Source organism: Lachnoanaerobaculum sp. ICM7, assembly GCF_000287675.1.
Lineage (GTDB): Bacteria > Bacillota > Clostridia > Lachnospirales > Lachnospiraceae > Lachnoanaerobaculum.
This window is the reverse complement of sequence record NZ_ALJL01000030.1, coordinates 57,672-113,365: the sequence shown is the minus strand read 5'-3', so window position 1 is coordinate 113,365 and position 55,694 is coordinate 57,672. Positions and strand designations below refer to the sequence as shown.

General features: G+C 34.9%; 59 protein-coding genes and 2 pseudogenes (1 of these 61 only partly in view). 5 read left to right on the top strand and 56 right to left on the bottom strand.

From position 1 onward, the window contains the following. From HMPREF1140_RS13805 to HMPREF1140_RS11060, 5 genes and pseudogenes are all read right to left on the bottom strand, one after another. Positions 1-180 (bottom strand): annotated as a pseudogene (locus HMPREF1140_RS13805) (ATPase); the annotation flags it as partial. A 5-nt stretch (positions 181-185) separates the two neighbouring features. Then, entirely contained in the window at positions 186-650 is a 465-nt protein-coding gene (locus HMPREF1140_RS13800; RefSeq protein ID WP_242822883.1) for a DUF4143 domain-containing protein, read from the bottom strand. Between the two features lie 11 nt (positions 651-661). Then, positions 662-1,420, bottom strand: a complete 759-nt coding sequence (locus HMPREF1140_RS11070) for an EFR1 family ferrodoxin (RefSeq protein ID WP_009663909.1) — start codon at positions 1,418-1,420, stop codon at positions 662-664. 1 nt (position 1,421) lies between these two features. Beyond that, a complete protein-coding gene (locus HMPREF1140_RS11065) occupies positions 1,422-2,729 on the bottom strand; it encodes an ATP-binding protein (RefSeq protein ID WP_009663877.1) in 1,308 nt (435 codons plus the stop codon). Between the two features lie 188 nt (positions 2,730-2,917). Next, the gene (locus HMPREF1140_RS11060; protein WP_009663843.1) at positions 2,918-3,751 is read right to left on the bottom strand and encodes a DUF364 domain-containing protein; all 834 of its coding nucleotides are present in this window, start codon (positions 3,749-3,751) and stop codon (positions 2,918-2,920) included. A gap of 142 nt (positions 3,752-3,893) precedes the next feature. Between HMPREF1140_RS11060 and HMPREF1140_RS11055 the strand changes: the two genes are divergently transcribed. Continuing rightward, positions 3,894-4,916, top strand: coding sequence for a hypothetical protein (locus HMPREF1140_RS11055; RefSeq protein WP_009663848.1), 1,023 nt, complete (start codon positions 3,894-3,896; stop codon positions 4,914-4,916). Between the two features lie 42 nt (positions 4,917-4,958). Here HMPREF1140_RS11055 and HMPREF1140_RS11050 read toward each other — a convergent pair whose 3' ends face one another. After that, positions 4,959-5,393, bottom strand: a complete 435-nt coding sequence (locus tag HMPREF1140_RS11050) for a hypothetical protein (protein ID WP_009663863.1) — start codon at positions 5,391-5,393, stop codon at positions 4,959-4,961. A gap of 244 nt (positions 5,394-5,637) precedes the next feature. Here HMPREF1140_RS11050 and HMPREF1140_RS11045 point away from each other — a divergent pair, with 244 nt between their 5' ends. Further along, positions 5,638-7,245 carry a hypothetical protein gene (locus tag HMPREF1140_RS11045; RefSeq protein ID WP_035620443.1) on the top strand — a complete coding sequence of 536 codons (1,608 nt, stop codon included), beginning with the start codon at positions 5,638-5,640 and terminating at the stop codon, positions 7,243-7,245. 73 nt (positions 7,246-7,318) lie between these two features. Here the strand turns inward: HMPREF1140_RS11045 and HMPREF1140_RS11040 are convergent, their stop codons facing one another. From HMPREF1140_RS11040 to HMPREF1140_RS11020, 5 genes are all read right to left on the bottom strand, one after another. Further along, entirely contained in the window at positions 7,319-7,765 is a 447-nt protein-coding gene (locus tag HMPREF1140_RS11040) for a hypothetical protein (protein ID WP_009663927.1), read from the bottom strand. After that, positions 7,740-9,179, bottom strand: a complete 1,440-nt coding sequence (locus HMPREF1140_RS11035; RefSeq protein WP_009663933.1) for an aldehyde dehydrogenase — start codon at positions 9,177-9,179, stop codon at positions 7,740-7,742. The genes HMPREF1140_RS11040 and HMPREF1140_RS11035 overlap by 26 nt, the downstream gene beginning before the upstream one ends. 24 nt (positions 9,180-9,203) lie before the next feature. After that, entirely contained in the window at positions 9,204-9,545 is a 342-nt protein-coding gene (locus tag HMPREF1140_RS11030) for a hypothetical protein (RefSeq protein ID WP_009663858.1), read from the bottom strand. A 47-nt stretch (positions 9,546-9,592) separates the two neighbouring features. Then, on the bottom strand, positions 9,593-10,609 hold the full coding sequence (locus HMPREF1140_RS11025; protein WP_242822885.1) for a type II toxin-antitoxin system antitoxin SocA domain-containing protein: 1,017 nt from the start codon (positions 10,607-10,609) through the stop codon (positions 9,593-9,595). Positions 10,610-10,866: 257 nt separating this feature from the next. Beyond that, positions 10,867-11,250: a hypothetical protein gene (locus HMPREF1140_RS11020; protein ID WP_009663872.1), complete on the bottom strand. Its 384-nt coding sequence runs from the start codon at positions 11,248-11,250 to the stop codon at positions 10,867-10,869. A gap of 93 nt (positions 11,251-11,343) precedes the next feature. On the opposite strand from HMPREF1140_RS11020, the gene HMPREF1140_RS11015 reads away from it, so the two are divergent. Continuing rightward, on the top strand, positions 11,344-12,369 hold the full coding sequence (locus HMPREF1140_RS11015) for a hypothetical protein (RefSeq protein ID WP_009663899.1): 1,026 nt from the start codon (positions 11,344-11,346) through the stop codon (positions 12,367-12,369). 12 nt (positions 12,370-12,381) lie between these two features. Beyond that, a complete protein-coding gene (locus tag HMPREF1140_RS11010) occupies positions 12,382-13,407 on the top strand; it encodes a hypothetical protein (protein WP_009663854.1) in 1,026 nt (341 codons plus the stop codon). A gap of 45 nt (positions 13,408-13,452) precedes the next feature. On the opposite strand, the gene HMPREF1140_RS11005 is transcribed toward HMPREF1140_RS11010, so the two are convergent. The 44 genes and pseudogenes from HMPREF1140_RS11005 to HMPREF1140_RS10800 form a co-directional block, all read right to left on the bottom strand. Continuing rightward, positions 13,453-13,629, bottom strand: a complete 177-nt coding sequence (locus tag HMPREF1140_RS11005; RefSeq protein ID WP_009663873.1) for a DUF6440 family protein — start codon at positions 13,627-13,629, stop codon at positions 13,453-13,455. A gap of 64 nt (positions 13,630-13,693) precedes the next feature. Continuing rightward, on the bottom strand, positions 13,694-15,103 hold the full coding sequence (locus HMPREF1140_RS11000; protein ID WP_009663900.1) for an ABC transporter ATP-binding protein: 1,410 nt from the start codon (positions 15,101-15,103) through the stop codon (positions 13,694-13,696). Beyond that, a complete protein-coding gene (locus HMPREF1140_RS10995) occupies positions 15,091-15,783 on the bottom strand; it encodes an energy-coupling factor transporter transmembrane component T (protein ID WP_009663920.1) in 693 nt (230 codons plus the stop codon). The genes HMPREF1140_RS11000 and HMPREF1140_RS10995 overlap by 13 nt, the downstream gene beginning before the upstream one ends. Beyond that, a complete protein-coding gene (locus HMPREF1140_RS10990; RefSeq protein WP_009663910.1) occupies positions 15,783-16,238 on the bottom strand; it encodes an MptD family putative ECF transporter S component in 456 nt (151 codons plus the stop codon). Before HMPREF1140_RS10990 ends, HMPREF1140_RS10995 begins: the two co-directional genes overlap by 1 nt. A 20-nt stretch (positions 16,239-16,258) precedes the next feature. Further along, a complete protein-coding gene (locus tag HMPREF1140_RS10985) occupies positions 16,259-16,840 on the bottom strand; it encodes an MptD family putative ECF transporter S component (protein WP_009663884.1) in 582 nt (193 codons plus the stop codon). Positions 16,841-16,849: 9 nt separating this feature from the next. Continuing rightward, the gene (locus HMPREF1140_RS10980; RefSeq protein WP_009663908.1) at positions 16,850-18,571 is read right to left on the bottom strand and encodes an ABC transporter ATP-binding protein; all 1,722 of its coding nucleotides are present in this window, start codon (positions 18,569-18,571) and stop codon (positions 16,850-16,852) included. After that, positions 18,555-20,309 (bottom strand): ABC transporter ATP-binding protein, encoded by a 1,755-nt coding sequence (locus tag HMPREF1140_RS10975; RefSeq protein ID WP_009663847.1) that lies wholly within the window; start codon positions 20,307-20,309, stop codon positions 18,555-18,557. The genes HMPREF1140_RS10980 and HMPREF1140_RS10975 overlap by 17 nt, the downstream gene beginning before the upstream one ends. After that, positions 20,296-20,904: a TetR/AcrR family transcriptional regulator gene (locus HMPREF1140_RS10970; RefSeq protein ID WP_009663864.1), complete on the bottom strand. Its 609-nt coding sequence runs from the start codon at positions 20,902-20,904 to the stop codon at positions 20,296-20,298. Before HMPREF1140_RS10970 ends, HMPREF1140_RS10975 begins: the two co-directional genes overlap by 14 nt. A 228-nt stretch (positions 20,905-21,132) precedes the next feature. After that, positions 21,133-21,987 (bottom strand): nitroreductase family protein, encoded by an 855-nt coding sequence (locus HMPREF1140_RS10965; protein WP_009663882.1) that lies wholly within the window; start codon positions 21,985-21,987, stop codon positions 21,133-21,135. A 9-nt stretch (positions 21,988-21,996) separates the two neighbouring features. Next, complete coding sequence (locus HMPREF1140_RS10960) at positions 21,997-22,995, bottom strand: NADP-dependent oxidoreductase (protein WP_009663867.1); 999 nt, start codon at positions 22,993-22,995, stop codon at positions 21,997-21,999. A 9-nt stretch (positions 22,996-23,004) separates the two neighbouring features. Then, positions 23,005-23,430, bottom strand: coding sequence for an Rrf2 family transcriptional regulator (locus HMPREF1140_RS10955; protein WP_009663869.1), 426 nt, complete (start codon positions 23,428-23,430; stop codon positions 23,005-23,007). Positions 23,431-23,615: 185 nt separating this feature from the next. Next, a complete protein-coding gene (locus HMPREF1140_RS10950) occupies positions 23,616-24,230 on the bottom strand; it encodes a PepSY domain-containing protein (protein WP_009663888.1) in 615 nt (204 codons plus the stop codon). A 514-nt stretch (positions 24,231-24,744) separates the two neighbouring features. After that, the gene (locus HMPREF1140_RS10945; RefSeq protein WP_334290626.1) at positions 24,745-25,239 is read right to left on the bottom strand and encodes a type IV toxin-antitoxin system AbiEi family antitoxin domain-containing protein; all 495 of its coding nucleotides are present in this window, start codon (positions 25,237-25,239) and stop codon (positions 24,745-24,747) included. Between the two features lie 373 nt (positions 25,240-25,612). Beyond that, positions 25,613-26,131 carry a hypothetical protein gene (locus HMPREF1140_RS10940; RefSeq protein ID WP_009663830.1) on the bottom strand — a complete coding sequence of 173 codons (519 nt, stop codon included), beginning with the start codon at positions 26,129-26,131 and terminating at the stop codon, positions 25,613-25,615. A 145-nt stretch (positions 26,132-26,276) separates the two neighbouring features. Then, the gene (locus tag HMPREF1140_RS13085) at positions 26,277-27,497 is read right to left on the bottom strand and encodes a hypothetical protein (protein ID WP_009663845.1); all 1,221 of its coding nucleotides are present in this window, start codon (positions 27,495-27,497) and stop codon (positions 26,277-26,279) included. Between the two features lie 237 nt (positions 27,498-27,734). Then, positions 27,735-28,823, bottom strand: a complete 1,089-nt coding sequence (locus tag HMPREF1140_RS10930) for a Fic family protein (protein WP_009663937.1) — start codon at positions 28,821-28,823, stop codon at positions 27,735-27,737. Positions 28,824-28,982: 159 nt separating this feature from the next. After that, positions 28,983-29,177: a hypothetical protein gene (locus HMPREF1140_RS10925; RefSeq protein WP_009663832.1), complete on the bottom strand. Its 195-nt coding sequence runs from the start codon at positions 29,175-29,177 to the stop codon at positions 28,983-28,985. A 441-nt stretch (positions 29,178-29,618) separates the two neighbouring features. Further along, positions 29,619-29,909: a hypothetical protein gene (locus HMPREF1140_RS10920; protein WP_035620435.1), complete on the bottom strand. Its 291-nt coding sequence runs from the start codon at positions 29,907-29,909 to the stop codon at positions 29,619-29,621. A gap of 1 nt (position 29,910) precedes the next feature. Then, entirely contained in the window at positions 29,911-30,060 is a 150-nt protein-coding gene (locus HMPREF1140_RS13320) for a hypothetical protein (protein ID WP_198007475.1), read from the bottom strand. A gap of 172 nt (positions 30,061-30,232) precedes the next feature. Next, positions 30,233-30,967: pseudogene (locus HMPREF1140_RS14175) on the bottom strand (Fic family protein); the annotation flags it as partial. Between the two features lie 51 nt (positions 30,968-31,018). Further along, entirely contained in the window at positions 31,019-31,348 is a 330-nt protein-coding gene (locus HMPREF1140_RS10910) for a type II toxin-antitoxin system RelE/ParE family toxin (RefSeq protein ID WP_035620433.1), read from the bottom strand. After that, entirely contained in the window at positions 31,345-31,650 is a 306-nt protein-coding gene (locus HMPREF1140_RS10905; protein ID WP_009663880.1) for a type II toxin-antitoxin system RelB/DinJ family antitoxin, read from the bottom strand. Before HMPREF1140_RS10905 ends, HMPREF1140_RS10910 begins: the two co-directional genes overlap by 4 nt. Before the next feature lie 325 nt (positions 31,651-31,975). Then, entirely contained in the window at positions 31,976-32,806 is an 831-nt protein-coding gene (locus HMPREF1140_RS13595) for a hypothetical protein (protein ID WP_009663939.1), read from the bottom strand. Then, positions 32,806-33,231 carry a hypothetical protein gene (locus tag HMPREF1140_RS13590; RefSeq protein ID WP_198007474.1) on the bottom strand — a complete coding sequence of 142 codons (426 nt, stop codon included), beginning with the start codon at positions 33,229-33,231 and terminating at the stop codon, positions 32,806-32,808. Before HMPREF1140_RS13590 ends, HMPREF1140_RS13595 begins: the two co-directional genes overlap by 1 nt. A gap of 79 nt (positions 33,232-33,310) precedes the next feature. Further along, positions 33,311-34,714, bottom strand: coding sequence for a 23S rRNA (uracil(1939)-C(5))-methyltransferase RlmD (rlmD, locus tag HMPREF1140_RS10895; protein WP_009663916.1), 1,404 nt, complete (start codon positions 34,712-34,714; stop codon positions 33,311-33,313). Positions 34,715-34,777: 63 nt separating this feature from the next. Next, positions 34,778-35,725, bottom strand: coding sequence for a 3'-5' exoribonuclease YhaM family protein (locus HMPREF1140_RS10890; protein ID WP_009663897.1), 948 nt, complete (start codon positions 35,723-35,725; stop codon positions 34,778-34,780). Positions 35,726-35,736: 11 nt separating this feature from the next. Continuing rightward, positions 35,737-36,996 (bottom strand): S1C family serine protease, encoded by a 1,260-nt coding sequence (locus tag HMPREF1140_RS10885; protein ID WP_009663859.1) that lies wholly within the window; start codon positions 36,994-36,996, stop codon positions 35,737-35,739. 153 nt (positions 36,997-37,149) lie between these two features. Further along, the gene (locus tag HMPREF1140_RS10880; RefSeq protein WP_009663856.1) at positions 37,150-38,253 is read right to left on the bottom strand and encodes an AI-2E family transporter; all 1,104 of its coding nucleotides are present in this window, start codon (positions 38,251-38,253) and stop codon (positions 37,150-37,152) included. Positions 38,254-38,257: 4 nt separating this feature from the next. Beyond that, positions 38,258-39,253, bottom strand: a complete 996-nt coding sequence (locus HMPREF1140_RS10875; RefSeq protein WP_009663928.1) for a hypothetical protein — start codon at positions 39,251-39,253, stop codon at positions 38,258-38,260. Between the two features lie 2 nt (positions 39,254-39,255). Beyond that, positions 39,256-39,801 carry an ATP-binding cassette domain-containing protein gene (locus HMPREF1140_RS10870; protein WP_009663881.1) on the bottom strand — a complete coding sequence of 182 codons (546 nt, stop codon included), beginning with the start codon at positions 39,799-39,801 and terminating at the stop codon, positions 39,256-39,258. Continuing rightward, positions 39,801-40,553: an ABC transporter permease gene (locus HMPREF1140_RS10865; RefSeq protein ID WP_009663841.1), complete on the bottom strand. Its 753-nt coding sequence runs from the start codon at positions 40,551-40,553 to the stop codon at positions 39,801-39,803. Before HMPREF1140_RS10865 ends, HMPREF1140_RS10870 begins: the two co-directional genes overlap by 1 nt. A gap of 3 nt (positions 40,554-40,556) precedes the next feature. Next, positions 40,557-41,603: an ABC transporter substrate-binding protein gene (locus HMPREF1140_RS10860; RefSeq protein ID WP_009663852.1), complete on the bottom strand. Its 1,047-nt coding sequence runs from the start codon at positions 41,601-41,603 to the stop codon at positions 40,557-40,559. 118 nt (positions 41,604-41,721) lie between these two features. Continuing rightward, positions 41,722-42,243 carry a hypothetical protein gene (locus HMPREF1140_RS10855; RefSeq protein WP_009663835.1) on the bottom strand — a complete coding sequence of 174 codons (522 nt, stop codon included), beginning with the start codon at positions 42,241-42,243 and terminating at the stop codon, positions 41,722-41,724. 165 nt (positions 42,244-42,408) lie between these two features. Further along, on the bottom strand, positions 42,409-42,639 hold the full coding sequence (locus HMPREF1140_RS10850; RefSeq protein ID WP_009663895.1) for a PF20097 family protein: 231 nt from the start codon (positions 42,637-42,639) through the stop codon (positions 42,409-42,411). Between the two features lie 54 nt (positions 42,640-42,693). Continuing rightward, positions 42,694-42,978, bottom strand: coding sequence for a PF20097 family protein (locus tag HMPREF1140_RS10845; protein WP_009663831.1), 285 nt, complete (start codon positions 42,976-42,978; stop codon positions 42,694-42,696). A 96-nt stretch (positions 42,979-43,074) separates the two neighbouring features. Then, positions 43,075-43,347, bottom strand: coding sequence for a PF20097 family protein (locus HMPREF1140_RS10840; RefSeq protein ID WP_009663837.1), 273 nt, complete (start codon positions 43,345-43,347; stop codon positions 43,075-43,077). A gap of 177 nt (positions 43,348-43,524) precedes the next feature. Next, positions 43,525-44,673 (bottom strand): lactaldehyde reductase, encoded by a 1,149-nt coding sequence (gene fucO / locus HMPREF1140_RS10835; RefSeq protein WP_009663853.1) that lies wholly within the window; start codon positions 44,671-44,673, stop codon positions 43,525-43,527. A gap of 39 nt (positions 44,674-44,712) precedes the next feature. Further along, positions 44,713-45,144, bottom strand: a complete 432-nt coding sequence (locus tag HMPREF1140_RS10830) for an RbsD/FucU family protein (RefSeq protein ID WP_009663870.1) — start codon at positions 45,142-45,144, stop codon at positions 44,713-44,715. A gap of 9 nt (positions 45,145-45,153) precedes the next feature. After that, a complete protein-coding gene (locus HMPREF1140_RS10825; RefSeq protein ID WP_009663846.1) occupies positions 45,154-46,272 on the bottom strand; it encodes an ABC transporter substrate-binding protein in 1,119 nt (372 codons plus the stop codon). Positions 46,273-46,285: 13 nt separating this feature from the next. Next, on the bottom strand, positions 46,286-47,260 hold the full coding sequence (locus tag HMPREF1140_RS10820) for an ABC transporter permease (protein ID WP_009663932.1): 975 nt from the start codon (positions 47,258-47,260) through the stop codon (positions 46,286-46,288). Further along, positions 47,260-48,759, bottom strand: coding sequence for a sugar ABC transporter ATP-binding protein (locus tag HMPREF1140_RS10815; RefSeq protein WP_009663833.1), 1,500 nt, complete (start codon positions 48,757-48,759; stop codon positions 47,260-47,262). Before HMPREF1140_RS10815 ends, HMPREF1140_RS10820 begins: the two co-directional genes overlap by 1 nt. A gap of 12 nt (positions 48,760-48,771) precedes the next feature. After that, positions 48,772-49,431, bottom strand: coding sequence for an L-fuculose-phosphate aldolase (locus HMPREF1140_RS10810; RefSeq protein WP_007594253.1), 660 nt, complete (start codon positions 49,429-49,431; stop codon positions 48,772-48,774). Positions 49,432-49,485: 54 nt separating this feature from the next. Further along, positions 49,486-51,267, bottom strand: coding sequence for an L-fucose isomerase (locus tag HMPREF1140_RS10805; RefSeq protein ID WP_009663865.1), 1,782 nt, complete (start codon positions 51,265-51,267; stop codon positions 49,486-49,488). 13 nt (positions 51,268-51,280) lie between these two features. Continuing rightward, positions 51,281-52,693 carry a rhamnulokinase gene (locus HMPREF1140_RS10800; RefSeq protein WP_009663849.1) on the bottom strand — a complete coding sequence of 471 codons (1,413 nt, stop codon included), beginning with the start codon at positions 52,691-52,693 and terminating at the stop codon, positions 51,281-51,283. Between the two features lie 311 nt (positions 52,694-53,004). On the opposite strand from HMPREF1140_RS10800, the gene HMPREF1140_RS10795 reads away from it, so the two are divergent. After that, on the top strand, positions 53,005-53,760 hold the full coding sequence (locus HMPREF1140_RS10795; protein ID WP_009663839.1) for a DeoR/GlpR family DNA-binding transcription regulator: 756 nt from the start codon (positions 53,005-53,007) through the stop codon (positions 53,758-53,760). Positions 53,761-53,979: 219 nt separating this feature from the next. Here the strand turns inward: HMPREF1140_RS10795 and HMPREF1140_RS10790 are convergent, their stop codons facing one another. Further along, positions 53,980-55,694, bottom strand: partial view of a hypothetical protein gene (locus HMPREF1140_RS10790; protein WP_009663894.1) — the 3' portion only. Its footprint extends 559 nt past the window's final position; the window shows 1,715 of its 2,274 coding nt (coding positions 560-2,274); its start codon lies off the right edge, out of view; its stop codon occupies positions 53,980-53,982.

Genomic DNA, 55,694 nt, shown 5'->3' with positions numbered 1-55,694 from the left:
TGTATAAATATTATACAAAGGAATATTTGTCATCCGGTCCTGCTCACGATAATCTGACATAGATGTACGAACAGCATACTTTGGATGATACTTTTCACAAAAGGCTTTAAGACTTTTTGCTCTCAAATTCTCTTCCGCTTTCACCTCTAGCGGAATTATCGATGTTTTGCCTTGAATCATAAAATCTATCTCTCACTTGAATTGGATGTGGAATAATAATAAGGCTCTATACCTTCCGATGCAATAAGTTGCTGCAAAACATATTGCTCTGTCAATGCTCCCTTAAATTCAGTAAAAATTCTGTTGCCGTCAATAATCACTTGAGCATCCAAATCTGTCATAGCTATCAACAAACCTACATCAAGCAGATACACTTTAAATGCATCAAGGTCAAGATACGCTTTCAATGGAAGTGCTACTTTTCCTACTCTTTGTACCTTATGGATCAACCCGCAATCTAAAAGCCACTGTAATGCAAGTTCAAAGTCCTTTGCTCTTGAACCCTTTCTAACTTGTCCATAAATATATTTTTTATTTTCTTTTGCCAACTGCATTGGAATAGAATCCCACACAAGATTTAGTCTATGTAATTTTATGATAGCACAGACAAAATATGGTGTACAATACTTATGTATACAAAAATCAAACATATTATCCGACATCATATTTTAGTATACGGATTCTTATATTGCCCGTGTTTGTTGCTTCTTCCACTGCCATAGCTTATTGCAAACTTCGGACATCTATGTAGACAACCTAAACACATCTCACATTCTTCATCTTTCCATACCGGGTGATCACCTTCCATAATTATCGCTCCGACAGGACATTTTTTCTCACATAATTTACATCCTATACATAAATCCTTATTTACAGATAAATTCTTTGTCTTTCTTTCTGCAGTATACATAAATGCTGACGGTAGTGCTGCAACAAACTTTGGCAGCTTATTTTTGATAAAGTCTCCTCTTTTATTTGATTTGATATCTTCAATAACTGTTTTAAGCTGAGCTTTTCCTTTATTTAGCCACTGCTCTACCCTCTCTTTATTTGAGAGATTAAAAATCGGTGTCCATGTATCAGGCATTATCACACTGTAGTATGCATCAAATTTTTGACCTTTTCTTTTCAAAATTTCTTTTGCCATAGTCCCTATCTGACCGGTAGAGGTACCATAGCTCACCAGAAGAAAGGTATATCTACAATTATCTATTGTAAGTTTTTCTAAAAATTCTGTTACAATTCTTGGAAGCCTCCAAAAATATGTCGGAGTTATAACACCCAATATTTTTTCATCTTTAAATAAATATTTACCTTCCCTAATACAATCCACTATGGATATAGCTTTATCATCAGTTTCTGCTGCAATTTGCTCTGCAATATATTTTCCGTTGCCTGTTGCACTAAAGTATAAAATCATCTTATTTACCTACGTATTCTCTAATTTTATAAATATTATACAAAGGAATATTTGTCATCCGGTCCTGCTCACGATAATCTGACATAGATGTACGAACAGCATACTTTGGATGATACTTTTCACAAAAGGCTTTAAGACTTTTTGCTCTCAAATTCTCTTCCGCTTTCACCTCTAGCGGAATTATCGATGTTTTGCCTTGAATCATAAAATCTATCTCTCCACTTGAATTGGATGTGGAATAATAATAAGGCTCTATACCTTCCGATGCAATAAGTTGCTGCAAAACATATTGCTCTGTCAATGCTCCCTTAAATTCAGTAAAAATTCTGTTGCCGTCAATAATCACTTGAGCATCCAAATCTGTCATAGCTATCAACAGACCTATATCAATCAGATACACTTTAAATGCATCAAGGTCAAGATAAGCTTTCAATGGAAACGCTACTTTTCCTACTCTTTGTACCTTATGGATCAACCCACAATCTAAAAGCCACTGTAATGCAAGTTCAAAGTCCTTTGCTCTTGAACCCTTTCTAACTTGTCCGTAGATGTATTTTTTATTTTCTTTTGCCAACTGCATTGGAATAGAATCCCACACAAGATTCAGTCTTGGAACAAGTGAAACTTCAGCATGCTTTGAAAAGTCTTGTTGATAATAATTCAAAAGGTTTCTCTGTATTTCTCTCACTTGTTTAAAATCTTTACTGTCAACATAAGTTTTTACAACCTCAGGCATTCCACCTACATAGTAGTATTCACGTAATCTGTCTATATATTTAGTCTTAAACATTGTTATCATATCTGTATCATCACTTTGAAGTACATTTGCAAAACGTTCTTCACCTAAAGCATATAAAAACTCAAGAAAGGTCAATGGGTAAAGATCCATAAAGTCAACCTTGCCTACAGGAAATGATGTTCCTTTATGAAGAGCTACACCTAATAATGAACCTGCTGCTACTATTGCATACTCCGGTGCATTCTCACAAAAGTATTTCAATGAAGATAGAGCCTTCGGTACCTCTTGTACTTCATCAAATATCAATAAAGTATTTTTTGCATCAATAGAAACTCCTGTTTCTATACTGATTGCCAATAAAATCCTGTCTATATTGATATCGCCCTCAAATACCTGCTCCAACCTTTTATTATTATCAAAATTTACATAAGCAACTTTTTCAAAACATGTTCTTCCGAACTCCTTCATCAGCCAGGTTTTTCCAACCTGTCTTGCCCCTCTGATAATCAAAGGCTTTCTATTTTGTTTATCCTTCCATTCTATAAGTTTTTCAAGTGCAAAACGCTTCATAAGGTTACCTCCCAAAATACTTCCCTAAAAACATATACTCTTTTTTATATATTAGAGGTTTAAAAGTATTTCGTCAACATTTTTAAGGCCGTAAAAATGTAGTCTATTACACTTTTAAGGCTATAAAAATGTAATTCACTACACTTTTAAGGCCGTAAAATCGCGTTCTACTTATAATTCTAAATTTTTTACATACCCTGCTTGTTGTAAATTACTATTCTTTCGGCGCTCTTTCCGAAGAAATGATAACCTGAGCCACCCTCACTTATAACATCAAGCAGCTCATCAGGTTTCGTCACCAAGATACCGCCCATCACAGTCACACCTCTTTTAAAGAAAGCGTCAGGTATCATACCGGCAGTCGGACCTGTGACCAAAATATCGGCACCGGGTTTACACATAGCCAGTAAATCAGGTAATGTATCATTAAGAATAGTAACGCCTGTAATAACATCAAGGTCGGAATCCGGCAGATACATATTCGCATTCTTTGCAGTTGCAAAATGCTCCAACTCCTTGCCCTTTAGAGTACGTGAGTCCATCTCTAAAACTTTAAAATCTGCATCTGCCGCAAGAAGCTTTTTAAGCATCGGCACCAATGCACCTATTACAACACTTTTTTTGCCTTGGTGAACCTCCATCACATCAAAAGAGTCTACATCCAACTCTATTTTATACTCCAAACTCTTATTTTCCTCCCAGTAACAGGCTGAAAGTGCATTTAGTGTTGCAATGGCCAGTGTCTTTCTGAGAATATTTGCATGTGAAAGATCATCCAAATAACTTTTTACACTCCTTCCACTGAGTTTACCTGATAGAGGCATAGCCTTTGCGGAGCTTGGACAGCATACAGCCTCAGGAATCTCCTTAACGGGAGTAAAACAAAGCCCTCCATGACCTGTACTTAATTTTACTCCTGAAAAGAACAGTCCGAACACCGCTCTTTCAACTACCATTTTATCCAGTCTCTCTCCAAAATATTCTTTTAAAATATCGGCACTTTCCTGTAATAATATATTCATACTTTATTTCCTTTCCGTCTAAAACTCTTCAGCATACCCAATTTTATATACTATTCCTTTACATCTACAATATCAATACATAAAGTGCTATAATAACACATGATTTTTTAATACTTTTACATAATCAGAGGAGATAAATATAATGGGATTTTTTATATCTACATTGGGATTTGGTATATTTTCACTGCTTTGCTTTATTTTAGCTGTTTATATATACTTCAGACTGCTGATAGCTGTTTGCACTTTTAAGAAGCTCCCTAAATGGATATATACTTTAGGTCATATCCAGATTACAAGGAGGGCTGTTCAATATGACGACATTACAGATAGGCCCGCAATGATAGAGGCGAGCGTTTTTATGGTGTGTATTATTTTAGTTAATATAATAGTTACCGGTGTGAATTATTTCAAATTACACAATATTGGAAAAGCAATTTTTTCCTGTTTACAAATGCAGTTTGCTGTAATTATAGCTGCGATAATACTTTCCGGAATTATTAGACCGCTTATACGTTTTTTGATACCCTCATACCGTACGAAATATTCTTACTCAACTACCAATGCGTTTGATATACTTATGTTTTTCTACTCATTTGCATTTACTTTTTTTATATCTATAGCAGGTATTCCGGCTAAACCGGTAAATGTGCAGATAGCAGAAACTAATGTGATTATCGGTTCAACAAAGGCATCCACTCTTCTTGATAACGGCTTTACATTTAAAGGAAAAAATGCAGACAGTGAAATTATAAATACTCGAAGTGACCACTTTTCCTATGGAGAATATTTGGAATTGTATCTTGGTGAAAAGTCTTTCGGTCATGTATGTGTCACACCTACATGGAAGGATTCGGATGAGCTTAAAAACTGTACTGTAACATCATTTAAGGTTACACCGGATGATACGAATTTGTCTGCTGTAAAGATTAACAACGTAGCGCTGTCGGATTTACAGCTTAGTGACTTTGAAAATGAAGATTTGATAGATATTTTTTCACTGCATCCTATAGATTATGATGAGATGAAAGGTCCTTATTATTTTGTACTTACATTGCAAACTCATGACTATTCTCTTTGGAAACGCTATCGTATAGAAGCTGATTTTAACTCCGATAACAGTCTTTCATACTACACTGTTATGGCACAACATACTATATGGGAATAAAAAAAGGGAAAGCTTAAACGGCTTTCCCTTTTTTATACCAGATTATCTAATATTCATATTTTCCATACAGTTTTTCAGTATTGTGCTGATATAATTGCCCTTTTTTCTGTTGATACATGCAGTCGCATATGTCATTGGAGCTTTGTATACTTCTCCTATATAATCAGGACTTGTCAAAACAGGCATGGAGTAGTATGCATTCTTTTTATTTTTCAAATCTATAAACCATTCTCCACCTATATACTTCCTGAAGGTCTCACCGATATATACCGTCAAATAGTCAAGGTTTTTGGCATCACCTATCAAGTCCTTTATCTCACTGTAATTAGTGAGAATCCAATTTTCAATCTCATCCAGCGACTCTATACTGTAGTCCAGTTTTAAATTATTCTCCCCCGCAAATGCATCTGTAAAATACTCCATTTTAGAGTCTATAAGAATTATCCATTCTTCAAAGTTTTCTTTCGTATAAGCCATTTTTATATCCAACTTTCCTAATTCATATAAATATTCTCCAACTCACTCAATACTCTATAATTGAATATATCTTCCTATTTAGTATAATCATACATAGATGTAAATACAATATATTTCTTATACATTAGATTAACGTAAATATAATTTATAAACTCAAAATTTTTAAGTATATTTAGCAAAATTATAAATAGATTTTTGTATAAATATATAGTAAAATTAAATCAAAATTTATGGAGGTGAATTTATGTTCAAAAAACTCACATCGAAACTTCCCGTTATTTTCTGTTTTTTAGCCATATGTCTCTTGGCTATATTTGCATCAGCCTGCTCAGCAGGTAAAAAATCCAAGGCGGAATCTCAAAAAAGTACAAGTTCCAATAAGTTTTCTCTTTATTTAAAGGGAGATAATTTGTATATGGCTCGCTATGATAACTCCGAAATTATAGACTTGGGACCTTGTACATCTAACGGAAGTGTTATGGAAAAGTTTTCTATAAATGGATATAACAAAAAATTAGATCAATTTTGTTCATTTTCAGATTATGACGGTGAAACCTATACTCTATATATATCGACATATAAAAAACCTACAAAACGGACTAAGGTAGCTGACAATGTTACAGTACATTCAGCCTTAAAAAATGGTGATATACTCTATATTTCAAATAAAGAGCTGTTTTTATATAAAGGTGGTAAAGCGGTCAGTCTCTTTAAAGAAGAGGGCGAAGAAGAAATAAAATACATACTTTCTAAGGCTCAGGATAAGCTTTTAATTGTTCCGGGTAAGCGCACTTATGACAAAGAAAAATTGATGAATGTATATTTAATCGATATATATACAGGTAATAACACTGTATATTCAGATTTTAATATAAATTCTTTCGATTATTCTTTTGAACTTGATTCAATATGCTATTTTAAGGATAATACAATATACAAGTTGGAAGATGGAAACTCAAAAGAAATAGTAAAAGGTATTGACGAACCATATAATAGCGTTGCTTATTCTTCTGATAAAGTCATCTATGCGTCAAAAGCTGATGAACCGACATCCCTCTATAGATTTGACTTTAACGGCAATGAGGAATTAGTCAGTGATTCATTTATAAAATTTGTAAAATTTAATATAAAAGAAAATTTTCTGGCATACACAGAAAAAAACTCTGAAGGCAAAATCATTCTAAAAGTAGCACAGAATGGTGAAACACTGGGAGAGTATGAAGATATAGAAGACGATGACGACATGTACAGACTACAAGAAGCACACCCTTCTAAATCAAAATATTGGTATTTTTTCTCTGAAGAAAATAAGAAGCTTTGGAAAGTCGCTTTAGAAGGAAGTAAAAAAGGGGAAATTGAACTTGTAAATGATAATGTAACTGATTTTTTAGATTTTGCTTATTCACAAGACTCTAAAGCGGAAAACGATGATTTGTTATATAAAGCAAAAATCAAAGGGAATGACTACTATTCTTTATTCCTGGATAAAAATATTATCAATGAAAATGTAGGCAAGTATTATTCACCGGCACATTTAGAAAATAACGGTACTGAGAGTTATATTATATATGCTGACACACTCTCTCAAACTTCATATGAAGATCATAATTATACTTATCATATTTTTGAAAACGGCAAAGATACTATAGTTGCTGAAAATGTAAAGGATTATAACGGATCCCTTCCGGAAAATGAAAAATTCGACAAAACCTATTTTTTAACAGATTATGACGAAAGCAAAGAAACAGGTGTTTTGAAGCAATATTTAAACGGAAAGCTTAAAGATATAGACAGTGATGTAAAGGGCTTTGTAAAAAATAGTACAAGTTCATTTAGCACTATATTCAGATAATAAAGATATAAATACTGCCGGAGCCTGACGCAACCCATGTGGATCACGTAAGGCTCCGGCAGTAATATATCTTCTAAAGAATTAGGCCCTGCTTTCCCATATCTTCCAAACAGTTTTTCAGTATGGTACTTATATAATTGCCCGTTTTTCTGTTGATACATGCAGTTGCAAATGTCATCGGTGCTATATAGCTCTCTCCTATGTAATCAGGACTTGTCAAAACAGGCATGGAATAGTATGCATTCTTTTTATTTTTTAAATCTATAAACCACTCTCCACCTATATGTTTCCTGAAAGTCTCACCAATATATACCGTCAAATAGTCTAAAGTCTTAGTGTCATTTATCAAATCCTTTATTTCTCTGTAATTAGTTAGGATCCAATTTTCAATCTCGTCAAGTGACTCTATACTGTAGTCAAGTTTTAAATTATTTTCTTTTGCAAATACATCTGTAAAATACTCCATTTTAGAGTCTATAAGAATTATCCATTCTTCAAAGTTTTCCTTGGTATAAGCCATATTTTATCTCCGGTTTTCTAATTTTTTGAATCATTAAATGATTCCAATATTTTTTCAGCATTCTAAATTTTACCGGATTAAACGGTGCATACCTCAGTGGTAAGTCGAATATTGTATTACTCCATACAATACTCTTTTTATGGCTGAATGTATCGAATCCAAATTTTCCATGATACGAACCTATTCCGCTGCTTCCTACTCCTCCAAATGGCATATAATGATTTGATACTTGCAGAATAACATCATTTATGCATCCGCCACCGTATGAAATACTCTTTATAATATGTTTTGCAATATATTTATCCCTTGTAAATACATAGCATGCCAAAGGCTTATCATGCTCTTTTATTATCCTTATTACATTATTGATATCGTCATATTCTATGATTGGAAGCACCGGTCCGAATATCTCTTCTTTCATAATTTCATGGTCAAAATCCACATCAGGTAAAATAGTAGGCTCTAATCTATGAACTACATCATCACCTCTGCCACCTATTATACTGTCCTCTGATTTTATTAAATTCATCAATCTTTTATAATGATGCTCATTTATTATTCTCGGATAAGTATCATTATTTAATGCATTAGGATATCTTCTCTTTATTTCTTTTTGCAGATACTTTATAAATCTGTCCTTAACACTGCTATGTATTAACACATAATCAACAGACACACAGGTCTGTCCGGCATTAAGCAGTTTCCCCCACAGTACTCGCCTTGCAGCAAGTTTAATATCGGCTGTCTCATCTATAATGCAAGGACTCTTTCCTCCAAGCTCCAAAGAAACCGGTATAAGGTTATTGCTCGCTATATTCATTACAATCTTTCCTACTCTTTGACTTCCTGTAAAGAATATATAATCATATCTTTGATGTAGAAGCTCATCATAATCTATATCTTCATCCACACAGAAAATATAATTTGAACCGAAAGCTTCATTTATAATGTATTTAATAACTTTTGAGGTATAAACACTCTCTTTTGAGCATTTGATAATGGCTGTGTTTCCTGCCGCTATTGCCGCTACAAGCGGTGCTATAGCCAAATTGAAGGGGTAATTCCAAGGTGCCATAATAAGCACCACTCCATAAGGCTCAGAGTATATATAATTCTTTGCCGGAAATGTAGCTATAGTTCCTTTTACCTTCTCCGGCCTGCTCCACTTTCTTACATTTTTTAAAGCCTCATTTATCTCCGCATAAACTATTGCAAGTTCACTCATATATGCCTCAGCTCTAGACTTTAAAAGATCCTTATATAAAGCGGAAAGGATTGCTGCCTCATTATTTCTGATTGCCTCCTTTAACCTTTGCAACATCTTTATCCTGTATTTAACCGACTTAGTTGCATTTGTGTTAAAGAAATCTCTTTGTTTATTTATAATTTCTTTTAATTCTACTTTTTTCTCCATAATGTAACTCACCGTCCTTCCACATTATAAAATAGATTTAATCGTGTTAAATATCAGCTTGGAGAATTTTGACTTGTCAGTTTCTTCAGAAAGCACCAAAGTCACTCTATTTTCCTTTGATGAATATCCACTGTTAAAAATCAATAAAAATGGTCCTTCACCAGACAATTCCTCCACGTAAAAGCCCTTTTCGTCCATCAACCGAAACATTTCCTCATCTCGAGAAACAAAAATATCCGTTGTTTCATCTTCATTATCAATGGCAATATATGGATTTTTCCAAAATGTAATACTTTCTTTTATTTTTTCTATAAAAGTATCCTTATCTTTATCAGTATATAAGATGTAGTCGATACCTGTAATCATTTTTTCACCTATACCTGTAAAATATTCTATCTCATTTTTTCTGATTTTTAGAATATATTATTCAACATATCATTAATATATTTACGTAGACCATCTTCTGTATCTATTCCATATTTATTATTTGTCTGAATATAATAATTCATTATTTGATCTTTTGACAAAAGCTCATTTGAAGGAATACTTTCACCATATCCTATTCGTGCTTCCTTCCAAGGGGACTCATTGTGTGTAATCTTCTCCAATACCTTTCCACTATATATTCCAAATGTATTTACAACAAGCTCTATTACTTTCTTTTCATTATCTTTCAAAGTATCTTCCATTCCGCTTAAAAGTGCAAAATGTGCATCATCAATAGGATTATACTTAAAATCTCTAAACAGTTCATAAACCTCCGGATATACAGGCCCATGTACCCACGCCCTACAATCCTCCACAAATATAGGCTTCCTATATAACGCTAAATATACTCCCTGAGTAAAATATAATAGTTTCTGTAACATTAGAGGTGTTACCTCTTCCAGCTTTTTAAAAATATATGCAATTACCCTAAGCATGTTATCAGAAACAGAAAATAACCTTTCCATACTTACAGCTGCATTATAGGCTTTTCTATATGCTGTATCTGTTATTCGCTCTCTGTTTTCAATAAGTTTCTTTTTCATATATTCAGGGGATGAAATTGCAGATTTAATTATATCCGAATATTCTTTTGACGGCACCTGTCCTTCCAGATATCTGGGAATAGTTACCTCTCCAAATCCAATTGCTAAAGATAGAGGTCCTTTTCCTATATTATAAATTTTCATGAACCTTTCGATGTCATCGATTGATACCAATCCCTCCGCTTCCCTATACTGCTCATCAATTTCTCGAATATTCTTATCTATAAGTCCCGGAACACTCATTTCCTCACCGCATTCCGTACATATGGCAACAGTAATTGAAAAATTATAATCCTTATCCTTTATATTTTTTATAATATCCTTCTTTTGTAAAATGTATTCCGTCTCTCTTCTACACTCGATACAGAAATCCCTTCTCTCCTTTGACAAAATAGTCACCTCCAAATTATTACTTGAAATAGTATGTAAGCGGATACTTCTGCTCATGGAATGAAATAATAATCACAAAACAGTTCTATAATCAATACATTATCCCCCGGAGAATATGATTTTGATTTATATAATCAAGATACACTTATGATTGCTTTTTGTCAATATCCTATCATTGATTATTTTTTTAATCTTATATACTTATACAAATACCTTTTACTTATTTAACGTGTAACAATGATATATGTTTTACACCTTATATCCCCCTACTCCAGTATCTCCAAAATATCCTCTATCTCTACTCCCTCACTTAATACAATAGTTTTATTATATCCCTCATCACATAATAAAACTTCCTTTTCATAAGGGAAGTAGCTTCTGAGCCATTTTATAAAATCTGCATAATCATAGAGCCTGTTTTTTGAGTTGAAATAATTTATCATGAATACACTTCTATCCTTAAGCATCCAAATTTCAAACTCATACTCATCCTCGTAGTCTTCCCAACAAATATTGTACCGGCAGTTCTCATCATCATTTACCGAAATACCGACTTTAGGAAATCTTTGTTTAATGTCATTATTAAACTTATCCAAATTAAAATCATTATTTTCTTTATCCGTCACATAGATAAAATATGAAACAGCCATATTCCTCCCCATAAAAGTATTAAATATCGTAAATTTTACAACAAAATGATATAATATAAGTATACAACTTTTAATTTGAAAAGGGGAGCTACAATGGCCTTTTTTATAGTTTCAATAGCGCTCGGTATTCTTATATTGGTGCTTCTTATGTTTACAGTTTATATGTATGTAAAACTTGTAATAGCTGTGAGAACAAATACTGAAGTTCCAAATTGGATGTACAAGATTGGGCAAGGATTTAAAAGTAAAATCAATATCAATTACGAGGATTTTACAGAACCTGCAACATTGTGGGATACCAATTTTTTTATCCTTTGTTTTATTTTAGCCAATATTTTTTTCTATTTTGTAATGTATTATCAAACACAAAATTCCAAGAAAGCATTTTATATATGTGTAGGCTTGCAGGCAGTAGTTGTTTTGATAGCAATGTTATTCTACTTTATAGTAAAACTGATTTTATTTTTTGTATCTCATATATTGGGAATTTACAGGCCACTCTACTCACCGACAAACGCTGTAATGGCCGGGATATTTGTTACTGCACTTGTATATACTCTATGGATGCTTAGGGTGGGACTTCCTGAAAGACCTCTAGATATACAAATAGATAACAGCACTGTGGTAATAGGCGAAACAAAAGCCTCCTCTCTTTTAGCAGACGGCTTTACCTTTTACGGTAAAGATGCAGACAGTGAAATTGTAAATAAACGAAACAGCCAACTTCACTATGGTGAACTTGTAGAATTACTTCGTGACGGAAAATCTTATGGATTTATGAGTATTACTCCTACATTTAAAAATTCTGATAAACTCGAAAACTGCACCATAACATATTATGAGATACCGGGTGACAGTGAGGTTTTATCTCAGGTAAAATTTAATGATACAGATCTATCATCATTGAGCATTCAGGATTTTGAAAACAGCGATCTGGCTGATATCTTTTCATTGAAGCCTTATAATTATAATCAGTATAAACGCAGTCCTTTGTATACCTTAAAACTGCAAACTGTAGGGTACTCACTGTGGAAAAGTTATAGCATTGAGGCGGATTTTTTTGAAAATAACTCAGTACACCATTATGGTGTCAGGGCACAGCATACTATTTGGGAATAATGGAGGAATAAAATGGGATTTACTATATTCGCATTAATTTTTGGTCTTTTGGTTTTACTATGCTTTATGTTAACAATCTATATGTTTTTAAGGCTGGTAATTGCAGTAACTACCGGAAAGGAAGTCCCAAAATGGATGTACAATATCGGACAGGGCTTTCAAGGTAGAATACATATAGACTATGATGATATTACCGAATCTGCTGCACTAAAAGCTGCATTATTATTTTTCTTCGTGTATGTTTTGGCAAATATCTCCTGCATAGGCATTATATTTTATATGACAAATAATTTTACCTTGTCACTTTATAGATGTTTAAAATTTCAGCTTGGACTTGCAGTAATAAGCTTGATAATTTATCATCTCTTTCAGCTTATCTTAGGACTTATAAGCAATCATAAAAATAAAATATTTCGACTCTACTCAGCTTCAAATGCTGTTATAGCCGGACTGTTTATTTCACTTTTTACTCTTACTCTCTTTGTATCTATGATAGGTTTTCCCGAAAAGCCGGTCGTAGTACAAATAGATAAAAGCAATATAATTGTCGGCGAAACAAAGGCATCCACTCTTTTGTCTGACGGCTTTTACTTCTTAGAAAAGTCTGCAGACAGTGAAATAGTAAACAATCGTAATGACCACTTTTATTATGGTGAACTTTTGGAAATATTTCGTGATGATAAATCCTACGGTTTTGTAAGTGTTACTCCTACATTAAAAGATAGCGATAAACTAAAAAACTGTACAATAACTTATTACAGGATTCCGGCAGACAGTGAGGTTTTATCGGAGGTCAGATTCAATAATACAGATCTTTCAAAACTGAGTATAGATGACTTTAGAGAAAGAGATTTGACGGATATTTTTTCACTACATCCGATTGAATATGAAGAAGTAAAGAATGATATTTCATTTACACTTAAAATTCAGCCATCCGACTATGTTATATGGAAAAGATACAGTGTGGAAGCTGATTTCGATTCACTTTATAAGCCTGATAAATATGGTGTAAGAGCACAGCATACAATATGGGAATAGACATAAAAACTGTAGTAGAAGCTATCCTTCCGCTACAGTTTTTATTTATAAATCTTCCTTAATGTTATGTGTTATTACAGGCTTTCCGTCTTTATCAAGTAAAGCTGTCATACCCCCATATCCGTTTGCCTTAAACAAATAGTTTACACCAGTCTCCGTATCAACCCAGACTTCAAGTTTTTCTAATACTCCCTGCCTGTAAACTTTCTTGAAACGATCCATAAAGCATCCTCCAATGTTTTCTTTGATTATATCATATATTAAACTACAGTTCTTAAAGTTTTGTTTAATAATAAATGATTTTATTAATTTCATTTTTGGATTCCTGGATCTTAAATTCCTCAAGGCAAAGTATACTGTCTGCGGTTTCATTTAAAAATTCATTGTCGTGGGAAACAATAAATATAATATTATCTTTAGTACTCATCTCCTTTATCAGCTTTGAAATTCTTATCATATTTTTATAATCCATACCGCTTGTGGGCTCATCAAAAAATATAAATCTTGAGTTTTTGCATAGAACTGAAGCAATGGCCACTCTTTGTTTTTGTCCACCTGAAAGGCTCATAGGATGTCTGTCCTTTAATTCTGTAAGTTCAAGACCAAATAGGACCTTATCTAATCTATCCTGTGGCAAATCCTTAACCCCAAGTTTTATTTCTTCCTCTACAGAATCTGTGAAAAGCTGATGATTTACATCCTGCATAACCAATGATGAATTTTTCAGTCTGTCTTTTTTGTTCAGGATTTTCCCGTTAAATGTTATCTCACTCTTTCCCTTATCATCAAGGCCTGTCATTACTCTTATAAATGTAGATTTACCGCAACCGTTTTTTCCGGTAATACCGTAAATATTTCCAAGACCAAATGAAATATCTTCTATCTTTAACCCCGAACCGTCTTTAAAGTTGTACTCAAGTTTTTTAATATTTAAATCATTTCCAAACAACTTACTTTGTGCTTTCAATACTGTTTTTATCGCAGAGCGAAGTCCAAGTTGTCTTTCAGAGTTTAAAAGTTCATCTTTTGTAAGCTCCTTAAAAAGCTCTCCCTTTCTGATGAGAATAATTCGATCAGCCAAATCCGTCAAATAATAGATTCTATGCTCTGCAATTATAAGCGTAATTCCCTTATTCTTTAGTATATGCAACATTTCTTTTAATATATCAATATATTTATCATCCAGATTTGAAGAAGGCTCATCAAGTACTATTATCTTACAACCTGAAATATAACAAGCTGCCACACAAAGTATCTGTTTTTCGCCACCTGAAAGATCAAATATGCTACGTCCGAGCAAATGCTTTATAGGAAAGATCTTTAGCATATCTTCCATACGACTTTCCATTTCTTTTCTATCAAGACCTATGTTTTCAAGATAAAATAACAGTTCAAGTGTTGTATCCACATTGAAAAAATGTGTCTTTGGGTTTTGGAAAACGCTGGATATCATCAGAGATATTTCATAAAGCTCCATTCCCTTTAAATCTTTATTGTCAACCTTTATGCTGCCACTAAATTTGGCATTCTCATATTCAAAGGCAAGTCCATTTATAGAATTTATAATAGAAGATTTTCCGCTTCCGCTCTCCCCTGTAAGAAGTACACATTCGCCGTCCGCTACAATCAAGTTGATATCATCAAGTACTTTTTTATCCTGTTCGTAAAACAGTGACAGATTCTCTAACGTAAGCATATAAGACCTCCCACCACTATAATTGTCATTGTGAAAGCATAAATAAAATCGATCAAATGAATTTTTACTTTTATGTACCTTGTTTTCTTTACAGGATTTGCAATGCATTTTGTTTCCGCAGCCTTTGCAATATCATCTGCAATATTTGATGAAATAATAAGCAGGGGTACAGCAATATATTCAAGATATTTAACAGGATTTTTTGTTTCTATTCCCCTTATTCTCATTGCCATCATAATGTTATTTTTCTCCTCGGCAAATGAAGGGAAGAACCTGAACATTACAGCTATAGGTACAGAAACTTCCTTTGGTATTTTTAAAGCATCCATTGATGAGATAATACTTCCGACATCAGAAGTCTTAATCATAAATTTGCCTGCTGCAAAAGGAAGATAGAACATACGACATATAGCCGGTAATGAAAGCATCATCATTATAAATATGGGAAGCTTCGCCAAAGCACTAAAACTCGGTACAAAGAACAATACACCAAATACCAGTATATTTTTTATTGCCTCTCTTCTAAATCCATTAATAAGATACATAATAGATATCGCTAATACAACAGCTACTTCCAAATATTGATTTATAGAATGTACTACAGTAAACCCAAGTAACACTACAACAAAAAACTTGGTTATAGGATTTGGATTTAGTCTTTTGTCATTGATGTAATACATCAAATTATACCTGCCTTTATAAAATGTTTTTTTAGTAATATTCTTCCTATATTCGCTCCTATAAGTCCGCCTAATATAGCACCCAGATAGACCAATGCCATATTTGGATATGTGACCAGTTTTATCAAAGCATTCACATAATCCTCACCCATAACCATTGCTATCTCAATATATTTTTCTCTAGCCCATAACATTTGCATAAGTGAACCGCAGATCCAGGTATTAAATATTGCAAATGAAAGCATTCCCAGTATCAGCACCGCCCAAGGTTTTTGTACCTTTGCCATAAACAACATAATAACAGTTCCGCTTACAATACCGAGTAGTGCAGGATATACCAGATATAAGACAGGTAAAAATCCTATCATTCCCAGAGCAAATATAATCACCACATATATAACTGCAAATACACCTATAGTGACAAGATCCTTTATTTTCAGCTTTTTCTCTTTCATATTTCCCTCCTAATAATACATCAAACTATACCTGCCTTTATAAAATGCTTTTTCAGTAATATTCTTCCGATATTTGCTCCTATAAGTCCTCCGATTATAGCACCAAGATAAACCAAAGCCATATGCTGATAAGTAATAAGTTTTATCAAAATATCTACATACTCCTTGCCCATCATCATAGATAACTCAATGTATTTCTCCCTTGCCCATAACATTTGCATAAGTGAACCGCAAATCCAAGTATTAAATATTGCGAATGAAAGCATATTGTATTTAAATGAATTATAATGACCGATCCTTCTTATCAACTCGGCTATAATCATTACTGCAAATGCATGAAGTAAAATTACATAGGTATGGCCTCCCACAAGCATAATAAGAGGTGACAGCATTCCGAAAATAAACAATGCCCAAGGTTTTTGTACTTTAGCCATAAATAACATAACAACAGTTCCGCTAACAATTCCCAGTATTGTAGGATATATCAGGAATAAAATCGGAATAACTCCAATCATTCCAACGGCAAAAGTAACTACAAAATATATAACAGCAAATACACCTATAGTCACCAGATCCTTTATTTTCAGCTTTTTCTCTTTCATATCTTCCCCCTAATAATTAAATGCTTCCGCTAATTTTGTCTTTTCAATCAAGTTTTTATATACCTTTGAATCTTTTATAAGCTCATCATGATTTCCTGATGTCTCAACAACTCCCTCATCTATTACCACAATCTTATTCACATTTTCTATTGATTTTAATCTGTGAGAGATAATAATAACCGTTTTGTCCTTAATAAGCTTATTTAAACTGTCCTGTATCTTCTTTTCATTGTCCACATCAAGGCTTGCCGATATCTCATCCAATATCAAAACAGGTGCATCCTTTAGAAATGCTCTTGCAATAGAAATTCTCTGTCTTTCTCCACCTGATAATTCAGCACCGTTTTCTCCAATCAGAGTATTAAATCCATCCGGCAATTTTTCGATAAAATCCATACAGTTTGCAAGTCTGGCCGCTTCCTTTACTTCCTCATCTGTTGCACTCTCCCTGCCCAAACGAATATTTTCCATAATGCTTGTATTAAACAAAGTCACATCCTGAAATACTATTGAGACATTCTTAAACAATGATTCTGTAGATATATTTTTGATATCCTTTCCGTCTATTAAGATACTTCCGGTATCATAGTCATACAGCCTTGATATAAGTCTTAGTACGGAAGTTTTACCGGAACCCGATATACCTACCAAAGCTGTAACCTCACCCTGCTTTGCCGTAAAACTCACATCTTTTAATACCTTTGCATCTTTATTATAAGCAAAAGAAACGTTTTTAAATTCTATATCGTAGCTTGAAAGGTCTGTATCTTTACCCTCTTGAAGCGCTGCATTTTTTATCTCCTTTATTCTTACAATTGCAGGTTCAATATAGGACATTTCGGTCATTCCTTCCCTTGAAACATCAAAAAGTTCTTTAACCTTTATTGCTCCTATCAGGTATCCTATCAGATATAAGAGGCTGATCTCATTGTGAATAAGTAACTGTATTCCGACAGCCAATACTACTGCAAGGCTTATATATGAGAGAGATGAAGATATACCTACCGCCAGCATTGGAACTATCTCTACATTAAGATGAATCCTCTCGCTCTCCTCCATCTTTTTATACAGGTTTTTCTTCACCTTGTCGGCTTGATTAAAGCTGCTTATCTCCTGTTGTAACTCTATTGTTTCTTGAAAAAGCTCTGAATTATCTCTTAGCACATTAAAGTATCTGCTGTACTCTGAAACTTCCTTTTGTTTTGCCAAAGGATTGATCATAAAGCTTAAAAGAGTGGGAATAATTGCTGCAAGTCCAAGCTTCCAGTTTCCAATAAGCATAATAAGTCCCATCAGAGGAAAGAATAACCACATAGCCACAACCTTTGGTATAGAATGGCTCATAGAATGCTCTACCCTTTCCACATCAGACATTATCGTTTGTGAAAGGTCGGAGAGATCGTGCTTTGAAAAATAAGCCAGCGGAAGCTGTGCCAGATTCTCTGCTATTCCCTTTCTCAAATTTGCCGATTCTTTATAGGTGGAATTATAAAGGCTTACATATTCTTCTGATAATAAAATATACATAAAAACAAGAGTAAGTATTGCCATAACAATATACTGCAAGGTGCTTGATACATTTCCCAAGACCAACTGATTAATAAGTCCCATTAAAATAAACATCGGACCAAGGTTGATACAATATGTCAAAAAACAATATATCGTTGCTTTTGTAAGATTTTTTGCACCCTGTTCTGAGAGAGCATATCTTTTCTTATAGTAGTTTTTCATTTGACACCCTCCAATCATTTGCAGTTTCGTAAAGACTGAGGAGTCTGCTGTACAACCCTCCGGTTTTTACTAATAAATCATTATCTCCTCGCTCTATTACATTTCCCTTTTCCAAAACTATTATTTCATCTACATTTCTGATACTAGTCATCCTATGGGCAATCATTATAACAGTCTTATTCTGCATTAAATTTTTAAATGCTTTTTGTAATTCATATTCATTATCTGCATCAATTGCCGCACTCGCTTCATCCATAATTACAATAGGTGAATTTTTCAAAATAGCCCTTGCAATAGCGATTCTTTGTTTTTCACCTCCTGAAAGATACACTCCCTTTGAACCTATAATTGTATTTTCCCTGTCTTTAAACTTTTCAATAATTTCATCACAACCTGCAAGACTGAGAGCCTTCATTACTTTATCTCTATCTGCATTTTCATCAGCCAATGCTACATTATCATATATAGATTTTTTAAACAGTTTGCTGTCTTGGAATACAAACGAGATATTCCTTATGATTGCCTCCTTTGTATATTCCGAAAGAGGATATCCACCTATTTTTATTGCCCCCTTATCAACCTTATAAAATCCTGACAAAAGCTTTGCAATAGTTGACTTTCCTGAACCTGAATGCCCTACTAAGGCATAAGTTTTTTTCTCTTCTAATGAAAATGATAAGTTTTCCAGAACCTTTTTATCCCCATATGAAAAGCTCACATTTTCAAATTCAATATTGAAATTGTCAAAATGGTCTCTGTTTCCATATGTGAGTTTATCCTCCTGCATCTTTTCATATAATTCTTCCAAACTGTCAATGGCAAAATTTGCATTATAGATATTCATGCTTGCCCACATTATTTTCATAAAAGAGACCATTATTACACCGCTTAAGAAAAAGATCATAATAAGCTCCACAGCCATAAATTTAGGATCTTTTATACCGGTCAAAAAGAAGCTGAGCGGAATGCTGATAATGGCAATCAATCCTAAAAATATCAGCTGATATATGACATATGGTGTTTTACAAGACAGAGAATAATCATAAGCGTATTTTGAATACTCCATAATAGAATCATGCAATGCCTTAAAGGATTTAAGTTTTGAACCGAATATCTTTATTACCTGTATGCCTCTGATATACTCCACAGTTTCAGAACTCAGTTTGTCAAGTGAAGTCTGATAAAGCTTCATAAAATCTTTATTACCCATCATTCCCATCAATATGAGTCCGCTTACAACAGATAAAACTATAATAACGATTCCCACTCTAAGACTTATGGCAAATGCCAGTATAAATGCAAAAATCGGTACCAAAAATGCCTGTGAATTATCCGGCAACATATGAGCTACCGCCATATGTGTCTTTGCCGCATTGTCATCTATAGTTTTTCTTATATATCCTGAGGAATGAAGATCAAAAAATCGAAAGCTTGCATCTGTAAGTCCTTCAATTCCTCTTTTTCGTAAATTTGTTTCAAGTCTAAATGCCAGCTTATGTGAAACAATGCCGGATACCAAATACATTACCGCACTTATAGTTAAACAGATAACTATCCTTGTAGAATAATATCCTGCGTTTTCATAATTTCCCTTTACTACCGCTTCTTTTAGAAGTAGAAATATATAATAATACCCATAAACCACCAGGAATGCCGAAATACTTGATACTATGATTGTCATATATCCGATATATTTTTCATTCGGCACATATCTGAATAATTTCTTATAAACTCCCATCCATTTTCTCCTTTACTTGTTCAAATAAGTAAGTAAATATTGCTTCCAAATGCTGTCTGTTCTTCTTAAAATTTTCTCTTGCATCCAGTACATCAGAAGCCATTATCAGAGCATTCATAAAATCGGTAACAAACTGAAAAATTTGAGGATCAAACAACCATCCTGAGTCATAATTCCATATCGCTTTAAATCTTTCCTTTGTCTGTTCTTGAAGCTCTTCCATAATATTATTCAGTTCGGGATTTCTTTTTTTCTCTATCAAAAACTCAACATAAAGAGGCGTTAAAGGATTGTTGTCTATGACTTTATCAACCAACTGTTTTGCCATAAACTTACTCTCACCACCCTTTTCACATTCAACCAAATGCTCCTTAATGATATTGTTTCTGTAATCAATCCCGCTTATCATAATGTCTTTAAAGATTTCTGTTACGTTCCCATAGTAGTGATACACTCCTCCTTTTGATAAAGTTGTTCCCGCGATGATGTCTTCCATAGTTGCCTTTCCTAAGCCCTTTGCGGCAATTACTTTTGTGGCTGAATCCATAATTTCTTTTTTTCTTTCAGCCTCACTAAGCCTCTTCGCAGCAGCCATATAGTACCTCCTCTTTACCGACGTTATCGTCGGTAAAATTATTATATCATAGTTAGGTTTTGCTAACAAGTGGGTATATGAACTACTTCACTGTTACTTCAAAGTCAACTTCAATATCACTTCAAACAAACTTCAATTTGCTTTGAAGTAACTTAAACTCTTATAGACTTGATATTGTACAATAAGAAAATCTCGGAATTAAACCGAGACTTTTTCAAATATATTGTTTTATTTAGCTACATAAGATATTACATAATGCATATTTTCAGGTGTTGTAAATTTGATATCTTCTATTTCAAATTTCCCGGTTAATCCGTCTGCCATAGCTGTTTGATGGAAATGTGATAAAGCTATACCCAGATCCAGATGTTTTATCTTTCTCATATCTTCATTTATATTGTTCTTATAATCGCAAAAGAAGTGGAATTTGTTTCCTTCCTTTACTACAGCCCAAGGTTGAGCATTTGTAGAGCTTGGTGCCAATCTTAGCATTTCAAGTGACTGTTCATATGTTCCTGCATCATCCTTTGATAAAGAATGTTCAAAATCATTTAAGAAAAAGATTTTCTCCCAAGACTTTCTGTTTTTCGAACCAAGCCCTACTCTTGTAAGTTTTTCTACAAGTGATTTCTTTTCGGAAGGATATCCTATCGGGCTGATGCATGGAAACAGATCATCTGAAGAAATTTCCATTGCCTTTTCAAAGTTCTTTCTGCTGAAAGTCGCGGCAAGCCAGACTGTTCCAAGCCCCATCTGTGTAGCATTCAGTACCAAATTTTCAAATTGATATCCTACCGCCTCCATAGCAAATGGTTCATCTTTAACCGTTATAGCAAGGTAATCTTTGGCTCCTTTAATAGTTCCATAAGTACCGAGCTGAACACCTTCAGCACCGGAATCCTTGCTGATATATTGTACTCTGACATTGACATCAAAAGGATTGGTTAACCCACTATTTATCTCCAAAATTCTGTTCTTGTCGTCTTCACTCAATGACTTATCTTCAAAACTTCTTGTACTTACACGCTTTTTCACAGCTTCCTTTACATCTACATTTAATTTATCCACTTCTTTAAATTGCATCTTATCTCCTTACATAGTAATAACTGTTTTACCATTGGAACGACCATTTGCCACCTTATCTAATGCCGAGTTCACCTCTTCCAAAGTATATACTGTATCTATAGACGGCTTTATCTTTAACTTTTCAAATAAGTCAGCTACTTCCTGTAACTGTTTTCCGCTTGATTCAACAAAAATGAAGTCATAGGAAATCCCGTATTTTCCTGCCAGTTTATCAAACTTACTTCCCGCAAAGCCAAGAATTATCTGCTTCCACATTGGGAGTCTCATTCTCTTAGCGAAAGCTCCATTTGGCATTGCTCTAAGAGAAACCATTTTTCCACCTTTTTTTAGAATCTGCATCTGTTTCTCGGTTTCATTTCCACCAAGAGTATCCAGTACATAATCAATATTTGATAAAGACTTACTGTAGTCTTCTGTTTTATAATCAATAAACCTGCTTGCACCAAGTTCTAAAACTCTGTCTTTATTTTCTGCACTTCCGTTTGTAATAACCTCAAGTCCCTTTGCCTTAGCTATAGGAATAGCCATTGCTCCCACACTTCCTGTACCTCCTGAAATAAAGATAGTTTTTCCTTTTTCCGCTTTCATAAGCTCCAATACTTGCATTATAGTAAGTGCTGTCAATGGTACTGCCGCCGCCTCTACATCTGAAAGATAATTCGGTACCTTTGCAATTGCATTCTCATTTACAGCCACATATTCTGCAAATGCTCCAATTTTATCAAGTGGCAGTCTTGCAAAAACACGATCATTAACTTTGAATTTAGATACATTTGCTCCCACTTTTTCAACTACTCCCACAAATTCATTACCTGCAACTGTAGGTAGTTTATATGGAACTATCATTTTTACTTCTCCACGAGAAATCATATTGTCAAGCGGATTTACACCTGCCGCAGATACTCTTACAAGTACATCTCTCTCTCCTATAACCGGTATATCTAAACTAACCATTTTTACTGAAATATTATTTTTATTATATTGTTCTACCTGTGCCGCTCTCATTTTTCACCTCTACTTATTCTTCTTATTATAATTCTCATACATATCTTCAATTAATGCCTTGAGTGTTTTGTTCTTTAAATTTAAAAGTAACTGTTTCTCTGAATCTTCAAATATTGGAAGTAAAGCTTCCTTGATATTTGCTCCAACAGGACATTCTTTATTTGCTGTATCATGAATATGCAACAGATCTTTCTCCGGATAAACTGCTAAATATACTATGTCTAATGTAAGCTTATCTGATTTTACTTTTAAGCTCATTCCCTTTTTTCCCTGCTGACTCTCTATAATGTTCGCATCCTTTAGTAATGTAATTATTTTCCTGATGTGACTGGCATTTGTTCCCACACTCTTTGCCAAAAGCTCTGAGGTAACAACATTTTCAGTCTCCTCTATATATACCAATATATGTAATGCTATTGAAAATTTAGTATCCATACCTTTTCCTTTCTTAAGTTTACTTTGAGTAGTATAACTTGTACTTGTATCTGAGTCAAGTACAAGTTTAATATATTTTTATTTCTCAATTATTTTTAATAACTACATCCTTTCAATATAAAAAATCCCCCGGACTTTAGATGTTTTATCTAAAATCCGGAGGACTTTGTTAATCTATATCATTATTAATCATCTATCTCTACACTGCTTGAGATTATTGCTCCGTTTGAAACATTTATATCATATTCATATTCCAAGTTTTCGACTTTGAACTCGATATCATAAACTTTAACACCGTTTTCATAATCAAGTTTAGCCTTTTTAAATTTTGCCGAGCCCACTCCTGCGTGTGAAAGTGCTATCTGCTTTGCTTTTTCTACCGAAATCTCTGAAGTTTGAGTATTAGCAGCTGCTGTGCTTGGCTGTGTAGGTATCACATAGTTCTCAATATCCCTATCAGCTGATAATATAGCTCCGCTCACTGCATCTATCTCATAATCATATTCTACATTTCCGCTGTAAAAATCAACATCGTACTCATATCTGTTATTATCCTCAAGCTCAAGCTCTACTTTAACAAAAGTTACGTCCTTTTCCGCCAATTTTGCGTGTGCAAGCGCAATTCTTTTAGCCTCATCAGCTGTTATTTTCTTTGCTGCTTTATATGATTTGGATACTTTTGACTTAGCAACAAAGCTGCTTCCATAATATGGAACTCCTGTCATTCCTGCTGCAAATAACATGCAAGTTACTGTTACCGCACCTATAAAACCTTTACTTAATTTATTAAACTTTTTCATATTTTCAATCCTTTCCGTGTACAGTGAAAATAATTTTACCAATCTGTTAATACAAGCGTTTTTTCAAAAGGTCATGAGTTCTTAATAGATTTATCATCCACCGTCGACGTTTATATGGATAATACTGTCTTTTTTAAGTTCTCTTATTTACCCTTTCACTATATTAATGCACGAGGACTTCATTTTATTGCATGGTTTTAAAATTTTTTTATTTTTTTAATATTATAGCTTTTATTAAACTATAACTGTAACGAAGGTTTAATCAGGTAAGCTCTTCTCCTTAGAAAACGGGCTTAAACCATACCCCTGTTCTAAACTCATCATATAAGACACTGTCAAGAATTTTTTTAATCTCTACAGAATCAAGCCTTACCCCTTTAGCATAAAATTTTCTTGATATTTACTCTTTGACAATATTTTTAGAAATTCATCGAAAAAAAACTTACTTAACACCAGATTATAATTCAGACCAAGCGACTTTGCTTTATTTCTCAGCTTACTTGTAATACTGTCTTTATTCATATGCAAGTACCTCCAAAATACTCTCAATACGTTCTGATATCCCAAATATATTTGCGTAATCTCTAAGCCTCCATATATCTTTCAAGCTGTTTTTAAGATAAAATTTCCAAGCTTTAGAAAATATCTCCGAATCCTGCCTTTTCCTATCTCTGACTATATCACAAATAGTTCTCTCCATATCATATACCTTAACAGGATTTCCCATATCTGTATATTTTTCTACAACACCGAGTTTATGCCACTCCTTTTTTACTTGATGTACATTAACCATCCCCTTAAATCTCCATGGATTATACCCCTGATATACTGTAACTTCATTTATGTATGGAAGTCTTTCAGTTAATCCATGTATGTATAGCGCAGTTTGATAGGAGTATATACATACTTTATTTTGGAGTTGAAAGAAGTACATTTCATCATAGTTGTCAAAGCCGCTATCAAAATAAATTCCTCTGCCAATTCTCTCAAGTTCTCCCTTTCTAACCATATCTGTAAGATACCATGAGTCAATACCGTATTTATCAGCTTCCTTCGCAGTAATTATACCATTGTTTTTTTCTACAATTTTTTTATATTATCTGTATTCATAGCTTTACTTCCTTTTGTGCTTTATTATATAATAAATGCAGCACAAAAGAAAGTAAAATAAAAAATTTCAAAGTGCCATTTTGGCACTTTGAAATCGGATCATTGGCACTTTGAATGGCACTTTGGGCATTGAAATCAATGTATATATCAATTTTTTTATTCATGTTTGGTAGCTATTAATAATCATTGAAATATCTTATCTCCAAGTATTACCATATTTACTAACTGCCCATCATACACTTTATAAAGAATTACCTATTCGATATACTTTACTATTTCATCACATATGGAATATCTCGTTTATTCAAATCATCTATCAATTTTTTCAGTAAGACACTATTATCTCCACGAATAAAACCACCAATACCCAGTCGGAATTTATGTTTTAACATCTTATTTTTAATTTTGATTGAAATTACAAAGTATTCGATTCGATATACATGTCGTACTATTTTCATATATTCTATCTTCTCTATGGGAATTGGTAAAAATTTGGAATGTATATAAAGTATATCTCTATGAAAATAATAACAATTTGCTCCAAACTCCTTATATTTCAAGTAAAACCTCAAGCTCGCTGTTGTTACATAAACAAAATAAATATAAGCCATTACAATCAATGGCTCTAATATATAGACCATAAAGTTATATATGAATTTTTCTCCCCTGTAGAAAAATGTTTCTCCGGATGTTATATCCCATTGAAATACATAAAATATGGTCGGCAAAGTTATAATCATCATAAATGTTACATATAAAGCAACTATCAATCTTCTTTTTATAAGCTTCACTCTATCCTCCAAAGTGGTAACTTCTGATTTTCGTTTACTGATGGCTGAGGTCTTACTTTATCCTAAATGTTCTTTCAAATATTTCTTGGCACCCCCGAATAAAATGAGTTCTGCCGTATGCTCATTGTAAAAATCTCATCATTACTTACATCTCCCAATATTTATGGTCATTTCCAAAAGAACCTTTATCCATTGCTTCAAAACCAAGCCTTTCACAATACTCTCTATATAAAACTTCAAGTTCTATATTAGGAAGAGGTTCACCTTTTTTTAATACATAGCTAATTACAGGATTAGTTTCTCTACCATCTCTCCAACGATTATTCATATGTTTTAATCTGGAATTATTTTTATAACCTACAAATCTACTTGGATAAAACTTATAGTCCCCATTAGTCTTTATTGCTACAAAACAAATTCCACGCTTAATCAAATCCAAAGCATATGAATATTCCGGATCTCTCCTTGATTCAATATATTCATCCAATACTTTACAATTAACAAGCAAATCATCTTTACTTGTAATAACCGGCATACCGTCTAAATTTGCGTACATAACGGTAATACTCTTCAAAAAACTATTCTTATCAAATACATCTTTAAGCAAGCAACAGGCTAACTTATTATCTAGGCTAAACAAATATCCTTTATTTTTATCTGTTTTTGTATTTAATTCAGCATATTTTTTTATAATATTATCATTATACTTAACCGGATTTTTTAAAACATGATACTCACAATCTATTTTTAGATTACTGCTATCATCACCAACTATACTCTCAACGGAATGATCTGTATGTACACTTTTAAAGCATTTATCTTTTACAATACTAATAGCTCTTACATATCCTTTGACACAATGAAAAACAATGTCTCCTGAAATCACATCAAACAACGGATCTCTATAGTGAACTGTACAATCATCTTTTTTAATTCCCTTTATGCATATAAACTGACCTTTGCACTCTTCTTCATAGTATTCATCTTGAAAAAATAAATACTTAAGTGACTTACCCCTTGTCTTTTTTATTACGTATTTACGTTTAACATTAATGGACTTACCGGCTTTTGTTTTATTTTTCTTTTCTTGCCGTATATTCTGTTGTTGCCGCTCTTCTTTGGCTTTTTGTACTTCCTCTTCAGCCTTCTTTTTTGCTTCTACATCTATTGCCATGGCTAAGTCGGCATTAACGGCATCTGCTATTTTGTTTTCTTCCGGGCTTAAATACTTTTCGAAAGCACTTGGATATGCAAATCTTGCTGTTTTAGAAGGAAACTTAATAGTTATATAGTTTTCCTCAACATAAATAACTTCTCCTATTCCTAGTGTTTTATGCCTTATTTTTTCACCTAATAAATTTACCATTTCATACTCCTCCTATATTATATTTTCTCTGAATAACACCCTCTCAATCTCATCAGTTCACTGCACCCATTTCAATACTCTCTCCTAGAAAACTGAGATAGTACCTATACCGCAATACACAAGTTCTCTATGAGCTTATCACTATGTGGCAGATTTATAACATCCGGTGTCTTTTGTCTATCTTCTTTTGAAAAATCAATCCATCCTAATTGCATACTCTTCCTTTTTGAATGCATATTATGCTTCTATAAGTATCTTCCACTTACCGTTTCGTTTTCCATTCTCGCGAGCAATTAAACCTTTTTCCTGCATTTCCACTGTACATCTCTTAATCGTTCTCTCCGACTTCCCTACAAGCTCCGATATCTGTTTTTGAGTTAATGCCGAATTAGTCTTTAAAGCATTTATAATAGCTAATTCTTCCAAAGATATTTCCAAAGTGCCATTTTGGCACTTTGGAACTGAATTATTGGCACTTTGAATGGCATTTTGGCCATCAAAATCAATATGCATGTATCTATTTTTTAAATCATGCTTCGCATCCATTAAAAGATTTTCAAAGAATAATTCAAGAAATTCAATTGTAGCATGAATACCTGCTCTCATATTATTATAATTTGCTCGCACTAGAGCATTTCTGAAATACCATGAATTTTGGGCAAATGTATCGTTACTTATGGCAAAACCGAATGTCTTTAAGTATTTTATAATAAATACTGCAGTTGATCTTGTATTTCCTTCTCCAAACGGATGGATTTGCCATATACCTGATGTGAATTTTGCAAAATGTCTAATAGCCTCATGTATATTCAGTCCCTTATAGGAGAAGTTCTTCTCCTGCGAAAAGTCGTAATCAAGTGTAGCCCCAATACTGTCAAACGATGCATACAGTACTGTATCTCCCTTAAGCACCCACTCATTTTTTGTAATATTGTAATCTCTTATTCTTCCGGCATAATGAAGTACACCTTCAAATAATTTACGATGAATATTTTGTAATTCTACCGGTGAAAATTGAAAGGTCTTCTCTCCAAGTAATTTTGCGATTCTTACAGATACAATATCCGCTTCTTTAGTATCTGCTTCCACACCATCCCTGTCTTTTCTCTCTTTATAGTAACTGCTAATAAGCCTATCTGCTTCAGAAATACTGATCTTACCTTCAATATGATCTTTTGCAGTTTCAATCAAATACTTTGATGGCTTAAGTCCGTCAACATCCTGAAGCCCGATAGCAGTTTTCCATGCATTACTCTTTTCAACCTTATCCGGTTCACCTTGGCGTATGTATTCGTTTAGCTCAAGATCCCAACTGTTGTATGACAAACAACTCACCCCCTCTTTTACTACGTACTTTAATTATATTATGTTAAACAAATCTGTGAATAACTTTCTAATCCAATTTGTTGTTATCTTGCACGTACATGAACCATTTAAAACTTTAAGATTATGTGCTTTGCTGTAACTTAATTCTTTATATGATTTTTATTCATCCTCTAAAACAGATTTCTCCTTGGTCCCGTCCGGCAAAATATAGTAACCATCCTGAATTTCATTTATACCGCCACCAAAAGACCAACCCTTGGATTCAACAAATTGAATAAATGCATCAAAAAATTCGTCCTCTGTTATTTCCGCTTGAACTTCTATACAACCATTTATTTCAAACTCTTTTCTCATAAATCTCCTTCGCAATTAACTTTTCAGTAGTATTTACAGGCGATGCAATACTTAGTATATGCATACTTAAGGTTCAGTACTTACAAAACGAAATATATATATTATACTTACAAACCCAAATATCTATAAATCCGCAATGTCCATCACCTTTATTCCATTCTCCTGCAAATACACATGTCTATGAATAAGCTTACCCGGAAAAGATCCGTCATATATTGTATTCACTCCACTGAAGTACCGTCTTTATAACTTAGCTTTGATATAATCAACTAACTTTTTACTATAATTATTTCCCCATTATATTTGCAGTTCTCTCCAAGTAAACAATCACTGACTGCTATTCTCATTTTCAAAATCTTTCATAGCATTTTTACTGTAAAATAAATTCATTTTGTATATTAAAATAGTTATTATATTACAATTACCAAATCAACAAAAATTCTACTTAAAATCACTTTCAAAAATTGCAATAGATGGATAATGATCTAATTCTTCCAGTTCAGTATCCAATGGAACACTGTACACCATAAAATATCTTTCAGGATATTTTTCTTCAAATTCTTCCATTTTTTTACTGACAAGTTCTTTGTTTTCAGACACAAACATAACAGAAACTACACCCACTTTTTCTCCACCATTCTCACTCTTATCATTCTCAACATATCCCGATAAAATCATTTTTAGAGAATCCTTACCATTTAAGCCTAATTGAACTAATTTTTCATCTGTCATTTTATTCCCTTTCCCATTCACTGAGACCATCTTTATTCTTACCTTCTGACAACATAAGATTATACCTTACTCTGGCATATATTAATTTGTTGAAGTCACATGCAAGTTTCATCATATCTGTCGTTTCGCTATCAACTTTATCTGACAGCACATATCTTAAAGACTCAAAACTGTCCTATTCATCAAGGATAATCTTATTTTAAGTATATCCTCTACGAATTTTATAGCAGATTTTTGATTTTCAATCTTTAGTGCATATTATACTTCTATAAGTATCTTCCACTTACCGTTTCATTTTCCATTTTCACGAGCAATTAAACCTTATTGACACTTTGAACATTGAAATCAATATGCATATATCTATTTTTTAAATTGTGCTTCGCATCCATTTTGTGGCATGAATACCTGCTCTCAGATTATTATAATTCGCTCGAACTAAGGCGCTTCTGAAATACCATGAACTTTTGGTAAACGTATTGTTACTTATGGTAAAGCCGAATATCTTTAAATATTTAATAATAAATACTGCGGTTGATCTTTTATTTCCTTCTCCAAACGGATGAATTTGCCATATACCTGATGTAAATTTAGCAAAATGTCTAATAGCCTCATGTATGTTCAGTCCTTTATAGGAGAAGTTCTTCTCCTGCGAAAAGTCGTAATCAAGTGTAGCCCTAATACTGTCAAACGATGCATACAGTACTGTATCTCCCTTAAGTACCCACTCATTTTTTGTAATATTGTAATCTCTTATTCTTCCGGCATAATTAAGTACACCTTCAAATAATTTACGATGAATATTTTGTAGTTCTACCGGTGAAAATTGGAAGGTCTTTTCTTTCTTTATAATAACTAACAATAAGCCTGTCTGCTTCAGAAATACTGATTTTACCTTCACTATGATCTTTTGCAGTTTCAATCAAATATTTTGAGGGCTTAAGTCCATCTACATACTGAAGCCCGATAGCAGTTTTCCATGCATTACTCTTTTCAACCTTATCCGGTTCACCTTGGCGTATATATTCATTTAGTTCAAGATTCCAACTATTGTATGACAAACATATCACCGCCTATTTTATGACTACCATTTCCCTACAGCTCCATTCTTATTAATCATTTGAATTTATGATTCCTTCGATGTCACGACAACCATAGATAATACGAGCCACCGTAACTGTCATCTCTTCGTCATCGACCAGATAGTAGACGATGAAGTTATCTACAGGCAACTGATGCATTTTCATAGAATGCCACGGCTCCCAATCAACTAACGTATAGCGAGCCGGCATGAAATCCAAGGAACGGACTTCTTTTTGGATACGTCCCACCTGAGCGACGGCTGTTTCCGGAAATAGAAGCTCATTTGCAATATAAGCATAGATTTCTCGTAGGTCATCAAGTGCATCTACAGAATATCCGACCTTATAGGCTTCCGTCATATACCAAACTCCTTTGCAAGTGCCTCATCAACTTCATCAGCAGAATATACTCTTCCTGCCTTGATAGAATCGACACCCTTCCGGAGCTCTGCATCAAGCTGTTCTCCGGTCATTGCACCAACAGCTAACGGTTTGGAAGCAGGAAGACGCAAATCAAATGGCATCCCCTTCTTCAGTACAATCTGGCTATAGAGCATCTGAATTGCACTTGATGGCGAAATGCCAAGTTGAGAAAGAATCTCTTCCGCACTATCCTTAAGATTGGTATCTATTCTTGCATAAACAGCGGATGTATTTGCCATAGTATCACCTCCTTTTTACTATATTATATCAGTTTTTTGCTTGCGATTGCAAGCATTTGCAAAATATATTCTATGAAGAAACCTTGAATTTTATACGTCTAACAAGGCCGAAAGGACTTTTTATGGGATTTTTATCAGGATTAAATTTCTCAGCAGATATCCCATCTCACCAAGTTTGATGAATCACCGGTGCTAAGCAGATAATCATCCGGGATAACAGCATCACCGTTGAACTGAAATCTGATGTCAGCACAGACGTTGATGCATAGCTCCATAGACGCACAAAACCCTCCTGACCATTGATGGCCGGGAGGGTTCTTTTACTTTATTCTGCTTTCGTTTCCGGCAAATAATATATTTTTCCATCCTTAGCAATAAGCTGCACATCCTCTAAATACAGCTCTGATTTGTCAATTGATAGTGTGCTCTCTTTGGAAGTCTGCGTACGAATCATGTTTGCCGTACTCTTTTCAATAGAACGATAATTTAAATCTTTATAAAATACCCCCGGAAGGAAATGAATCACTCTGTCAAATCCTGCTCGTTTTCTTCTAACTTCATCAGTATCTATTTTCAATCTCTCAGTTGTTCCTTCATGCCATGCAGCCAGCATGCTTTGTGTGTCTTGAACCTGCTTTGTATATGTTGAAAGAATCGCAATACATTGTTCTCTCGATACAGCTCCAAGATGTAACGTATACCTCAAATCCGCTATCCTGTACAAAACATCCAGCAATGACTTTTGATACATAAACCAATTCTGAGCATTACCGACGACTTTTTCATACTCTTCATAATCAAGGTTTGTTTTCTTTGCAAAACCGGCTAAAGTTAAATTGGCTTGTCCCAACAATTGAGTACATTCTTCCTCAAGACTGTCTAACTGATTTATCTTAGATATTCTGAGTTCATTATTTTCTAAAATTTCTGTCCGGAAATCGGCAATCTTCTTTACATGAGCTACGAGAGAAAATACACGACTTCTATACTCATTGTCTTGGAAATTCTGTATCTCTGAAATCCCATCACTAATGGCACCTAGTTCTGCGTTTATTTGAGTCATGTAATACTGACCAACAACCATCGATGCAACTCCCATAGCAGCTGCGACGGTGTTTGCTACCACTGCAGTTCCTTTTTGCGCTTCAACCGCCACTAAATTGGCATGTCCCTGAATTCCTTCTGCTCCACGATAAACCCTCGAACTGCGCCTTCCATAGCCTTTGAATCTGTTAATTTTGTACCTGCAGGAATAATAGCTCTATATAGAACACCTACATTTGCAGCTTCCACAGCCTGCGCTACATTATTGACTGCATTTCCTGCCTGCGCTAAACCGGGAACAAGATTGTTGACATGAGCAAGCAAATTGCTGTCTGTAATTTCAACAAGTGCATTCTTATCCTTGATGGTTTCTGCCGGAAGCATTTCCATCTCAATGACTAATTCTACCGGTGCATCATTAGAAACAGCTATTGCACGTTCCTCTCCGTCAGTTTTTACATCCTCGTTTTGATTTGCTTCTTTAGCATTCTTTTTTCGTTTAACTATGAATATACAGATTGCTACCACAGCTATCACGCATATTCCAATACCTATGTACTCCATTTTCAGTACCTCCTATCATTTTCTATAATAGGCCTTGTAAATTTTGCGAATACTATACCGCTTTATCTTTTCTTGACAGCAAGCACACACTCTCCGTATGATAGCTCCTAGAAAACTGATCCACCACCGTAAGTTTCTTTAGCTCATATTCTTTCTCGCACAGCATCTTTAAATCCCTTGCCAGTGTGGAAGAATCGCAGCTTACATATACTATTCTTTTTGGCAATAATTTTAACATTGTATCTATTGCAAGCTTATCAAGCCCCTTTCTTGGCGGGTCTACCACTATTACGTCTATATCTCTTATATTGCCGTTTTCATATTCGCCTGTGATTACTTCTTCCGCCTTGCCTACGAAGAACTTCACATTTTCTATATTGTTAAGCTTTGCATTCTCTCTTGCATTTTGTATGGCGGCGTCCACTATTTCCACGCCATAGACAAACTTTGCGGACTTTGCAAGGAAGAGTGAAATAGTACCTATACCGCAGTACATATCCCAAACTGTTTCTTTACCGGTCAGTGCAGCATACTCTAATGCCTTACTATATAGTTTTTTTGTCTGTACAGGATTTACCTGATAAAAGGACTGTGGCGATATTCTAAACTTCACATCCCCTATATAATCCTCTATATAGCCGTTGCCATAAAGAGTAACTGTTTTTTCTCCCAATATGACATTGGTATTCTTTTTATTTATATTGATAGAGACAGATTTTAAATCGCTTCCAAGTGCAGCACATAAGCTCTCTACAAGCTTATCACTATGTGGCAGATTGTTTTCATTTATAACTATGCATACCATCAGCTCACCCGTAGCAAAGCCTTTTCTTATAAGTACATGCCTTACTATGCCGCTTCCATCTTCCTCATTGTAGGCATCCACACTGTACTTCTCCATAAAGTCAAGAACTATCTGCAGTACAGTCTTATTTTCTTCTATACCGATAATGCAGTCATCAAACTCTACAATGCTGTGAGTTCTGCCTGCAAAATAGCCTGTAATGTTTTTACCGTTCTTTCTTCCGAAGGGAATTTGGGATTTATTTCTGTACCTTATCGGGTCTTCCATACCTATAATTTCTTCTATCTCTACACTTGAGAGGTCAAAACCTCCTATTCTTTTCAGATGATTTTCCACTTTGTTTTGCTTTAGTCTAAGCTCTGCTTTATAATCAAGGCTTTGTAATGTACATCCGCCACAGCTTCTTGCCACGGGGCATTTGGCCTGTATTCTGTCGGGACTTTCCTTAACTATACTGTCAAGTCTTGCATATCCGTAGCTTTTCTTCGTTTTCATAACCTTTGCTTTGACTTTATCTCCGATAACAGTATCTTTTATAAACCATGTGAAGGCATCGGTTTTTCCGATGCCTTCGCCATTTTCTCCAAAGTCTGTTATATCAACTGTTATCATTTCACCTTTTTTATAATTCAATGTATTATCAGTTTTCATATATCTCCATTACTAAACTTAGCAGACTGTTTTGATAATCAGTCTATATGTATCGACTTTATATTATACACTTGTCTTTCTATAATTGCTCTCAAGTAACTTATTGTAGCCAAGCCAGCCTGTAGCACCTTCCTGTCCCTGTGCCAACAGCTCTATAAAGGTCTCCATCTTTGCATCCGCATTGTCTGCCAGATTGAGAGCCAAAGCCTCTATAAGCGCAGGTTTTTTAGGTGAACCGTATTCAAGCTCTCCGTGATGTGCCAATATGCAATGTATCAGCTCATTTGAAAGCCTCTTCGGGAATCCCGGAATTTTATCAATTTGTGCTTTTAATATCTCAACACCTATTACTATATGTCCCACCAGCTGGCCTTCATCAGTATAATCATTTGCCGGGAATGCCGACAACTCTCTGGTCTTTCCTATATCATGACAGAGTGCGGATGTAATAAGAAGATCATGATTTAATGACTCATAATTATCACAAAAATATTCGCAAAGCTTGGCCACTCCCAGAGTATGCTCAAGTAATCCTCCAAGAAAACCGTGATGCACGGTCTTTGCTGCCGATGATGCTTTAAATGTAGATTGAAATTCAAGGTCCTCTATAAAAATAGCGGTCAAAAGCTTATTCAAGAAAGGATTCTTTACTGATTTTATCTTTTCTTTTAACTCTGCAAACATTTTTTCAATGTCTTTTTTAGATACCGGTACATAGTCTGATGCTGTATATTCCTTTGCATCAGCCTCTCTTATTCTTGCAACCTTCAGCTGCAATGTGTTGTTAAAAGATGTAACTTCAGCGTCAACCACTACAAAGGTCATAGCATCTACATCAGAGATACCGGGAGAATAAAGATCCCATATCTTTGCATCAATGCTTCCTGTCTTGTCTTGCAAACTGAGGCTGGCATATTCCTTACCTGTCTTGGATACTGCAATAGTTTTCGTTTTACACAGATAAACCTCTGAAATATGCATTCCTTCTTTTAAGCTTTCAATAAATTTCATTTTCTACCCTTCTAGCTCCTGGCACCAATAGTTGTCTCAAAATTCAATTCTGTAAATCCGTCTTTTCCTGAACGATTTACCTTGATATTTACTACTTGGTTTGGTTTTAGCTTTTCCATTATATTTTTAAACCCTGTTATGGAGTTTACTTCCTCATTACCGATCATGGAAATTATATCTCCGGATTGTATCCCTATATTATAGGCCGGTGAATCCGCCCTGACTTCTGAGACATAGATACCGCTTGGCATACCCTCAGGCGCTTTGTCCTTGTCTATATCAAGTGCACGAACTCCCAAGTATGCCGATCCTACACCATTTGTCATATTTTCAATCAGCACCTTCAAATCGGATATACCATATGCCATTGATATGGATGAGCTGTCATCCAGATTGGAGACTACACCTACCAGATTCCCTGATGTATCCAGCAAAAATGTTCCTACGCTGTCCAGATGTTTGTCACAGTATATTACTCTTCCGTATCCGTCAAAAAAGCTGGCATTCTTATCAATTACAGTTATATTTCCGATATCGATACTTCTTGATACTCCCACCGGACTGCCTACCGCCAATATAAAAGCACCTTTTTTCAGCTGATATGAATTACCAAGTACAACCGGTTCAATGTTTTTTATCTTTTCTTCCATTGAAGAGGTATCTACAGAGAGTATCATTAAATTTGTCAGCCCGTCACTTCCGATTACTGTAGCCTCTTGATTACTTCCATCAAAAAAAGCAACTTTTATTCCACTCTCTTTTTCCATATTTGGAGCCAAAACAATAAGGCTATCACCCGACTTTGCTATTATGATTCCCGAACAACTGCTTTCATTTTGCAATGTGTTGTTGAACCAGTCAGTGTCTGTGGTGACGGCACTTATTTTTACAATAGTATTATCTTTTTTTTCTGCAACCTTACTCAGGCTCTCATACATCTGCACCAAATTCTTTTCGTTCAAATCAATACTTTCTATAGCAGATGCAACTATGTCTTCTACCTGTTCTGAAGATTCCGCTTCCTCACTACTCTCAACTGTAGTTTCTTCCTTTGGAATCTCAATAGTGGTCTTTGTCTTTTTGCTTAGTATGTTTTTGTTTATAATATGTGATGTCAATGCCATACTTGGTCCTGCAACCATTCCAAAAACAATAGCAAGGCAAGCCGCTGAGACAGCCTTTTTATTACGGGCTTTTTTATCCTCTATAATCGTCTGTTTTATAAAAGGATTTTTCTCATCAGGCTCATGTTCTTTTTTTGTATTTGGCATAAAAACCCTCTGCTTTCAGGATGTATTACATAATACCTCGCTCTCCCTAAGAAAGATTATAATGGTTTAAGGTCGATTTATCAAGCAAATGTAATATAGATTTAACACAAAATACATATAAATATTATAGCTGAATCTATATAATTATAAGCTTTATAATCTCTTCTGTGTTTCTCTCTTTAGAATATAATAAAGTCCTGCCGCTACCGGTACTGCAACCAGTACACCGAATATTCCGCCAATACTTCCTCCAAGTGAAACCGCAACAATAACCCACATTCCGGGAAGTCCTACTGAGCTTCCTACAACTCTCGGATATATTATATTGTTTTCAAACTGCTGTACTAATGTGTGAACTATTATAAATATTATCATGCTCTGCACGGATTTTGTAAGTATCATCAATGCACCGATAAAGAGTCCTGCATATGCACCGATAACAGGTATAAGTGCAGTCACACCGACAAGGATAGCAATGGATGAGGCATATGGTAATCTTGCTATAGACATAACTATGTATAATAATACACCAAGTATTATCGCCTCTTTTACCTGACTTACAAAATACTTTTTAAAACTGTTATCAAAAACACTTATAATATCAATAATAAAGTCTCTTTTTGATGGAAGAAATGCTTTTAGCAGCTTATCTCCCTGTACTCTCAGCTTTTCCTTATCCACAAGTATATATATTGCAAAAACAATTGCCATAAATAAAGAAAATACCGTATTAAAAAATCCTGATATACCGCTTAATATTCCACTCAGTACATTTCCGACACCTGACATTACCTCTTTAATCAGCCTTGTCATATAGCCTGCTATGTCTATATTGTTGGTATCAATATTAAACATCTTTAAAATATTATTTATCCGCTCATTATTCCCGATATCAACTATTATCTGCTTTAAATCACTTGGATTAGTGTACATTATAGAAAACGATATTTTTACAAGCTGCGGAATAATTATTCCAAGAAGCAATGCTATCACAAGCATAAAGGTAAGAAAAGACAAAGTTATTGATATCATTCTTATAATTTTTTTGTTATGGAATTTTTTTAGGAGTAAAGCTTCATATGCATCCATAAGAATATTTATAATATATGCCATTATGGCTCCCACCACAAATGGTATCAATGCTTTGGTTATATTTTTTATATAGCCTTCAACAACATTAAAATATCTTACTATTCCATATATTAAAATAGTGCCTATCATAATATAGGCTATATACTTTTTCTTTATACCGTTCACAATATTACCCTTCTGTCATTTTGCAAAGCACTATCTTATCTACTTCATCACTTATAAAGACATTTTCATCAAAAATATCCATCACTCTAAACTTTGAGTATCCTCTTGGCAATGTGATATCTAGAAGTTCCAAATCTGAAAGTCTGAGTAATTTTTGCTTACCCTTCCATTCTCCTGTTTTAAAAATAGGGGATAAGATAAGATATTTCTTGTCCGCACTAAATTTACCTCTGACTCCATGTTTACCGGGTAGTTTTTCTAATCTTTCCTCTCCCCAGATTTTCTTTTTATAAACCCCGTCTTTAGTTATTTCCACATACCAATAATACTTAAAAGAACTAAGTCCGCATGGATTTACAGTATCAGCCTCCAAGAATACATATATAGCGTCATCCTTTATCATCATACTTCCAATTTGTGGATAGTTATATTTAAAATCCATCTTATAATACAGTCCGTCGGCCTCAGACAGTGAGTCAAAAAATTTTTTCATTGTATTTTCTGTTGTAAATATTGGTTGTAATATGTCTTCAAATTTTATTGTATTTTTGTCTTTATCATATTTAAAAAATGTAAAGCTGTTGGCAGCCATCGCCTCTACACTTACACGACAAATAACCGGAAAATTTTCATTCTCTCCCAAAGTTGATATCTCTGTTATATTTTCTGCAATACAAGGTTTTTCTATATTTATAGGAGTAAATGCTTCATCATATTCTCCCATTTTCCATGCCTCATTTTCACTGATTAAAATAATACCGTCATCTGTATTAAGCAAGAGTTTACTGCTTCTTTTATTTTCTGTATTAATCGGAATAAACTTATATTCATTATCCCTTAACCACAAAACACCATTATTCTCACCACAGTAAATAACAAACTCATCCTTCGCTCTAGCAAAATGATTCTTTGAATATATCGGTGCATACTTATATGATACCTCCGAAAGTTTTATATTCTCTACCTGCCACTCAGAAAGCTTTTCAAATTTTATTTCCATAGTTAAATCTCCACTATTCTATCTGCAAAGTCTCTTGCTTCATTTATATCATGTGTCACAAAGAGTACACTTCTTCCACAAGTATACTCTTTTATAACTGTCATTGCCACAGCTTTTGTCTTTTCGTCAAGCCCCTTTAGAGCCTCGTCAAATATATAAAGTTTCGCTGTTCTTGATAGGCATCTTGCCAGTGCCACTCTTCTTTTTTGGCCGCCACTCATAGTATTTACATATTTTTCACTCTCTATGCCAAGCTTATCTAAAATTTCTTTTGCAATTTCTTTATTACCGGTCATCAGGCATACATTTGAAATCGCACTAAAACTCTCACTTAGTCTGTCTTCTTGAAATACTGTAGATATTTCCTTTGTTATGTCCGTCTCACCGCAATCAGGTGCTTCAAAGCCCATTATAATATTTAATATAGTGGTCTTTCCCTTTCCGGACTTTCCCATAAGTGCAACATGTTCGCCATCAGCTATTTCCATAGTGAAGTCTCTTAAAACTTCTGTGCCGTCAAAGCTTTTATATATATTTTTTAAAAACATCAATACACCCTCTTTATCAATCCGAAAAATCTTTCCATAATAAATATTATCAATCTTTCAAAAATTGCACTGCACAGTATTACTATCAGCGTAATAGCAAATACCTTGGAAGTTTCAAGATAGATCTTGGCATCAAATAAGAAAAATCCCAAAGTATTTTTGGGTCTGCCTATCACCTCAGCCGCAATACCTGACTTAAAAGCAATTCCCATTGAAGCCACACTTGATGATATCAAAAATGACTCCAGCCCCGGTAAATATATGTATATAAATTTTGCCTTTTGACCAAGTTCATATATTTTAGCCATCTGCAACATCTTCACATCTACAGACTTTAATCCTTCCAGGGTATTGGCATAAAATATTGGCATTACCATAAAAAAACATACTAAAACCGAAAGTGCCTCACTTCCAAGCCATATAAGTATTATGATGACAAATGATGCTACCGGTACCGAGCGAATCACCATAATATATGGTGATATATAGATCTCAAACAGTTTAAATCTGTATGAGAGTCCTGCAAGGAATATTCCTACTCCTCCACCTGCTAAAAATCCCAAAATTATTTTAAATATACTTTTTCCAAGTCCCATCCAAAATACATTCTTCCCACCAAGTTCAAACAATGCTTTGACTACTTCTACAGGGGATGAAAGTAAAAATGACCTGTTTAAAATCATTGCTACTATTTGCCAAAACAGCAGTGCAAGAAGCACTGCTGTAATTTTATGTATTTTATTTTTATTCATAGACTATTTTCCGGTATAATAGAACTCTTCTCCCGGCAATGCACCACCTACAGACTTAGGGTTTAGATTAAACAATGTCATTAAATAATCCTCTGTAGCGCTCTTCATCTCATCTCCTGTTATAGATACCAGATTGCAATATGGTATTGCCTTGGCTGCGATAGGTGCCTTAATGATATCATTTGCCTCTACCAGCTTAGATGCCTCTTCCACATTTTCATTAATCCATTTAACCGAATCTGTGTAATTTGCTATAAACTCGTCTACCAACTCCTTATTTGACTCAAGAAAATCATTTCTTACAAACAGTCCTGCTGTGACAAGTTTTCCACCTGTTCCAAGCGCATCCCACTCCTTTGTAAGATCCAAAACAGTATTCAAGTTCTGTACTTTTGTCTGAGCTACAGTTACAAATGGCTGTGGCAACATAACTACCGCATTGTCTGCATTTTCAACAGCTGCAAGAACCTCATCCGCAGATGATTTCCAGTCCATAGTTACATCGGTATTTATATCAAGTCCATGTCCTGATAAGATATAACTGAGTGAATATTCAGGTGTTGCACCCTGTCCATGTGCTATTATTGTCTTGCCCTTTAAGTCTTCTACGCTCTTTATACTCTGATCTCCTTTTTCAAGTATATAGAGAATACCCAGAGTGCTTATATCAAGCATGGTAACCTGTCCGTCTGAGTTGTTGAAAAGTACAGATCCCATATTTACAGGCAATGCCGCAATATCCACTTCTCCGTTTAGAAGCTTTGGTGCCATCACATCAGGTGCAGTCTCCATATCAAAATCGACACTGTAAGCAAGGCTTCCCTTGTTTGCATCATCTATAAGTTTTACAAGTCCGATGCTTGTAGGTCCTTTTAATCCACCTAGCTTTATGGTTCCAAGGCTCTCTTCATTTGCTCCTACAGTACTTGTTTGTGTACTCTCTACTGCAGTACTCTCCGCACCTGAAGTACTCTCATTTACATTTGTCTTTGCACAACCTGATAATGCCAATAGTGCGCATGCCATTACAGCTAATATTCTTTTTTTCACTACTACCTCCAAAATATATTTATTCCGAGCCGAAACATATTTTCCTCTTATAAAAAAGAGCAAAACCATAAGGTTTTACTCTCTTATTTTAATTAATTTCTATAGAAATATCAATGCATTAATTCTGAATGTTGTCGACACCTTCTTTAATGTCTTCCTTTACATCCTCTACCTTATGCTCAACATTTTCCTTAACTTCATTAAATGTATCTACAGCCTTATCCTTTACTTCCTCAGCCTTTTCAGCTACATCTTCAGCCTTTTCGGCTACAGCTTCTTTTACTTCTTCTGCTTTTTCAACTGCGGCATCTTTTACTTCTTCCGCCTTCTTGCCTACAGTATTCTTTACTTTTTCAATTTCCTCATTAAGCTTGTCTATATTGAGGAAATGCTCCTTAATAGCCTCGCAGAATCCCTTTATCTCCTCAGGTACTTCCTCGCCCTTTGCAAATTTTTCTATAAGAGTCTCACTGATTTTCTTCTTTTCCTTTTCAATTTCAACTCTCTCTGCCGAAATCTTTGAATTAAGCTTGCTTATCTCTAAAGCGTCATTTGTCTTATCGCTAACCTGTTTAGCAAGGTCACCTGCAGCTGCACCCAAGTTCTTTGCAACATCACCTAATTGATCAAAAAATCCCATTGTCGTATCCTCCTTTAATCCAAGTGACAATTTATTACTAAACCGTCAAACTTTGTCCAAATGTAATTTAGATAATTATACCAAATAATTTTAAAGCAAAAATTAATTTTCGCTTAAATACTATTATATATTTTTAAAAGAATAAGTCAACTTAGATATTTAGATTTATACATCAATTACTATCTTTCTGCAAACTCTGCAAAGGTAGGCGGTGCAACATATTTCACCCCAAACGGAAGCGAGCTTTACATCCTTTTTATCAAAGTTGAACATATAGTTTAGACTGCTTCTGTTCTCATAATCACTCTTCCACTTAAGTGAAGATCTTCCGGGAGGTATACTCCCTTTTTCCATTGCTCTGCCGCAATACGGGCATTTCTTATAATAACTTCCCATAATCTCCCCTTTCATAAATCTATGAACTGAATATCATATTTGAAAAACAAAATGTCACTCAATTTGTATGTCACTGCCATAATCTCTTCTAATATTTCTATTATTTTCCGCAATATCTATTACTACCTTTTCACAACCCCTGCATAAATAAGCGATGCAATATTTATCATAAAAAGGATAGCTTAGTCTTACATTCTTTTTATCCAAATTTAAAAGCGATTTTAAAAAACCTCTTTTACTGTCTGTATCCCGCCACCAAAGTGAATACCTTGCACCTTCTATTATGCCCTCACTCATTATCTTTCCACAGTATGGGCATTTTACTTCCGCTTTTTCCATAAATCCTCCCTTACTAAAATATCCTTTTTACTCTACAGGGAAAAGTCTTTGTATAATGAACTTTATCTTGAATATATACTGCAAAGCTTCTTGATTTTAAATATCGATTATTATTATTTTGCACTCTCTGCAAAGGTAGGCTATGCACTTCTTCTCATCCCCTAATGTGGGATAATACTTACTCGTTAATTCTATTACTTTATCTTTACCTTCCTGAGAAAAGAAGTATAATAACTCCTCACACCATTTACTTTTTTTGCGTTCAGGAATCCACTTGATATCATAAGGTGAACGTCCTTCACCTCTGGGAATCTCTCCCCTTTCCATCATCTTTCCACAGTATGGACATATTTTATCAACTTTTTCCATATAATATACCCACTGAATACTTCTATCAGTTCTAAATTCACTTCTGTTATTTATGTATATCGTACTATATTGATATCTAAATGTAAATAAGTTTGTATATATAAAGCACAAAGGGCATATACCCACCCTAAAGTAAGTATACGCCCTTTTATTAAAATAATATAGAAGGTAACAATTTTACATCAAGCTTAAGAATAATTCCTTAATATCCTCAAACTTTGGATCTCTTGGATTGCCCGGTCTGCAGGCATCATCCATTGCTGACTGTGACAAGAAGTCTACATCCTCAGGTTTTACTATTTCTTTTAAATCCTTTGGAATGCCTACATCTTCAGAAAGCTTCTTTACTGCATCAACAGCTGCCTTTTTGTACTCTGCTTCGCTCATCTTCTCTGTGCCTTCAACTCCCATAGCCTTAGCCACATCTCTGAGCTTCTCGCCAACCGCATCAGCATTATATTCCATAACTGTTGGAAGAATAATAGCGTTTGCTACACCATGAGGTGTATCATACAATGCACCAAGACCATGTGCCATTGAATGAACTATTCCAAGTCCACAGTTAGAAAATCCCATTCCGGTCAGATACTGTCCGATAGCCATTCCTTCTCTTCCCTCTGCAGTGTTTTCTACTGCACCGCGAAGTGATTTTGCAATAAGCTCGATAGCCTTTAAGTTGAACATATCTGTGATAATGTTAGCACCCTTTGTAGTATATCCTTCGATAGCATGTGTAAGTGCATCCATACCTGTTGAAGCTGTAAGTCCTTTTGGCATGCTTGACATCATATCAGGATCTACAAATGCTACTACAGGAATATCATGTGGATCTACACACACGAATTTTCTCTTCTTCTCTACATCTGTGATAACATAGTTTATAGTAACTTCTGCTGCCGTACCTGCTGTTGTAGGCACTGCAAAAATAGGAACACATGGATTCTTTGTAGGTGAAAGTCCCTCAAGACTTCTCACATCTTCAAACTCAGGGTTTGCAATAATTATTCCGATAGCCTTAGAGGTATCCATAGATGAACCGCCACCTATAGCTATTATATAATCTGCACCTGATTTTTTGAAAGCCGCTACTCCGCTTTGAACATTTTCAATTGTCGGATTTGCTTTTATATCAGAATAAATCTCATACTCAAGACCCTCTTTATCAAGTAAATCAGTAACTTTTTTTGTTACATTGAACTTAATCAAATCCGGATCTGAACAAACAAAAGCTTTCTTGAAACCTCTAAGCTTTGCTTCTTCTGTAATGCTTAAAATAGCACCCTGTCCATGATATGATGTTTCATTTAATATGATTCTGTTAGCCATAATGAATCCCCCTAATAATCTGTCACTTACTGACCAAAATTATACAACACCCTTTTGCAACATTATATTGCCATAGAGTGCCTTCTCTGATGTAGCAATAATCAAATAAGCTTTTCTTGCTTCATCGTAAAATTTAAATCTTTCAATGCTTCCGATAGCATCTTGTCTTGTATCATATTTTGATACGATTTCTTTGAACTCGTCCCAAATAGGAGTCGCTACTGTATCTCCCGGTACTTTTTCCATAATGCTGACCGGGTGCGGATCATAAGTGTCAAGTGGAAATAGCTTTAATATAGCATCCAATATCTCACATACACCATGACCGTCCATTCTTATGATATGGGCATCCTTCCCCACACTATGTGTGGGGAAATTGCCGTCTGCAATGACCAATCTGTCTGAATGACCCATTTCACAAAGGTATTTTAAAAGTTCCGGTGATATTATCTCGGGTATACCTTTTAACATATTTACCTCTTATTCATATAAACATGGAGCAATCTTTGGATCTTCCATGTTGTCCTTTGTGTACCATAAAGCACCTGTATCAACATCTGATACGCTCTCACCGTTTGCTGCCTTAACTGCAAGCTCAACTGCCTTATATCCGATCTGTACAGGATCCTGTGTTACGCTACCTGCAAATAAACCGTCTTTGATTGCCTGAAGCTGCTTCTTACCTGCGTCAAATCCAACTGCAACAACTTTGCCTTCGCCGATCTTATCAAGACCTTCGTTAGCTGTGATGATTGCATTTGCTGCAAACTCGTTTGAACCGTAGATTGCGATAAGGTCTGACTTCTCTAAGATAGCTGATGCAACAGCTGCACCGTCTGCATCCTTAACTTCTGCAGGGATACCTACATCGATAACTACAGGAGCGCCGCTCTTTTCATTCTTTAAGCTGTCATGTCCTTCAACTGAAACCTTGTCTTCTCCAACAAGCTTTGTCATCTCCTCAACGAAGCCCTTTGTTCTCTCAACGATTGACTGTGAGTTTGACTCCTGAGCAACAACACCGATTCTAACTGTACCTGAAGCACCATCAATTTTGTCTTTGATAAGCTCATATGTCTCTTTAGCTGCCAACTGTCCTGCTACAAGGTTGTTTGTAGATGCATTAGCCTTGATAGCTCCTTCCGGTGCATCAGGAACACCTGAGTCAAATCCGATAATCGGGATACCTGCATCCATTGCTGTCTGGATTGAACCCAAGCTTGCCTGTGTATCAAGTGCAGCAAAGCATATAGCTGTAGGCTTTTGTGCGATTGCAGCATCCAGATACTCAACCTGCTGTGCGATTGCAGACTCATTGTCAGGACCCTGGAATGATACTTCAACTCCTAAATCTGTTCCTGCCTGCATTGCACCCTTCTTAACCGCTTGCCAGAACTGATGCTGGAATCCCTTTGCAATAACTTCAATTTTCTTTCCGTCAGCGCTTGCCTCCGCCTTTGTCTCCTCAGACTTTGATCCGTCTGCCTGTGCTGCTGTTGTCTTCTCAGCCTCACTTGAACTACTGCTTGATCCGCCACATGCCGCTAATGACATTGCCATCAAACTTGCTACTGCAACTGCTAAAAATCTCTTCTTCATAATTTCCTCCTTATTAACCCTTTCTTTTTCTATTTAAGATATCCATATACACAGCGAATACTAATATGATTCCTGTGATGAAGAGCTGATAATGTGACTGTACTCCGATGTATGGGAAACCGATCTTAAGTACTGTCATGATAAACACACCTATAATTGTTCCAACGATTGAACCTACACCACCTGAAAGTGATGTTCCACCTATAACTACTCCTGCAATAGCATCAAGCTCGAATCCGTTACCTGTATTCGGCTGTGCTGTTGAGAATACTGCTACGTATGCAAGTCCTGCAAGTGCTGCGAACACACCTGAGAATACATAAGCAAGTGTCTCATATTTTTTTACATCAATACCTGAAAGTCTTGTAGCTTCCTTATTAGAACCTATTGAAAGTATATATCTTCCAAGTCTTGTCTTGTTAAGTACTACTGCCATTACTACGGCACATACTGCTAAAAGTATAAATCCTGTAGGGAAATTCTTTGGAAGGATGCCGCCATCCTTTGTTACCATGAATATCTCTCTAAACCAAGCACCTGCACTGTTTCCCTGTGGGAATGATATTGTCTTTGTCTTTGATACGATTGATCCGAGACCTCTTGATACCATCATGGTTCCAAGTGTGGCTATAAACGCCGGCAACTCAAAATGTGATACCAAAATACCGTTTATAAGTCCGAATACAGCTCCAACCAAGAGCATTATCAATATAACAACAAACATAGGTGCACCTTTTTCCATAAAGGTTCCGCCTATAAGTGCAGAGCATATAGCAACTGTACCTATTGAAAGGTCTATACCGCCTGTAGCAATAACAAAAGTAACTCCGATTGCCATAAATGCTACATAGTAAGCAGACTTTGAAATGTTTGTAAATGTTGTAGCTTGTAAGAACTTATCTGTTAACAGTGAAAACACTATACATATTACTACCAGCGCGGCGATAACCACTGCCTGCTGATTTGAAAAAATCTTTTTTAGGTTCATTATTTTGCCCCCTGTCTATTTGTTGCACATGTCATGATTCCCTCTTGACTAGCCTCAGAGATGTCAAGGCAGCCTGTTATTCTACCTTCACACATTACTACGACTCTGTCGCTCATTCTGAGTACCTCCGGCAATTCCGATGAAATCATTATTATGGATTTGCCTTCTTTAACTAATCTTTCCATCAAATCATATATTTCACTCTTGGCACCTACGTCGATACCTCTTGTAGGTTCGTCAAATATCAATATTTCAGAATCCTTTACCAACCACTTCGCTATAACAACCTTCTGCTGGTTTCCACCTGAAAGTTTCTTTATAATCTGTGTAACACTTGGTGTTTTGGTTCTTAATTCCTGAACATATTTTTCACTGACAGTTTTTGACTTTGAGCCGTCTATAAACAGTCCTTTTGTGAATTTTTCAAGTGAAGATAGACAGGTATTTTCTTCTACCGATTTGTCTACCAAGAGTCCATATCTCTTTCTATCTTCTGACAGATAACCGATACCTGCGTTCACGGCATCCTTTGTGGATTTTATGCTTACTTCCTTACCGTGAATATATATCTTACCGGAATCCATCGGGTCCGCACCGAATATAAGTCTTGCAACTTCGGTTCTTCCTGCACCCATAAGTCCTGAGAATCCAAGTATTTCACCCTTTCTCAGATCAAAGGAAACATCCCTTACATGCTTTCCCCTATTCAGATTTTCACATCTGAGCACAACTTCCGCATCTGCTGCGACATCTGATTTGGTCTTTGGCTCCATAAAGACTGTTCTTCCAACCATCATCTTAATGATGTCGTCTTTTGTACACTCCTTTGTTACCAAAGTACCTACATATTCTCCGTCTCTCATGACAATAACCTTGTCGGAGATAACATTAATTTCGTCCATTCTGTGAGAGATATAAATTATTCCGGTGCCCTTGGCTCTCAAATCGTTTATAACCTTGAAAAGCTCTTCAATCTCAGAGTCTGTAAGGGCCGCTGTAGGCTCATCAAATACGATAACCTTTGCATTTGTCGAGATAGCCTTTGCAATCTCCACCATCTGCTGCTTTCCTACAGTAAGACTTCCTATTTTTACATTAGGATTTATATCTACATTAAGCTTTTTGAACAGTTCTCTGGCATCCTCAGCCATCTTTGCATCATCTATAAAGATTCCTTTTTTTCTCTCTTTTCCGATGAAAAGATTCTGTGCCACTGTCAGATCGTTCATCATATTTAATTCCTGATGTACGATTGCAATTCCCGCCTCTTCAGATTCGGATACAGACTTGTACTCTACTTCTTTTCCTTCAAAAGTTACAGTACCCTCATCCTTAGAATATATTCCTGTCAAAATCTTCATAAGAGTTGATTTTCCGGCACCGTTTTCACCCATCAGTGCTACTACTTCACTCTTATTAAGTTCAAGTTCGGCATTTTTTAATGCTGCAACTCCGGAGAAAGATTTCTTTATATTTTTCATTGTGAGTAATGCTGACATAAGATCTCCCTCCTATTTATCTTTAATACTAACCCTCTGACCATATGTCTTGAACTTCTCTGCCATCAGAGTCATTTCTTCGTGAGGTAATATTACCGGCTCACCGATAGCCTTAGCTTTGGTATAAACTTCGGCACAGTACTCAATTTCTTCTATAATATTGAAAGCGTTAAGCAAATCATTTGCACCTGCAAGGATTCCATGGTTTGCCAAAATAACAGCTTTTCTGTCCTTCATTGCTTCAAAAGCATTCTTTGCAAGCTCAGGGCTTCCGTATGTAGCATACTCGGCCACTCTTACATTCTCACCTGCTACAGCGATCATATAATGAGTTGCAGGAAGTTCCTGTCTGAGACAAGCCATAACGGTTGCATACATTGTATGAGCATGAATAACAGCATCGATATCATCTCTGTATTTATATGGCATTACATGCATTGCCCACTCTGATGAAGGAACTCTGTTTCCCTCTATCACATTTCCGTCAACATCGATGATAACTATGTCCTCAGGCTGTATCTCAAAGAAATCTATTCCTGAAGGAGTGATTGCTACATGTCCGTTCTTTCTGTCAAATATACTCAGGTTACCGCCTGTACCTTTGGTAAGTCCTGCTTTTACAAGTTTCTTTCCGTACTCTATTAAAAGCAGTCTTTCCTTCTCCATCAACATAATATTTTTCCCCTTTACTATCAAGAGGGCAAATTGCCCTCCTGTATTTAATTTTTACTTATAAAGTGGACCATAGTAAGCACATGCTCTGTAGTCCTGTCCCTCTAAATCAGCTGTTCCAAATCCGTTAAATGAATGTGGTCTGAATATTCTCTCGTCCTCAATATTATGGAATGCTACAGGGATTCTAAGCATTGAAGCCAATGTAAGAAGTCTGTCTCCTACATGTCCTTCTACTGTTGCACCGTGGTTTGCTCCCCACTTAGCCATAACATTGTATACTGAATCTGCAGCACCTACGCCAATCTTTGGTGCAAACCATGTTGTTGGCCATGTCTTGCTTGTTCTCTCATCAAGGATTCTATGTACATCATCATCAAGTACACATGTATGTCCTTCTATTACCTGAAGTGTAGGTCCTACACCTTCAACCATATTTACTCTGATCATTGTAACAGGCATTTCTGCTGCTGTCTTAAAGTGTGATGAGAAACCGCCGCCTCTGAAGTACTCATAGTCGGCTCTGCACCAGTCAGTAGCCTCACAGCATGCCTTAACATCTGCGTCTGTCAGGTTCCACCACTCCTTCATTGTTCCGTTACCGTTCTCATCCTTAGCTGCAGCACTTGCATCAAGGCAGCTTGCACCTGAGTTGATAAGATGGATGATACCGTTCTTAGCATATCCGCTGAGTTCTTTTCCGCTGACTCTCTTTACAGCATCCGGTGACCAGTATGTTCTAACATCTGAGAATATTGGAGCCTTACATGTAGAAAGCCATCCAAACATCATAGCCACACCGTTTAATGTATCATTCTCTGTTGCAAACGGTGTTGGCATCTTCTTACCGTTCCAGTTGAAACCTGAAGCCATAATAGCCTCTGTAAAGTCTGCGTTTGGAAGCCAGTCTGTCCACATTCTCTGTCCCTGGAATCCGCCTGCAATACCGTTTCTTCCAAGTGACTCCTCATGCCATCCCATTTCGGCAAGCTTCGGATTTCCTTCAAGTATATCTCTTACTACCATTGCATGCTTTACGCAGAATTCCCACTGCTTGTCATCTTCAATATGTCTTGATTTCTTGATTATTTCAGGGAAGTCCTTACCTGCATTGATGTCCATACCCTCTTTGCAGTATTCCTTTACCCATGCAAGAGCTCTTTCAAACTCTTCATGATCATAAATACCAAGTGTAATTCTTCTAAGAACCTCTGTCATATCTACCCATTCAGTTCTCATTCCGAGATACTTCTGTAAGAAGTCTACGTTTACCACACTACCTGCAATACCCATAGATACCGAACCGATATTTACATATGACTTATTCTTCATAATACCAACTGCAACTGCGCCTCTTGCAAAGTCTAAAATCTTCTTTGCAACGTCTGCTGTGATAGTTGTCTCATCCTTATCCTGAACTTCTGTTCCGTAAATTGAGAATGCAGGAAGTCCTCTCTGTGCATATGCAGCCATAACAGCAGCAAGGTAAACCGCACCCGGTCTCTCTGTTCCGTTGAATCCCCAAACAGCTTTAATTGTGTTCGGATTAAGATCCATTGTCTCTGTTCCGTAGCACCAGCATGGTGTAACTGTAAGTGTTCCAACTACATTCTGATTTGCAAAGAACTCTTCACAAACAGCAGCCTCTGCACCGCCACCGATAGTTGTAGGTGATATTACTACCTCCACCTTTTCTCCATCAGGATATCTTAAGTTGTCCTCTATAAGTTTAGCCGCTCTTTTTGCCATTCCCATTGTCTGTTCTTCAAGTGACTCTCTAACGCCGCCCCATCTGCCGTCGATTGTAGGTCTTATACCTATCTTTGGATGATTCATAATTCCCTCCTTATTATTTTGAATCTATTCTTTTTATCTCGCATGATCCTAAGATCAATTCAATACCGCTTTTTAAATCGTTTACTTCATTAAGATGTAATAGTGAAAGAAGAATATTTCCAAGAGCTGAACTCTCGTAAGGTCCCGCCTTCACATCTACCCCCATTTTATTTGCAATCATAGATGTAAGTACGCTTGACTTAGCACCGCCCCCGATCATATGGATCTTCTTGAAATTCTTATTCAAAATCTTTTCAATATCGGCCTTTACTTCCATATACTTTGCTACCATGCTCTCATAAATAACAGCAAAATAGTCAAAATCATGTTCAGGAGTATTGCCACCCTGATTTTTAATAAAATTATCAATCTCACTCTTTACATCAATACCCTCTTTTGCGAATATTTCCGCATCCATATCTATGAGTGAAAGTTTCTTATCAAGTTTGTTTACATAATCACTGATGTCATCAAATGGAATCTTTTTGCCAAGCTTTGTTTCAAGCTGTGCTTTGTACTTTTCCAACAGATAAAGTCCTGTGATATTTTTGAAAAACATAGGCTTTGAGTCAAATCCCAATTCATTTGTAAGATTGTTCTCATAAGCTTTTTCGTTTATGATACATTTGTCTACCACGCTACCTATAAGTGACCATGTTCCACAGCTTAAGAACATACTGTCCTCATCAAGGAAGCTGTCTGTCATAAGAAGTGCACTTGCGGTATCATGTGTACATACCGGTATCACATCGATTGAAAGTCCCCTTAATGCCTCTATTCCCGAGTCTTTTGTATTGCCGACTACTTCTGTGGCCTTTACAATCTCCGGAACCAGGCTCTTTTTAAGTTCAAGTTTTTCAAATATAGTGTCTGAAACTTTTCTCTGTCCCATATCATAAAGTCCTGTTGTAGACCAGATAGTTTCTTCTCCTATTTTCTTTCCTGTAAGCATATAGAAAATCAAATCCGGCATCATCAGCATCTTATCAGCTTTTTCATATATATCAGGATTCAATTTCTTCAAAGTAAGCAGCTGGAATATTGTGTTTATCGTCATTATCTGATTTCCGGTATTTTTGAATATTTCAAGCTCACTTATCTTTGTTTTCGCTTCTTCTCTTCCTATAGCATATTTCTCATCTCTATAGGAGAATGGCGTTGATATAAGATTCCCATCTTTGTCAATCACTCCAAAATCAACACCCCATGTATCAATACCGATACATGATACGTCTTTGTTTTCAACGATCGTACTTACTATCTTTTCTAAAATACCTTCAAAATCCCAGTACAATCTACCGTTCTTCTCTTGTATACTATGGGACATTCTCATAACTTCCTCAGTTACAAGCTTTCCATCCTCAACATATCCTACGATACCTCTGATAGAAGTTGCTCCCATATCGAAAGCCAATACTTTTTTCATACATCACCAACTTTCAATAATAAAAAATCGGCAATCTTTCGGAAATATGCTACAACCCCCAAAAAAATCCAAAGCTTTTCTCTTGTTTTTTGTTTTTATTTTCATATCTACGAAGCATTGCCGAAAATGTTTTTCAGTGAATACAATATAACACATTTAATAATAAAAATATATATATGAATAAATTCTTGAATACTTTTTTTTATTTTATGCTATAATGTTCATGTATGAATTTTTTTGTTCAAACCTGTCGGTAACTCCTATATTTGCTTAACGGAAGTTACTGTAAAATAAAAGTAAGAGGATTATTTATGGATTCGAATGGAAGAAAACAACAGATACTTGATGTTTTAAATAAGAGCAACGGTATATCAAGTATAGACGGCTTATGTCATAGAGTTTTTGCTTCACGCTCTACTATAAGAAGAGATTTGATTGCACTTGAAGAAGAAGGCATTGTAAAGAGATCTCACGGCTATGTATCTGTGATTGAGAAATCAGCTAATGAAAGTCCTATCGGTATGAGAAGAATAGAAAATCTGGATAAAAAACAGATTATCGCCGGCAAAACAGCACCGCTTTTAAAAGACGGTATGGTAATATTTTTGGACTCATCATCAACAGTCTGTCAGTTGGCCCCTTTGCTTAAATTAAGGCATAATATCACTATCATAACCAATGGTATCAATATCGCAAATGAACTTTCAAATGCACAGGATTTGAAATGTTTTCTATGTCCCGGTGTATTAAAACATAAAAGTTTGTCCATAGTTGGAGAATTTGCTTCAAGCTTTATTAAAAATTTCAATGCGGAGCTTGCGATCATTTCATGTAAAGCCATTAATACCAAGGGCATATTTGAGGGTGATGATTCTCAGGGACTTGTTAAAAAAAGCATGATAGAAAATGCTAACACGACTGTACTTCTTTGTGACAACACAAAAGAAGAAGCCGGTGGTTTTTTTAAACTTACAGACTTCAGGGATATTGATGTTTTAATTTCAAACGGACAATTCTCACCTGAGCTTGACGAAATACTGGCAAATAATATAAAGAGGATAATATAAAATATATTTTATCTTCAAAGTAAAAAAGTCTTAAGTCTTTCACATTAAAGTTTGTGGAAGATTTAAGACCTTTTATTGTATGATTATAAATAATGGGTAGTAAAACAACCCATTATTTAACATATCATCAAATTCTATTGAAGTAGAGAACTTGGTTGTTTTGGTATAACATACTTGTATACTGACTCCCTAATTTGCCCAAACTCAAACCAATGAGAACTAATTTTCAGTATTTTGATTGTAATAGTTTAATAAATCATATAAATCACTTAGTTCAACTTCTTCATATTTTGTTTTAAAATCATGTTTTAGCTTTTCTAGCTGATAGTAAAACTCATAGTTAACTTTTATAAGATTTTCTGATTTCTCTTTGTTTTCTTGCCCTATAACTTTTTTCAAACATTTTTTAAAATGCTCTAGCAATTCTTTTTCTATCAAGTCGTATCCACTTAAAAAGTTACAAACATTATTTAAGTATTGAACTTGAATTTTAACTTTATTTTCTTTATTTTCTTCTTTATTTTCTCCTTTATTTTCACTTAGGAGTGGATTATAATGATAGACCTTATTTATGCCCCTTTCATACATTTTTTCAATAAGATTTCTGAATCTCTTCTTTTCTTCATATTCATTTGAAAACTCTTTATTAGCCAATTGATATGCCGGTCCTAAAAATAGTTCCTCCATATTTTTAATGCAAGCATCTATTGCATAGGCATAATTTACATCTTCAACTCCCAGAAAATTACTCTCCATCTGTGTAACAGTCTTTACATATCCTTGATGAAAAAGCTGATTCCATTTATGTTGATAAGTGCCATGATAGCCTAGTTTTTCTCCTCTATAAATTCTACCATAGTTAGCTTCTCTTGTCATATGATGTTCAGAATCCCAGTTTGTTTTTGAAGCATTTTTAAATATATCCCTCATAATTTTTTTAATTTCTTCATCGTATGATCCCTTATCTATTTTTCCAATCAATTTTTTCGGAATAATATTCAGGCTGGAGTATTCTTTCATACAGATTGAAATAAGCAATTTATATATCTCTTTTCTGTTATGAATCAATATATTAAACTTTTCTTTTAAAACTAAATCATTAGAACAAAAAGTAACTATATTATTTTTCAAAGTTTCATATAAATAGTCTAAAAATTTATTATTTTCCCCAACTATCTTTTTAATGTCATTTTTCAATCTATACTTTTTATCCCCATCTTTATCTGCAATATATTCAATAGCTTTTGGTTTTTTCTGCCTTTCACTTAAATAATCCATATCAGTGAAAGTATCAATTTCATTACCTAAAAAAATATCCAAACCGTTAAAAACACAGTAAATTGGTGACTGTGGTATCATCTTGTAGATTTGTGGAATTATTGACTTCAATTCTGTAGGTTTTCCTGAATCCATTTTTTTAATATACACTACTGCCAAATCAGAATTAAAATACAATATTTTCTTTTCCTGAAGGTCATATAAGACATCTGTTAGTATCTTACCTTTGTCTCCGTCCCAACCGGCATGATCTAACCCATAGGTGTCGAATAATTTTAAATTTGAAATACCCAAATCATCCATAATAAATGAATACTCATTAGAAATACTGTCTTTTATATGCACATAATCTACAAGTCCTGTCAGTGACTTCTTATCTTTGACCTGCAAGCAGTATGTTACAATTTCCGAACTTTTCTCTTTGTCGTTTAAAGATGTTTTCCAACTATAATATTTCCCTTTAACTATATTCATATCCCTTAAAATCTGTATGATTTTTTCATAAACTTCTCTGTAATACTTTCCAAAATAACCATAAAAAGTTTCATCATCTTCAACAAGGATCTCTATACTTTCTTTTGAAAAAATATCCTTAGATACAAATTCGTCAAAGAAACATTCAAACTCTTTAATATCGAAAAAACCCTCTACCTTTG

What these genes read in the sequence shown, in the direction of transcription:
- HMPREF1140_RS13800 (WP_242822883.1), bottom strand. Translation starts at nt 650, where the DNA reads ATGTTTGATTTTTGTATACATAAGTATTGTACACCATATTTTGTCTGT.
- HMPREF1140_RS11070 (WP_009663909.1), bottom strand. Translation starts at nt 1,420, where the DNA reads ATGATTTTATACTTTAGTGCAACAGGCAACGGAAAATATATTGCAGAG.
- HMPREF1140_RS11065 (WP_009663877.1), bottom strand. Translation starts at nt 2,729, where the DNA reads ATGAAGCGTTTTGCACTTGAAAAACTTATAGAATGGAAGGATAAACAA.
- HMPREF1140_RS11060 (WP_009663843.1), bottom strand. Translation starts at nt 3,751, where the DNA reads ATGAATATATTATTACAGGAAAGTGCCGATATTTTAAAAGAATATTTT.
- HMPREF1140_RS11055 (WP_009663848.1), top strand. Translation starts at nt 3,894, where the DNA reads ATGGGATTTTTTATATCTACATTGGGATTTGGTATATTTTCACTGCTT.
- HMPREF1140_RS11050 (WP_009663863.1), bottom strand. Translation starts at nt 5,393, where the DNA reads ATGGCTTATACGAAAGAAAACTTTGAAGAATGGATAATTCTTATAGAC.
- HMPREF1140_RS11045 (WP_035620443.1), top strand. Translation starts at nt 5,638, where the DNA reads ATGTTCAAAAAACTCACATCGAAACTTCCCGTTATTTTCTGTTTTTTA.
- HMPREF1140_RS11040 (WP_009663927.1), bottom strand. Translation starts at nt 7,765, where the DNA reads ATGGCTTATACCAAGGAAAACTTTGAAGAATGGATAATTCTTATAGAC.
- HMPREF1140_RS11035 (WP_009663933.1), bottom strand. Translation starts at nt 9,179, where the DNA reads ATGGAGAAAAAAGTAGAATTAAAAGAAATTATAAATAAACAAAGAGAT.
- HMPREF1140_RS11030 (WP_009663858.1), bottom strand. Translation starts at nt 9,545, where the DNA reads ATGATTACAGGTATCGACTACATCTTATATACTGATAAAGATAAGGAT.
- HMPREF1140_RS11020 (WP_009663872.1), bottom strand. Translation starts at nt 11,250, where the DNA reads ATGGCTGTTTCATATTTTATCTATGTGACGGATAAAGAAAATAATGAT.
- HMPREF1140_RS11015 (WP_009663899.1), top strand. Translation starts at nt 11,344, where the DNA reads ATGGCCTTTTTTATAGTTTCAATAGCGCTCGGTATTCTTATATTGGTG.
- HMPREF1140_RS11010 (WP_009663854.1), top strand. Translation starts at nt 12,382, where the DNA reads ATGGGATTTACTATATTCGCATTAATTTTTGGTCTTTTGGTTTTACTA.
- HMPREF1140_RS11005 (WP_009663873.1), bottom strand. Translation starts at nt 13,629, where the DNA reads ATGGATCGTTTCAAGAAAGTTTACAGGCAGGGAGTATTAGAAAAACTT.
- HMPREF1140_RS11000 (WP_009663900.1), bottom strand. Translation starts at nt 15,103, where the DNA reads ATGCTTACGTTAGAGAATCTGTCACTGTTTTACGAACAGGATAAAAAA.
- HMPREF1140_RS10995 (WP_009663920.1), bottom strand. Translation starts at nt 15,783, where the DNA reads ATGTATTACATCAATGACAAAAGACTAAATCCAAATCCTATAACCAAG.
- HMPREF1140_RS10990 (WP_009663910.1), bottom strand. Translation starts at nt 16,238, where the DNA reads ATGAAAGAGAAAAAGCTGAAAATAAAGGATCTTGTCACTATAGGTGTA.
- HMPREF1140_RS10985 (WP_009663884.1), bottom strand. Translation starts at nt 16,840, where the DNA reads ATGAAAGAGAAAAAGCTGAAAATAAAGGATCTGGTGACTATAGGTGTA.
- HMPREF1140_RS10980 (WP_009663908.1), bottom strand. Translation starts at nt 18,571, where the DNA reads ATGAAAAACTACTATAAGAAAAGATATGCTCTCTCAGAACAGGGTGCA.
- HMPREF1140_RS10975 (WP_009663847.1), bottom strand. Translation starts at nt 20,309, where the DNA reads ATGGGAGTTTATAAGAAATTATTCAGATATGTGCCGAATGAAAAATAT.
- HMPREF1140_RS10970 (WP_009663864.1), bottom strand. Translation starts at nt 20,904, where the DNA reads ATGGCTGCTGCGAAGAGGCTTAGTGAGGCTGAAAGAAAAAAAGAAATT.
- HMPREF1140_RS10965 (WP_009663882.1), bottom strand. Translation starts at nt 21,987, where the DNA reads ATGCAATTTAAAGAAGTGGATAAATTAAATGTAGATGTAAAGGAAGCT.
- HMPREF1140_RS10960 (WP_009663867.1), bottom strand. Translation starts at nt 22,995, where the DNA reads ATGAGAGCGGCACAGGTAGAACAATATAATAAAAATAATATTTCAGTA.
- HMPREF1140_RS10955 (WP_009663869.1), bottom strand. Translation starts at nt 23,430, where the DNA reads ATGGATACTAAATTTTCAATAGCATTACATATATTGGTATATATAGAG.
- HMPREF1140_RS10950 (WP_009663888.1), bottom strand. Translation starts at nt 24,230, where the DNA reads ATGAAAAAGTTTAATAAATTAAGTAAAGGTTTTATAGGTGCGGTAACA.
- HMPREF1140_RS10945 (WP_334290626.1), bottom strand. Translation starts at nt 25,239, where the DNA reads ATGGTTAGAAAGGGAGAACTTGAGAGAATTGGCAGAGGAATTTATTTT.
- HMPREF1140_RS13085 (WP_009663845.1), bottom strand. Translation starts at nt 27,497, where the DNA reads ATGGTAAATTTATTAGGTGAAAAAATAAGGCATAAAACACTAGGAATA.
- HMPREF1140_RS10925 (WP_009663832.1), bottom strand. Translation starts at nt 29,177, where the DNA reads ATGAGAAAAGAGTTTGAAATAAATGGTTGTATAGAAGTTCAAGCGGAA.
- HMPREF1140_RS10920 (WP_035620435.1), bottom strand. Translation starts at nt 29,909, where the DNA reads ATGACAGATGAAAAATTAGTTCAATTAGGCTTAAATGGTAAGGATTCT.
- HMPREF1140_RS10910 (WP_035620433.1), bottom strand. Translation starts at nt 31,348, where the DNA reads ATGACGGAAGCCTATAAGGTCGGATATTCTGTAGATGCACTTGATGAC.
- HMPREF1140_RS10905 (WP_009663880.1), bottom strand. Translation starts at nt 31,650, where the DNA reads ATGGCAAATACATCCGCTGTTTATGCAAGAATAGATACCAATCTTAAG.
- rlmD (WP_009663916.1), bottom strand. Translation starts at nt 34,714, where the DNA reads ATGAAAACTGATAATACATTGAATTATAAAAAAGGTGAAATGATAACA.
- HMPREF1140_RS10890 (WP_009663897.1), bottom strand. Translation starts at nt 35,725, where the DNA reads ATGAAATTTATTGAAAGCTTAAAAGAAGGAATGCATATTTCAGAGGTT.
- HMPREF1140_RS10885 (WP_009663859.1), bottom strand. Translation starts at nt 36,996, where the DNA reads ATGCCAAATACAAAAAAAGAACATGAGCCTGATGAGAAAAATCCTTTT.
- HMPREF1140_RS10875 (WP_009663928.1), bottom strand. Translation starts at nt 39,253, where the DNA reads ATGGAAATAAAATTTGAAAAGCTTTCTGAGTGGCAGGTAGAGAATATA.
- HMPREF1140_RS10870 (WP_009663881.1), bottom strand. Translation starts at nt 39,801, where the DNA reads ATGTTTTTAAAAAATATATATAAAAGCTTTGACGGCACAGAAGTTTTA.
- HMPREF1140_RS10865 (WP_009663841.1), bottom strand. Translation starts at nt 40,553, where the DNA reads ATGAATAAAAATAAAATACATAAAATTACAGCAGTGCTTCTTGCACTG.
- HMPREF1140_RS10855 (WP_009663835.1), bottom strand. Translation starts at nt 42,243, where the DNA reads ATGGGATTTTTTGATCAATTAGGTGATGTTGCAAAGAACTTGGGTGCA.
- HMPREF1140_RS10850 (WP_009663895.1), bottom strand. Translation starts at nt 42,639, where the DNA reads ATGGGAAGTTATTATAAGAAATGCCCGTATTGCGGCAGAGCAATGGAA.
- HMPREF1140_RS10845 (WP_009663831.1), bottom strand. Translation starts at nt 42,978, where the DNA reads ATGGAAAAAGCGGAAGTAAAATGCCCATACTGTGGAAAGATAATGAGT.
- HMPREF1140_RS10840 (WP_009663837.1), bottom strand. Translation starts at nt 43,347, where the DNA reads ATGGAAAAAGTTGATAAAATATGTCCATACTGTGGAAAGATGATGGAA.
- fucO (WP_009663853.1), bottom strand. Translation starts at nt 44,673, where the DNA reads ATGGCTAACAGAATCATATTAAATGAAACATCATATCATGGACAGGGT.
- HMPREF1140_RS10830 (WP_009663870.1), bottom strand. Translation starts at nt 45,144, where the DNA reads ATGTTAAAAGGTATACCCGAGATAATATCACCGGAACTTTTAAAATAC.
- HMPREF1140_RS10825 (WP_009663846.1), bottom strand. Translation starts at nt 46,272, where the DNA reads ATGAAGAAGAGATTTTTAGCAGTTGCAGTAGCAAGTTTGATGGCAATG.
- HMPREF1140_RS10820 (WP_009663932.1), bottom strand. Translation starts at nt 47,260, where the DNA reads ATGAACCTAAAAAAGATTTTTTCAAATCAGCAGGCAGTGGTTATCGCC.
- HMPREF1140_RS10815 (WP_009663833.1), bottom strand. Translation starts at nt 48,759, where the DNA reads ATGTCAGCATTACTCACAATGAAAAATATAAAGAAATCTTTCTCCGGA.
- HMPREF1140_RS10810 (WP_007594253.1), bottom strand. Translation starts at nt 49,431, where the DNA reads ATGTTGATGGAGAAGGAAAGACTGCTTTTAATAGAGTACGGAAAGAAA.
- HMPREF1140_RS10805 (WP_009663865.1), bottom strand. Translation starts at nt 51,267, where the DNA reads ATGAATCATCCAAAGATAGGTATAAGACCTACAATCGACGGCAGATGG.
- HMPREF1140_RS10800 (WP_009663849.1), bottom strand. Translation starts at nt 52,693, where the DNA reads ATGAAAAAAGTATTGGCTTTCGATATGGGAGCAACTTCTATCAGAGGT.
- HMPREF1140_RS10795 (WP_009663839.1), top strand. Translation starts at nt 53,005, where the DNA reads ATGGATTCGAATGGAAGAAAACAACAGATACTTGATGTTTTAAATAAG.